Genomic DNA, 56,696 nt, shown 5'->3' with positions numbered 1-56,696 from the left:
TGGCCGGCCCGATAGCCGTCGCGTGGTTGGCGGGGCCGGCTCAGGGGTCTCGCCCGCCGTGAGCGGGGTGATGGCGTTGACGTGCACGCGGAGGCCGCGCTGTGGGCCGATCCGCAGCGGTCGGGGCACGAGGACGTGCACATCGTCGGTGAAGCTCGCGGCGTGTTGGACGCCATGCAGGTAGGCGGCCGACGGGCCGCCGACCACCACTCCGGGCGGCAGCCGGAGGAGGGCGGCGCGACACGCGAGGGCGTGATCACGGTCCAGCCGCGAGTCGGCGTAGATGTCGTGGCGCAACCGCACCCAGGCGGAGTTGCGCAGCTGATGTTCGGTGAGCAGGCCGTCCCGGACAGCGTCGGAGCCGCGGAAGACCTGCCAGGCCAGGGCATCGGGGCGATGCGGACGTAGGGGCATGCCGAGCAGCCTGCCGACCACCGACTGGCCACCGAAACCCCTGTGGACAACCCGGCCCGCGCATGCCGCCGGGCCTGTGGACAACCACGAATCCGACTGCCGATCGTGCTATGGCAACAGCCCAGAACGGCCGACCAACCAGGCATCGGAGCCGTCAACGGGCGGTGATCCACTCGCGTTTCTGAAAGTCGGGCGGTCACCGGCCCTGGGACACCGCGACTTCCGTGAGCCCGAGTCGATCAAGCCACGGGGGCAGGGCTAGCGGTGGTTAGGTGGCGCGCGGCGGTCGGGGTCAGCTGAGGGCGGTGGTGATGGCGCGGGCGGCGGCCAGCACCTCGGGGCCGATCGTGTCGACGTCCAGCGGGGCGAGCGCGACCACGCCGACGCTGGCCTCCAGGCCGGGTACGCCGAGCACCGGTGCGGCAACGCCGTACGCCCCGGCCTGCAATTCTCCGCTGCTACTCACCGGCTCGGCCACCCCGGCGCGACCGGCCAGGATCGCCCGGCCGGCCGCTCCCCGGTCCAGTGGGTGCCGTGCCCCGGTCCGGTACGCGACGTGGAACGACGTCCAGCTCGGCTCTACCACGGCCAAAGCGACGCCCTCGCCACCTTCGACGACGGTCAGGTGCGCGGTCGCGCCTGCCTGCTCGGCGAGGCGGCGTAGCGCGGGCAGCGCACCCTCGGCGAGCAGCGGCTGGGCTCGTCGGGCCAGGTGCAGCAACCCGGCACCGAGGCGCAGGCGACCGTCTCCGTCGCGGCGCAGCATGCCGTGCCCGGTCAGCGCACTGACCAGTCGGTAGACGGCGGCCCGGCCGATGCCGAGCTGATTCGCGGCCTCGGTGACGGTCAGGCCGCCGGAGGCGTCGGCGACCAGGTGCAGCAGCCGCAAGCCCCGGTCCAGCGTCTGCGACGTCTCCCCGCCCCGCCCCGCAACCGCGTCGGCCCGCCCCACGCCAGCGTCCGACGAGTCGGAGGCCGGGTCGGCGGGGGCGGTGGGGTTGGCTGGCGGGTCACCGGAGCCACCGGAGCGTGCGGTCGCATCCACGCCTGGCAGCGTACGACCCGGCACCGGCGGACCCGGACAGGCACGGACAGCTACCCTTGTACGGTGACGCTACGCCTGTATGACACCGCCACCCGATCGGTGCGGGACTTCGTCCCGCGGGAAGCCGGCAAGGTGGGGGTCTACCTGTGTGGTCTCACCCTTCAGGCCCCGCCGCACATCGGTCACCTTCGCTCCGGCGTCAACTATGACATCCTGCGTCGTTGGCTGGTGGCCGCCGGCTACGAGGTCACCTTCATTCGCAATCTGACGGACATCGACGACAAGATCCTGGTCAAGGCGGGCGAGCAGGGTCGTCCGTTCTGGTCGATCGCTTACGCCAACGAGTTGCTGCTCGCCGAGTCGTACCGGTCGTTGAACGTGCTGGCGCCCACCTACGAGCCGCGCGCCACCGGGCACATCCCCGAGATGCATGAGCTGATCACGAAGTTGATCGCCGACGGGCACGCGTACCCGGCGAGTGACGGCTCCGGCGACGTCTACTTCGACGTGGCGTCCTGGCCGGCGTACGGGTCGCTGTCGGGTCAGTCTCCGGACGCCATGCAGTCCGCCGGGGACGCCCCGGATCGGGGCAAGCGGGATCCGCGCGACTTCGCGCTGTGGAAGGGTGCCAAACCGGACGAGCCGGCGGACGCCTACTGGCCCTCGCCGTGGGGGCTGGGCCGTCCGGGCTGGCACATCGAGTGCTCGGCGATGTGCTGGCGCTATCTCGGCCCGGAGTTCGACATCCACGGCGGTGGCCTGGATCTGACGTTCCCGCACCACGAGAACGAGATCGCCCAGTCCCAGGCGGCCGGGTTGCCGTTCGCCCGCTACTGGGTGCACCACGGTCTGTTGAGCATCGGCGGGGCCAAGATGGGCAAGTCCGCCGGCAACGCGCTGGGCCTGGCGTACGTGGACTCGCTCGGGGTGCGGCCGGTGGAGCTGCGCTACTACTACGCCGCCGCGCACTACCGCTCGGTGATCGACTACTCGGAGGATTCGCTGCGCGAAGCGGCCACCGCGTACCGGCGGATCGAGGGTTTCGTGCAGCGGGCCGCCGAGCGGGTCGGTGCCGGGCAGTTCGGTGAGCTGCCCGCCGGGTTCGTCGCGGCGATGGACGACGACCTCAACACGTCCGCCGCGCTGGCCGTGCTGCAACAGCACATTCGGGACGGCAACACCGCGCTGAGCGTCGGTGACGATGTGACCGTCCGCACCACGCTGGCCGTGGTGCGGGCAATGCTGGATATTCTCGGGATCGACCCCCTCGACCCGGCCTGGACCGGTGGCGTCCGATCGGACGACCTTCGTGCCGTGGTGGACTCCCTGATCGCGCTGGCCCTGGAGCAGCGTGCGCAGGCGCGGGGCCGCAAGGACTGGACCGCCGCGGACGCCGTGCGTGACCAGCTCAAGCTGGCCGGCGTGGTGGTCGAGGACACCCCCCAGGGCCCCCGTTGGACTATTGGAGAGCAGGACTGATGGCCGGCAACTCGCAGCGCCGTGGCCGGCGACTGACGTCGAAGGCAGGCGCCCCCAAGGGCACCGGCGGCAAGAACAAGGACTCGTTGGCCGGGCGGGGTCGCACCCTGCCCGCTGACGAGCGGCCGTGGCACAAGGGCTACTCGGGCACCGAGAAGCTGCCCCAGCGCACCGCCTGGAAGCAGGACAAGGAGCGCCGCGCGGCGGCCGAGGAGGGGCGCGCCCCCAAGATCGGCCAGCCGGGCAGCAAGGACACCACCTGGGGTCGGGGTGGCGGTCGGGGCGTACCGGGCGGCCGGGGTGCCGCCACCGGCGGGCGGGGCGGCAAGCCCACCGGCCGGTCCGGCCCTCGGGTCACGCCGGGGCGCAAGTCCAACCCGTCCAAGGACACCCCGGAGCTGCTGGTCGGGCGTAACCCGGTGCTGGAGGCGCTGCGCGCCAACGTGCCGGCGACGGCGCTCTACACGGCCCAGGGCATCGACATGGACGACCGGATCAACGAGATCATCCGGACCGCCGCCGACCGTGGCATCGCCAACCTGGAGATCAGCCGCGCCGAGTTGGACCGGATGACCGGCGGGGTGCTGCACCAGGGCGTCGGCTTGCAGGTGCCGCCGTTCGCGTACCAGCCGTTCGAGGACATGGTCGCCGCTGCCCTGGAGCAGCAGGCTCCGCTGCTGGTCGCGCTGGACGGTGTCACCGACCCGCGCAACCTGGGCGCCGTGATCCGGTCGGCTGCCGCGTTCGGCGCGCAGGGTGTCTTCGTACCCGAGCGTCGTGCCGCCGGGATCACCGCTACCGCCTGGCGGACCAGTGCCGGCGCGGCCGCGCGGGTGCCGGTTGCGCAGGTGACCAACCTGACCCGGTCGCTGAAGGCGTGCCGGGACGCCGGCTTCATGGTCGTCGGTCTGGACGCCGACGGCGACACCGACCTCTACAACCTGGAGGCCGCTGTCGGTCCGCTGGTGGTGGTGGTCGGCTCCGAGGGGCGCGGTCTCTCCCGCCTGGTCGGGGAGACCTGCGACTTGACCGTCAGCATCCCGATGATCTCCGAGGTCGAGTCGCTCAACGCCAGTGTGGCCGCGGCGGTCGCCCTGGCCGAGGTCGCCCGCCGGCGCTCCGTCGAGCTGTAGCGCACGTCGAACGAAGGCCCCCTCCCGCCGAGCGCGGGTGGGGGCCTTCGTCGTCCGGTGCCCAGGCAGGGTGAAGAGCCAATTTTGGTACGACGAAAGGGGCGGCCCGCCGAAGCGGACCGCCCCCTGTCGGTACGGCGTTACGTCAGATCCGGCCACCGGTGGAGGCGTGGAAGACGTGGCTGCGACCGGCAACCGGCCTGACGAACACGGTGTCACCCATGTTCGGCATGTTGCGCCGGTCGGTGCGGACGACGAAGCGCTCCGAGTTGCCACCCAGCGCGGCGTGGCCGTAGACGTTGGCGTCCGAGCCGAGGTCCTCGACCAGCTCGACAACGACCGGCATGCCGCCCTCGGTCGGGCTGACCAGCTCGCAGTCCTCCGGGCGGAAGCCCACTGTGACCTTGCCGTCGCCACCCTCTGCGCGGGCCGCCTCGACCTGCTCGCGGGTCAGCGGGATCTGCAGCTCGGCGAACTCGGCGCCCCGCTCGTTCAGCGGAACGGTCTTGATGTTCATGGCGGGCGAGCCCATGAAGCCGGCGACGAACACGTTGGCCGGGGTGTCGTAGAGCGCACGCGGGGTGTCCACCTGCTGAAGGACGCCGTCGAGCAGCACCGCGACCCGGTGACCCATGGTCATGGCCTCGACCTGGTCGTGCGTGACGTAGACCGTGGTGACGCCCAGCTTGGCCTGCAGGGACGCGATCTGGGTACGGGTCTGCACGCGGAGCTTGGCGTCGAGGTTCGACAGCGGCTCGTCCATGAGGAAGACCTGCGGCTCGCGGACGATCGCCCGGCCCATCGCGACACGCTGACGCTGACCACCGGAGAGCGCCTTCGGCTTACGGCTGAGGTATTCCTCCAGCTGGAGCAGCCCCGCCGCCTCCTTGACCCGCCGGTCGATCTCCGACTTGGAGGTCTTGCGCAGCTTGAGGGCGAACGCCATGTTCTCGTACACCGTCATGTGCGGGTAGAGGGCGTAGTTCTGGAAGACCATCGCGATGTCGCGGGCCTTCGGGGGAAGGTGAGTGACGTCACGCTGGTCGATGTAGATCGAACCGGCGTCCACGTCCTCCAGGCCGGCGAGCATCCGCAGGCTGGTGGACTTACCGCAACCGGAGGGGCCGACCAGGACGAGGAACTCCCCGTCGCCGATCTCGAGGTCCAGCTCGTTGACGGCGGGACGCTCTTGGCCCGGGTAGACCCGGGACGCCTTGGAATAGGTGACCGTAGCCATGGTGAAGCGCTTCCTTTCACCGGCAGGAACGTGCCGGACGATCCGAGTGAAGGAGCAACCGGCACGTGTCCGTGCCGGTTCGGCGGACGGCGGCGCGGTCGCGGGGGCGCCCGGTCGTCGTCCGTGTCAGTGAACCGTAAACGCGTTTACCCGTGCTGCCAAGGCAGGGGGCCGCCCAGCCCACCAGGCGGGCTGCACATTCCGGTCACTCGGGCACGGTCAGACATCAATCGACGCCGTGCGAAACGAGTCTGCGTCGGGTTGTTGACGATTCCCGTTCTCGGGAGGCCACGCGATCGGGATATCCGGACGTCAGTCGCTATGCTGACCTCGACGCACGCGCCCCTGTAGCTCAGCTGGCCAGAGCACTCGCCTTGTAAGCGAGATGTCGCCGGTTCGATCCCGGCCGGGGGCTCCAATTACATCAGACGTTTCCGAGCGGCGCTGCCGTGCTTCTGCCGGTCCGCCCCGAGGGGCAGCCGGGGGTCGACCAAGTTCGCTATCGTGCCCCGTCCCGCCATCAGGCGGCGGTCCACGGGGGAATCACAATGAAACAGAGCACCACTCTGCTCGTGCTGGGTCTGACCAGCGGTCTGTTCTTTGCTGCCGGCTGCACTCCGACGACTGAGCCCACGCGCACCGACGAACCGGTTGTCGCCACCGCCACTGCCGTGCCGTCCCCGACGCCCGACGTCCGCGGTGAGCTGGTCGCGGCATTACAGCGGTCGCAGGGGGCTGCCCACCGGTACGCAGTTCGCGGCAACCTGCCCGAGGGGCAGAACGTCAACGGCACGGGTGCCTTCGATCCGAAGAAGCGTCGTTTCCAGACCACGATCTCGGTCACCGGCGGCAAGTACCCGTCGGCGGGAAGCCGGATCGTGATCGGCAACGACAGTTACGTGCGGCCCTCCGACGAGAAGGACTGGGTGCACGTCGATCTGAAGCGCGTGAAGCGCGACGACCCATTCCTCCGCTTCGACTGGGTCGACCCGACCGGCCTGAAGGCGTTCACCTCGTCGATCGCCTCGGTGGATCGCGTAAACCCACACACCTACACCGGCCGCTTCGACCCCACCGGCAAGGACGCCACGTCGTTCCTCCCCGTGGGCGCACCGAGCATCGTCTCGATCGGCCTACGCCCGTCGCCGTTCACGATCACCACCGACGACAAGGGTTGGGTCACCTCGATCAAGGTGGAGCTGAGCCCCAGCGATGGTCCGAAGCTGACGCTGACCACCACCATGAAAGACCACGGAAAGCCCTTGAAGATCAACGCGCCGGCACGCGCTGGTGAGGCCGCCGACTTCTACTACCGCAAGTAACTGCTCAGCCGCACCGGGCCGGTGTCACTCCCGGCGCACGGTACCCAGTATTCGTCGAGCAGATCGAGGAGGCCGAGCCCCGTGCGTAGCCGCTGCACTGAGGCTAGCCGGTCATCTCCCAGAGCGGCGGCCGACCACTCGTGGGCGAGGTCGTTGTCGGATCGTTCGATGTCACTCGACGAGGTGGATTCCAACCAGCGTCCCTCACCGAGCGGCGTCACGCCCTGTTCGGCCAGCCAGCGCAGCGCGTCGTTCGCCTCAGGTGTGGGCACCCGGGAATTGTCGGGGTCGGAGACAATTGCCGCCAGTGCTGCGGACCCTGATCGTCCACGTGGGGCCCGCTGAGGGCGCTGCCACGAGTCGAGCTTGGTGGAGGGGGCAATGAGATACGTCAGCCTTGAACGAACCAGAGACGGCATCCTCCATGATCCCTCGGCCTACCTCGAGCAGTTGCCGTCGCTTGCCGACTCGTTGCCTGATGGAGCTCGCAGGTTCGCCACGGAACCCGGCCACTACGACTTCTTTGGCCAGCGCTGTGTCAAGAGCCTGAAGCCCACCCGGCTGACGTCCGGTGAGACGGGCGGCAGCCGATGGCTTGAGCTGTACCTCCAGCACAACTGTTGGAAGCACGAGGAAGACCTCACCATTCGCTACCGTGGCGTGCGAAGTCTGACGTTCGAGCCGGCCGACCGAGAGTTGGACGTGGCCCAACTCCTGGACGTGATGCTCGACGAGGTGTTGCCGCACGAGCAGGGGTGCCGGCACGAGATCGCCTGTCTCGCCGGCAGGATGATCGTGACGAGTGAGGACCTCACCGCAACCTGGGAGTACGCCGACTGTCCGGAGCGCGAGGCCAACCGGTAGGCAGACGCCGCCGGCGGTCCGGCAAGGAACACACGGAGACGCCACCCGAGCGGACGGCAGAGCGCCCGGCGGTAGCCTGGGGCCGGAGCAGCGCGGAGCGGGGCGGGGGCCGATGAGTCGGGCGGTGGAGGAGTCGAACCGGGCGATGCTGCGCGCCCGGGACGCGATGGACCGGGCGTACGCCGAGCCTCTGGACATCCCCGCGCTGGCCCGGATCGCGCACGTCTCGCAGGCGCACTTCATCCGCACCTTCCGGGCCACCTTCGGTGAGACCCCGCACCGCTACCTGCAACGCCGCCGGGTGGAGCGGGCGATGTCGTTGCTGGTGGAGACCGACCGGGACGTGACGGACATCTGCTACGCCGTCGGCTTCGGCAGCCTGGGCACGTTCAGTCGGACGTTCCGGCAGATCGTCGGCGAGTCGCCCTCGGATTTCCGGCGTCAGCGCGTCGCGCCGGCCAACGTGCCGTCGTGCTTCACCAAAGCCTGGACCCGACCCAGCAGTTTTGGATAAGCCGCAGGTCAGGGTCTACCTCTAGCGTCATGGGCATGACGATGAACGCGATCAGCCGCTCCCAGATCTACGTCCTGGACCAGGACGCCGCGCTTGACTTCTACGTCAACAAGCTCGGCATGGAGGTCAACACCGACCAGGACCTCGGCTTCATGCGGTGGCTCACTGTCAACCTGCCCGGCGACCCGGAGCGCGAGATCCTGTTGGAAAAGCCCGGCCCGCCCGCGCTGGACCCGGCCACCGCCGAGCAGGTCCGGGAGCTGCTCACCAAGGGTGCCCTCGGCGGGTACCTCTTCATGACCACTGACGACGCCCGCAAGACGCACGAGGATCTTGTGGCGAAGGGCGTCGAGATCACCGACGAGCCGACCGAGCGCCCGTACGGGATCGACTTCGGCATCCGGGACCCGTTCGGCAATCGGATCCGCATTGGCCAGATGTTCCCCCGGGCGTAGGGGCGGGCGATGAGCCAGGCTGCGGCGTTTCCCGTGGTACGACCGACCGCCGTCGGTCGGGACCGCCTGCTGTTGATCGGCGGGGTGCTCGCCGGCCCGATCTTCGTCGGCTCGGCGATCGTGCAGGCGGCGACCCGGGACGGCTTCGACTTTCGTCGCCACCCGGTCAGCGTGCTGAGCACCGGCGAGCTGGGCTGGATCCAGATCGTCACGTTCCTGGCCACCGGGGTGCTCTGCGCGCTGGCCGCCCAAACGCTGCGCCGCCGTACCAGCGAAGGCGGCGGATCGGTCTGGCTGCCCCGGCTGCTCGCGCTGTACGGCCTGGGCCTGGTCGGGGCGGCGATCTTCAGCGCCGACCCGGCCGATGGGTTCCCGGCCGGTACGCCCCGGGGCGCCGGTGAGATCAGTTGGCAGGGTGGTCTGCACTTCCTGGTGGCGGCGGTCGCCTTCGTGTCGCTGATCGTGGCGACGGTGGTGGCAGCCCGTCGGGCCGCACGGCAGGGGGCGCGCGGTCGAGCCGCGTACAGCCTGGTGACCGGGATGTTCTTCGCGGCGGCCTGGGTGACGCTGATGGTCCGGCCGGCACCGGCCGTGATGGTGGCGTTCGGCCTGGCGGTGACGGCCGGCTGGCTGTGGGTGTCGGTCGCGTTCGCGAGGGCGGCGTCCGGGCGGGCCGACTGAGCCGACGGCCGCAGGACCGGGAGGTGCGGGTCGAACTCGTACCTCCCGGTGTGTTGAGGTGAGCGTCATGGGGACCCGGTTGCTGTACCTGACCCGACACGCCGAGCAGGATCTCTCCGAGTCGAGTGGGCCGGATGCCGGCGAACCGGATACCGGCCTGTCGGAGCGCGGCCGGCGGCAGGCAACCCTGCTGGGTGAACGCCTACGGGCCCGGCGGTTCGCCGCCGTCCACCACGGGCCGCTGCGCCGGGCCGCGCAGACCGCCGAGCTGGTCGCCAAGTCGCTGCCCGACGTTCCGGTGTACGAGACGGAGCTGGCCGGCGACCACCTCCCACACGACACGGATCCGGCTGGCCTGCCGCCGGCGTACGCCGAATTCCTGACGCAGTTCTCGACGGCCGAGCGGGTCGACGGGCCGCGAGTGACGGCGGACGCGGTACGACGGTTCGCCGGCCCGGTCGCCGAGGGGCCCGCCGACGGTGAACCGGTCCGCGAGCTGGTCGTGACGCACAGCTTCCTCATCGCCTGGCTGGTGCGGCACGCCCTCGACGCGCCGGAGCGGCGGTGGCTGGGCGTGAACACGCACAACGCGGGGCTGACAGTCATCCGGTACAGCGCGGCTGGCCCGCCGAATCTGGTCGCCGTCAACGACGTGGCCCACCTGCCGCCGGAGCTGCGGGGCACCGGCCTACCCCCGGACTATCTGGTGTGAGTGCCGGTGGCCCGTAGCAGCAGCTTGACCACGTCCTGCGTGGCCGGCGGCGGGGGCCCCTCGGCCGGGCAGTCGGCGTACCCGGTCTCGATAGCGCCGACGGTGACCCGGTAGGTGAACACGTCCGCACAGTTGGTCGGGCTTGTCGTCCGGCGCGCCTCGGCGGCCAGTCGGGGGTCGGCGGCCAGAGCTGTCAGGCGGCCGAGGTCGGCGGGGCTGAGCCGACCAAACCGCCGGCTGCCGGCCCGGTCCACGGCGGTCCACTGACCGTCCGGCTCGACGGTCACCACGTCACCGCGCCCGGCGAAGCCGCCGGAGCTTCGCAGCATCACCCGGGTGGCCGCGCCGCTGGCCTGGGGGACGGTGCTGGGGGCGGTGGTCGGAAGCAGGGTGCCGGTCGGGCCGGGAGCGGTGGTGACCGGGGGCTGGCTCGGGGTGGTGGTGGGGGCGCGTTCGGCGCTGGTGCAGCCGGTCAGGAGGACGACCAGTAGCGCGATGGCGACGCCGGTTGTCGAGGTGGGTCTCATGGTCGTCGGACGCATCGACGGCGGCGTCGGTTCCCTTGTCAAGAGCCTCACCCGAACGGCCATTGTCGATGTCTGGAAGCGGTCCGAGGCGCCCTTCCTCCCTCCTGGTAGCTGAATGTACATGCGTGACTACCCCCGTCACACTCTTCTCCTTCCAGGAGGGCACGTGAAACGAGCTCCTGCCGCCGTCAGCGCACTGCTGCTCACCAGCGGCCTGCTGGCCTGCGTCGTCACCCCGGCGCACGCGGCTCCCCCCACCGCTCCCTCGCCGGACGCCTCCGCCGTGGCCCGAGCGGCAACCGTCCTACGGACGAACCCCGGCGCGGTCCAGGGTTCGAGCGCCGAGTCCTACCGGGTGCACAGCACCAAGCTGGATGCCAGCGGTGCCGCCCACACCCGCTACACCCGCACCTACCGGGGCCTGCGGGTGTACGGCGGTGACTTCGTCATCCACACCGCGCCGAACGGCACGTACGCCGGCAGTTCGGTCGGACTGGCCGCGCCGCTGACCCTCGCGACCTCGGCCAGGACCAGCGCGGCGGCCGCGAAGAAGGGCGCCAGCGCCCGGTTCGCCGGTACGGCCGAGGCGGTGGGCACGCCGGAGCTGTTCGTCGACGCCAGTTCCGGGCAGGGTCGGCTGGCGTGGGAAACGGTGGTCAGCGGGTGGCAGCCCGACGGGCAGACCCCGTCCCGGCTGCATGTCATAACCGATGCCACCACCGGTGCGGCGGTCGGCGCCTACGACGAGATCGAGTCGGTGACCGGCACTGGCAACAGCCTCTACTCGGCCACGGTCAGCATCGACACGACGCTCTCCGGCAGCACCTACCAGATGGTCGACCCCTCCCACGGCAACGGGTCGACGTGCGACATGAACAACGGCACGTCGAGCTGCACCACGTTCACCGACGCCGACAACACCTGGGGCACCGGGGCCACCTCGAACCGGCAGTCCGCCGGCGTGGACGCCCACTTCGGCGCCGCCAAGACGTTCGACTACTTCAAGAACACCCACGCCCGTAACGGCATCTTCGGCAATGGCACCGGCGTGCCGAGCCGGGTGCACTACGGCAACAACTACGTCAACGCCTTCTGGGACGGTTCGCGGATGACGTACGGCGACGGCTCGGGCAACGCCCGCCCGCTGGTCGCGCTCGACGTGGCAGCCCACGAGATGAGCCACGGCGTGACCGAGAACGTGGTCCCCGGCGGTCTTACCTACTCCGGTGAGGCCGGCGGCCTGAACGAGGCGACCAGCGACATCTTCGGCAACATGGTCGAGTTCTACGCCAACACCTCGGCCGACCCGGGCGACTACCAGGTCGGCGAGAAGATCAACATCAATGGCAACGGTACGCCCCTGCGCTACATGTACAACCCGTCGCTGGACGGCGGGTCCGACAGTTGCTGGTCGAGCAGCACGAAGAACAAGGACGTGCACTACTCGTCCGGCGTGGCCAACCACTTCTACTTCAACCTCGCCGAGGGCACCGGCGCCACCGCGTACGGCACCTCACCGGTCTGCGGTTCCGCCCCCGCCGTCACTGGCATCGGCCGGGCCAAGGCCGAGAAGATCTGGTTCCGGGCGTTGGACGTCTACTTCACCTCCAACACGTCGTACGTCAACACCGGCAACCCGGCGAACACCGCCCGTGCCTACAGCCTGCGGGCGGCCACCGACCTGCACGGCAGCTGCTCCACCGAGTACAGGGCAGTGCAGGCCGCCTGGACCGCGGTGAACGTCGCCGGCAACGACGCGCCCTGCTCGACCGGCAACGACTTCTCCGTGGCGCTGTCGCCGACCGCCGGCTCGGTGAACCCGGGCAGCTCGGTCTCCACCACCGTGTCGACCGCCACCACCAGCGGCTCGGCGCAGACGGTGACCTTCTCCGCGTCCGGCCTGCCCAGCGGGGCGAGCGCCGCGTTCAGCCCCGCTTCGGTGAGCTCGGGCGGCTCGTCCACAGTCACCATCAGCACCTCGGCGAGCACACCGCCGGGCACCTACTCGGTCACTGTCAACGGCGCGGGATCGGTCACCCGCAGCGCCACCTACCGGCTCACCGTGAACGGCACCGGCGGCGGCTGCACCGCGCCGGGGCAGAAGCTTGCCAACCCGGGCTTCGAGTCCGGTACGACCGGCTGGTCCGCCAGCTCCGGCGTGATCACCAGCGCCAGCAGCCAGCCGGCCCGTACCGGGACGTACAAGGCATGGCTGAGTGGCTACGGCAGCAGCCACACCGACACGCTCGCCCAGTCGGTGAGCCTGCCGAGCGGCTGCTCGTCGTACACGGTCAGCTTCTGGTTGCACATCGACTCGGCCGAGACCACCACCAGCGTCGCGTACGACACGCTGCGCGTGCAGGTGCTGAACTCGGGCGGAACGGTGCTGGCCACCCTGGCGACCTACTCGAACCTGAACAAGGCCACCGGTTACAGCCAGAAGTCGTTCTCGCTGGCGGCCTACGCCGGCCAGACCGTCAACCTGAAGTTCACCGGCACCGAGGACTCCTCACTGCAGACGTCCTTCGTGGTCGACGACACCGCGGTCACCGTCTCCTGACCTGACCTCACCTGACGGCCCGGCGGCCACCCCTCACTGTGGTCGCCGGTCCGGTTTCCTGGCAATCTTGGACAGTTTCCGTTAGCGCATGACGGAAACTGTCCAAGATTGCTTGGCAGTCCGCGTGACCTGACCCCTCGCCGCGCCGTTATGGTCGCCGCACGCGTGCATGGCGTCGGCTCGCCAGATCGGCGCCGTCGGGCGGTGGCGCGGGAAAGGGCGGACGTGTCGGACGCGGAGTTGACAGTCGAGGTGACCGGGCCGGTCGCGACTGTGGTGATCCACAACCCGGCTCGGCGCAACGCGATGACCGCCGCCATGTGGCGTCAGCTTCCCGAACTGCTCGACCGGCTGGAGCCCGACCCCGACGTACGGGCGTTGGTGCTCACCGGCGCCGGCGACGCCTTCTGCGCGGGCGCCGACCTCGGTGACCTGGCGGAGTTGCTGGACGCCGGTGACGCCAGCATCGCGGTGGCCGCGGAGGACCGGCTGGCCCGGTTCGCCAAGCCGACGATCGCGGCCATCCGGGGTGCCTGCGTCGGCGGTGGGGCCCAACTCGCTGTCGCCTGCGATCTGCGGATCGCCGCCGACGACACCCGTTTCGGCGTACCGCCGGCCCGGCTCGGGCTGGTCTATCCGGCGCCGACGACGCGCCGGCTGGCCCGGCTGGTCGGCCCGTCCGCCGCCAAGCTCCTGCTGTTCACCGCCGAGCTGATCGACGCCGAGCGCGCCCTGCGGATCGGCCTGGTCGACGAGGTGCTGCCGGCCGACCGGCTCGCCGAACGGGTGGAGGAACTGACCGCGACGATCGCCCAGCGGTCTCCGCTGAGCATCGCCGCCGCGAAGGAGATCATCGACGAGCGGGCCGAGGCCGCGCGGATCGCCTGGTGGCACCGAAAGGTGACGAGCACCGGCGAGGCCCGGGAGGGGGTCGCGGCGATCGCCGAACGCCGGCAGCCCCGCTTCGCCTGGCGGCCACCGACCGACCACTGACCGCGTTTCAGTCCGACGCGTCGATGGGTAATGCCGGTCCACCACTGGTGATCGGGGGCCATGATGCACACGGGGACCACCAGCCCGACAGGCATCGAGCAGGGGCGACGCCGGCATCGGTGGCTGCTTCCCGTTGCCCTGTCATCCGTCATGGCCGGCGCGCTCGCGGTCGGTGTCGTGATCGGTGGTCAGGACACCGGCATCTTCGACGGTGAAGCGCCGCGCTGGGCCAGCGACCTCGGACGTGTTCTGGTGTTTCTCGGAGTCATCGTCGAGGTGGCCGCTCTCGTCTGGGTCGTACGCACCGGGCGCTACCGAGCGGCACGGCAGTCTCCGTTGCTGACCTTGAGTTGGTCGCACCGTCGGCGGCTGACGAGGCAGGTCCGACGCGGCACACCCGAGACCGACGAAGACCCGGCCCTCCTCGTGGCGACCGCCCGACAGTTCGCCGGCCAGCGCTGGTTTGTGGTGCTGGCCGCCGGGTTGGCGATGACGAGCGTTGGTCAGGCATTCGTGGGGTTCGCGCCGTTCTTCGCGGTGATCGGCGGGTTGCTGCTGGTGATCTGGGCGGTGCTGATCGTGTCGGTCTTCCGGAACGCCCACCGGGGTGAGGCCTTTCTGCGGGACCACCCGGATCTGAGCGGACGCTAGCTGCAAGCCGGTCCCACTCATCGTGAGAGTTCGATCCCGGGTGCCCGGATCTCAGGCCGGTACGGCAGGCTGTCCGTCGTGCAGCGTGATCAGTTGCTCGCGGGCCGCTACCGGCTCCTGGAGCGCCTCGGCAGTGGCGGCATGTCGGTGGTGCATCGGGCGTACGACGAGGTGCTCGAACGGGACGTGGCGGTGAAGGTGCTCGTCGCCTCGGACACCAACGCCCGACAGCGGATCCGAGGCGAGGCCAAGGCCGCGGCCCGGCTCTCGCATCCTCACGTCACGAGCGTCTACGACTACGGCGAGTCGGCGCTGGACGGAGTCCAGGTTCCGTTCGTGGTGATGGAGTTGCTCGGCGGTCACACCCTCGAACACCGGTTGGTGGTCGGGCCGTTGCCGCCGCGCGCCGGTCTGCGGGTGTGCGCCGAGGTGGCCTCGGCCCTCACCGCCGCGCACGAGCAGGGGTTGGTGCACCGCGACATCAAGCCGGGCAACGTGATGCTCACGCCGACCGGCGCGAAGGTGCTCGACTTCGGCATCGCGGCAGCCGCCGGCGCGTCGGAGATCGACTTCGAGGGCCGGCTGCTGGGCACACCGGCGTACCTGGCGCCGGAGCGGTTGCAGGCCGGCGAGGTGCTGCCGGCCAGCGACGTGTACGCCCTCGGCCTGCTGCTGTACCGGGTGCTCACCGGCCGGTTGCCGTGGCCCGCCGAGGCGCAGACCGGGATGCTCCGCGCGCACACGCACGTCGAGCCGGACCCGCTGCCCCCGATCGACCGTGTGCCGCCGGAGGTGCACCGGCTCTACCGCTGGTGCCTGGCCGGCGACCCGGCCGACCGGCCGTCGGCCGCCGATGCGGCCCGCATATTGCTCGCCGCCGCCAGCGGGACGGCCCCCGAGGCGGCTGCCGTTGTCGCTGCCTCGGCGGCAGATGTCGCCGAGCCGACCGGCCCCGAGTCGACCGGTGCCACCACCAGGGCCACGCCAGCCGGCACCGCATCGACCGGCACCGCATCGACCGGCACCGGGTCAACCGGCACCGGGTCAACCGGCACCGGGTCAACCGGGGCCGGGAAGACCGGCACCGCGCAGAGCGGCGATTCGGCGGCGCGGACGAGGCGCCGGCCGTGGCGTCGGGGGCGAGCCATTCTGACTGTCGGCGGAGCCGTGATCGCCGCGGTGGCGCTCGCCGGGTCGCTCGGTGACGTCAGCAATCGTCGACAGGGACAGGGCGCCGCGCCAACCGGCAGCGGCCCGGGCACCACCACTGTGGGGATGCCCAGCACCGAGGAGCCGACCGGCGCGGCCGATGCCAGACCGTCCGCCGTACCGCCGACCAGGAACACCGCGCCCGCCACCCGGATCAGCCCCCCGTCCGGTCCGGGCGGGCCAGTGGTCCCGGGCCCGACGTCCGCCACTTCTGGCCCGACCTCGACCTCGACCCCGACCACTGCCGCGCCGACGCCCACCGCTGCCGTCGGTGTACCCGTCGACGCCCGTGGCGGGACGGTCACCGCTCGCTGCGTGGGGAAGTCGGTCGAGGTGCTCACTGTGGTGCTCGCGCCCGATTTCCGGGTCGAGGGGTACGACAGGGGGCCGGCCAAGCAGATCGTTGTCGAGCTGACCTCTGCGGAGCACCGCAGCGAGATCCGGGTGCACTGCCCCAGTGGTCAGCTGAAGTCGAGGGTCAAGGAACGCGCCGCCTGATCGGGGGCCGGCGGGTGCCGCGCCCGGGACGTACCCGGGACGCGGCCCCCCGTTCCCGCCGGCCGGTCCGTCACCGCCCGGCCAGCGCCGCCCAGCCCGGGTTACCCGGCTCCCGGCGCAGCGGCATGCCCGCCTCCGCCGGCGTCCGATCCCCCTTGCGCTGGTTGCAGGCGTAGCAGGCGGCGGTGGTGTTCCGCCAGGTGTTCCGGCCACCGCGCGAGCGGGGCAGGATGTGGTCGATGGTGGAGGCCGGGCCGCCGCAGTACGCGCAGCACCTGTCGTCGCGGCGCAGCACACCGGCGCGCGACCAGGCCGGCCCGGAGTTGAACCTCCACCGGGTGACCACGAAGCGGACCAGCCGCACCACCCGGGGCATCGGGAAGACCCCGATCACCCGGTCCGGCTCGGCCTCGTGGATCTCGGCCACCCGACGACAGAGCATGCGGACGGCGTGTTGGACGGTGACCCGGTGCAGCGGGCCGAGGTCGGCGTTGATGACGAGGACGGCGTCCACCGGGACTCCTTTCCAGAGGTGACGGACAGCAAGAAGCCGCCCGGTCCGGCTGTCGGACGGGGCGGCTCAGCGCGTACGGGTACGCGTCAGTCGGGCCGGCCCGCCCGGGGACCTTCCGCTCGGTAACCGTCGCCGGGCAGCGTCGACGGCACTGTGGTGACGTGCGACATCGTCATGAGCTGCTCCCGCGGTGGTGGTTGACCTTGCGCGCTCACGGTAGGTCGACGGGGGACACAGGAGCAACGTATTTCGATCGGCCGGGCTCGTCGGGACGCCGCTGGCGGCGGGTGCGGGGAGCCGCCTTGGCCGAGACCTGGGCTGTGGTCAGCGGTCGATTCAGCCGCAGCGCCATCCGAGCGGTGAGTTCGCTGTCCAGCAGCGGCCGGTTCACCTCACCGGCGACTGCTAGCGCGGGCCCGGATACCGACCGCCAGATCGCCGCCAGCCCGGCGCCGAGGCCTACCAGGGCCACTGTTGCCCTGGTGGTCGGTGAGCCGGCGGCCGCGGCGGCACTCACTCCGACGACCGCGAAGAGCACCAACAGCAGGGGTACGAGCACCGGCCAGAAGATGCCGCGCGCCGCCTGGGCCACCAGTCGGCGGTCCCGGATGATCAAGTTTCTGGCGACCACCGCGTAGTCCTCCTCGTCGAGCAGGTCGCGCGGGTGCAGGCCGCCGGTGAGCACGTCGCGCCAGAGGTCGCCCTGGCCGCGTAGCGCCCGGCTCAGGGTGGCGGGCGTCGGCTCGGTCGGGTCCCCGTGGCCGGCACGGTCGACAGCGCTCGCCCAGGCGGCCAGCGAGCGGCGCACCACCGCTGCCGAGTACGGCGGCAGCACGCTGGCCAACTCGTCCAGCCACCTGCTGATCTGGACCTGCCGGCCGCCGAACTGCCGCAGCAACTGCGTGACGTCGCCGGCTCGGACGGTGTCGGCCACCGAACGGCCCAGTCGGTAGGCCAGCCCGACCCGGTGGTTGGCGGCCATCGCCCAGCGCAGCACCTCCACGTTGAGGTCGTCGAGGGCGAGCAGCAGCGGCACCGGGTCGGCGGAGTCGGGCTGGCCCAGGTCGGGGAGCAGGGCTCTGGCGGCCGACGTGTCGGGTACCGGCCCGGTGTGCCGGGTGAGGTCGGCGATCTGAGCGAGGGCGACGTCCACCCCGTCGAGGTACATCCGCATCCGACGGTGGACGGACATCTCGGTGAGGTTGGAGAGTTTGGCCGGCGGTACGGCAGGGCGAGCCTCGACGAAGGCGCGGGGCTCCGCGTGCTGCCCGTGGTGGTAGGCGTCCGCCATCCACCATCCCAGCCGGAGCGCGGTGACGATGCACGCGCGCTCGTCGCGGATCAGCGGGTACGCGTCGTCGTGGCCGATCTCGTCGATCGGCGACTCGTTCTCCGCGCCGGCGCGGTGCAGTGGTGACATCTCCCGCTGCCCTCCCGCCCGGCCGATCGACGGTTGATCATTCGAGCGTACGGCAGCGTACGGTGGCTTATGTTGTGTTTTGTCGATTTGGCCTGCCGGCCAGCAGCCCACGCGGCCGGATCGAGCGCACCGGCTCGGCCGCGCCACCCTCGGCGCGCAGGATGTGGTTCGCGGCGATGATCCCGGTCGCGGCCGAGCGTTCCATCAACGCGCTCGGGAAGTCCGTGGCGATGCCGTCGCCGGCCAGGTAGAGGCCGTTCGCGTCGGTGCGTACCCCCGGACGCCACGCGTGGCTGCCCGGCGTGAACGCCGGCGCCTGCGCCTCCACCCGGGCCCGCAGCTCGCGGACCCGCAGGTCGCCCGCCTCCGGCCAGAGCGCGACCAGTTCGCGGCGCATCCGCTCGGCCAACTCCTCGGCCGGCACGCCGGGCTCGCAGGCGTACGCGTGCAGCTCGACGACCGACCCACCGGTCTGCTGCGCCCAGCGCCGCGGCTCGTTCTCCAGCCGGTGGTAGAGCGTCACCGAGTCCAGAGTGGGCTGGCGGGACACGCCGCTGAACACCGCCCGCTCGGCGGCCACGTCCCCGTCACACCAGTAGCGCGCCACCGCGTACGGCGGGCCGGGGACACCGAAGGCCGGCATCCGTGCCGCCAGCTCGGGTGCCTGCTCGGCCACGTCCGGGGAGGCCGCCACCAGCGCGGCGAGCGCCGGCGGGTCGACGGCGAGCACGACATGACAGGCCGGATGGCTGCCGCCGTCGGTGGTCGTCACCCGCCAGCCCTCGGCGTCGCGGTGCACCCCGGTGGCGGCGCAGTTGGTGAGGACCCGGCCGCCGTGCTTCTCCACGTGCCGGGTCAGCGGCTCCCAGATCGCCGTGGCGTAGTCCTCGTCGGGGCAGTCGAAGGCCAGACCCTCCGGGTTGCCGAGCAGATAGAAGTGGAACTGGGCGACCATCTCGGCGGCCGACATCTCCGCCTCGTGGTTGAAGAACGAGTGCGAGAAGACCTCGAACAGCATCGCCCGCGCCCGGTCCGGCAGTCGCAGCGACGCCAGCAGCTCGTCGGCGGTGCTGTCGTCCAGGTCGGCGTAGGTGCGCACCGGGTCGTAGCTGAGCAGCGGCAGCGCCGCGTCCCGGTCCATCAGCCGCAGGTCGGCCAGGCGCAGGCTGGGGCTGCGCAGCAGCAGCGCCAGCAGGTTCGCCGGCGGCGCGGGCGGCAACTTGCCGAACTCCTCGGTCGGCCACTGCTCGCTGAGAATCGGGTAGCCCGGAATCGGCTTGAGAAAGCCGAGGTCAGGATCGATCCGGCGGAGGATGGACCGCCAGTTGTAGTACTGCCGGAAGAACGCGTGGAAGCCGTGCTCGTTCTGCTGGTGGCCGTCGGCGAGCGCCTCCGGCCAGGCGCCCAGTCGACCGCCGAGGGTCGGTGCCGCCTCCAGCACCGTGACCGCCACACCCCGCTCGGCCAACACCACAGCCGCCGACATCCCGGCGATGCCGCCACCCACCACCAGCGCCGTCGTCGGTCGCGGCACCCGGTCGGCGCCACCGCCGCCCGGGTCCACCTGGTGCTGCCGTACGCCGATCAGCCGACCTACCACTTGCGACAGCGCCATGGGCCCAGTCTGCCCCACCTTGGATCAGTCGGCTGGCAAGCAACGGCGGGGACGGTCGGAGGCTGGCCAGACGTACTCCAGATCCTCCGGCACGTCGTCGCCGAACAGCGGGCGGTAGTGCGTCGGGTCCTTGCGCAGCAGCGACGAGCGGTGACTCAGGTGCAGGTCGTCGCGGCCCAGCCACGGTGGCAGCTCACCGGCTCGGGCCAGCTCGTCCTGGGTCCGTACGACGCCGGCACCGCAGGCTGCGGCGAGGTCGACGGTCATCGTGGTGGCGCAGGTGTCGGCCCGCCCCGGTTCGGTCCAGACCGCGCACATGTCCAGCCCGTAGCGGACGAGCGCCTCCTCGTACCCGGCCCACATCTTCACCGCCGGGTGGTTGCGCCAGCCGTACCCGGGTCGGGTGAGTCCACGCAGCACCTGAATGGCTTCCACCCGCTGCTTGCCGAGCCGCTTCTGGTCCAGCGTGCGGGCGCTGGCCAGAAAGCCCGGGTACGGGAGGAACGTCTGCATGTCGCTGCTCTACCCGTCGCCGGGGCGGACATACCTGGTCGCGGGATGATCCGGACGGGGTCGCCCACCGTGGCCGTGCTGATTACGATCCGGGCATGGCGGAGCCGTGGCGGGACCGGGCGCGACGGGCGGTCGAGTGGAACTGGCGGCTGCGGTCCGTCGGTGATCCGCGCCCGCACTACGTGATCTGTGGCAAGGACGCGCTCGCCTACTACGTGGCCCGGGCGATGCTCGAATCCGAGCTGCCGACGGGTGGGGCCCGGGTGACAGTCGTGGTGCCGGAGCGTTACCGCAGCAACGGGCCGGACGTGGCCGGGCTGCGCGGCGTCCGAGTGGTCCGCTCGGACCGGCTGGACGTGACCACCTTCGAGGCCGCCGGTCTGGCCGGCGCGACCGGGCTGGCCCTGTTGCACCAGGACGACGTGGGCAACCTGCACGCCGCGCTCTGCGCCCAGGCTGTCGACCAGCGGGTCCGCCAGGTGCTGAGGATGTTCAACGGCACCCTCGCCGACGGCGTGCGCAAGCTGCTCAAGGCCCCGGTCGAGGTGCTCTCCGACGCTGAGATGGCCGCGCCGGCGTTCGTGGCCGCCGCGCTGAACGAGGTCGACCCGAGTTCCTTCCAACACCGGGACAAGACGCTGCGGGTGGCGCGTCGGGCCGACGTCCGACCGCAGGACGTGGTCTGCGCGTTGGCGCACCTCAGCGAGGCGCAGGGGGTGGAGCTGCTGCCGGCCGAGCAGGCTGGCGCCGACCTGGTGCTCGCCGAGGCGACCGGTCAACCACCGGGCACCGAGGTCGCCGCCCGCCGGTTGGTCCGGGCACGTCGGCGCCGTCGTCCGGTCGCTGTGGTGATGGGGGCGGTACGTGGCTTCGCCACCCGCAAGATCGGCATTGCGGTGATGGCGGTGCTCGCGCTGATCGCGGTGCTGGGGGCGCTGATCTCCCGGGCCGAGGACGTCTCTCCGCTGGAGGCGCTGTACCTGACGCTGGTCACCACGCTCAGCGGCGCCGACCCGGACACCACGAAGGCAGCGGACGCCCAGATCATGCAGGTGGTGCTCAACCTGGCCGGGTTGGCGCTCATCCCACTGATCACCGCCGTCGTGGTGGACGGCATCGTCAACGCCCGGCTGGCCCTGCACACCGGCCGCCTGCAACCCCCGCGAGTCGGGCACGTGGTGGTGATCGGCCTGGGCAACGTCGGCACCCGGGTGATGGCGCAGCTACGCGAGTACGACGTCGAGGTGGTGGCGATCGACAAGGATCCGGAGCCGCGCGGCGCCGCCCTGGCCCGCCAACTGGAGGTGCCGCTGATCGTCGGCGACGCCGCGTTGCCGGAGACACTCGTCGCCGCTTCGGTTGCCGACTGCCAGGCGCTGGTGGTGGCGTCCACCGACGACGTGGCCAACCTGGAGGCGGCGCTCGCTGCCCGCGACCTCCGCGCCGACCTGCGCGTGGTGCTTCGGCTCTTCGACGGTGACTTCGCCGAACGGGTGGAGGAGACCTTCGCGCTCGGCGTGTCCCGCTCGGTCTCCTACCTGGCCGCCCCGGCCTTCATCGGGGCGCTCACCGAACGCGCCGTGATCACCACCATCCCCGTCGACCGGCACGCGTTGCCGGTCGCCGAGGTTCCGGTCGCCGCCGGCTCCGAGCTGGACGGCCGACCCCTCGACGTGGTCAACAGGGACGGGCAGGTCCGGCTGATCGCCCGCACCCCGGCGGGCGGCGCCAAGACCATTTGGTGGAAGGACCTCGACCCCCGGCAGGTGATCTTCGCCGGCGACCGGCTGACAGTCGTCGCCCGGCGGCGCGGGTTGGACTGGCTGACGCGGCAGTGCGCACCGCCGGCCCATCCGGGTCCGGTCCCCCGGCCGGCCGGGGCGGTGCACGGCGGGGTTCGCACCCCAGCGGCGGCGTCTCCCACGGTGCCGGGCCAGACGGACTCGGGGGGCGGCGCGGCACACCCCGTTGCCCCCGCCGGGGGCGCTTCCCCGACAATCGCAGGCGGCCCACCGAACGACTCCGAGCTGACCCGCCGACGTGACGAGACGGGTGAGGTGAGCTGACACCACCCGGCGCAGCCGCTGCGCCATCCACCGGGTGAGGGAAGAAGGGCAGCGTCCTCTTGGTCGAAGCGCTAGTGGGTGGCCGCAGTGACAGGTGACCCTGCACGCGTCCCAAACCTCTCGCACCACCACCAGGATCCGGTCGAGGTGGCGGACTCGTTCCTCAAATCTGCTGCCGCAGGCGATGGTTCGGCTATCGCCGAGCTGCTTGGCCTATGCCCTGTGCTCAAGGCGCAGGCTGACGTTGGAAACACTCGTGCACGTACGATGTTGGGCGTCATTTTCATGTTGTATGTCGACGCTCCGGAGGAGACTGTCGACTTCCTCGGTCAGTCCGCCGCCGAGGGCGACGTGGTTGCTCAGCGGACTCTGGCGTACCTGCTGGAGCGAGGGCAGGGAGTCGCCGTTGACAAGAAAAGGGCGATGCGGCTCTATCGTGCGGCAGCCGAGGGTGGAGACGCGATAGCTGCCTTCAACCTTGGCCTGCACTACGCCAGCGGCGAAGTCCTCGCGGCCGACATCCCTAACGCCGTGCGGTGGTTGAGGGTCGCAGCGAAGGCGGAAGTCAGTGAGTCGTACCCGTTGCTGGGAAACCATCTGGCTGCTCTTGACCTTGATGAAGAAGCGCTTGAGTGGTACCTGGTTGGCGCCGACGCGGGTCAATCCAACTGCATGTTCGTCGTGGGTAGTTGGTACCGGGACGGCATTGGGACGAGCGTAGATCTGGTACAGAGTCTGCGTTGGTTCATTGCGATGCTCAACGAGGGCAGCGGCGACGGAGTGCACGAGGCGCATCAGTTCGTCTCACGGATGACCCCCGGAGAGGTTCGAGAGGCTGCTCGCCTGGCAGGCCGACCATTCGACGCGGAGGTGTTCCTTGGGCAAGGAAACTGAGCCCACCTGCCGTCCTGTAGCTGAAGCAGCGTCTAGCGAGAACTTCGACGGTCAGCGGCTACGCACGGTTCTTGCCACGCTCGAACCGTGGCAGCGTGTTGCGTTCGCGGTCAGTTGCGTCGAGGTTCTGGTGCCCTCATATGTCAGGTTCAGCGAGCCGGACCAGGTCGGTGACGCACACCTCGTGCGGGCCAGCGTCGATGCCGTCTGGTCGGCCTTGGCAGGTCACCAGCCGGCCGTTCACTATCCCGAGTTGCCCTCGCCGGACGCGGTGAAGGAGCTGCTGCCCGCGGAGGATGACTGGAATGACTGGGCACCTCAGGCGGAGGATGCCGTCGCGTCGCTCGTCTACCTGCTCGAGCTGGTAGACAGCGATGACGTCACCGACGCCGTCTACACAGCCGAGCGGGCATACGCGGCGGTCGACGAGTTCTCGGCTCGGGAGCAGGACCTTGAGGTGCTCGACGCCGATGACCGTGAGGCTCTGCTTGGGTCGCCGTCAGTCCAGGATGAGCTGCGGCGGCAGGCGGAGGCTCTCACAATTCTCGGAGACTCGGCCGCCGACCGGTCGGCCGTCGCTGAGCTTCGCGCCGCTGCTCGACGAAATCCGGTCGGTGGTGTGCTGTAGACATCCCTGCCGCTCATCAAACCCTGATGGCCGCGTGCGGAGGGCCGGGAATGATTGGCCGTGGAACAGGTGGAGCGGCGTTGGCGACGCCTGGTGCACGAGCGTGGGTTGACGAGCGACGATGGCACCCTGCTAATCAGTCTCACAGGGCAAAGGGATGACAGGGGTTGGGTGGCGGTGCGGATGCCAGACGAGCCGTTGGCGCTCGACGCGCTCGGTCCGAATCCTGGCGAGCCGGAGTTTGTGGCGATGTCGCTGGCCGGCGATGTCGTATGCGGGGTAACGGCAGAGGAGTACGAGTTGTGGGTGGTATGCGCACGCCTTGATTGAGCGGGGGCCGTTCAGGTAACAGTGCGACGCGGACGGGAGTAGGAATGCCAGCGCTGAGCGAACACGTGAATGTCTACACGACGGCAATCGCAGTCCTCGAACAAAAGGGGTTCTCGGTTTGGTACGACAGAGAGACCGATTCCGTTTGTGCTCAGCGGGATGGCTGGGACTTCTGGGCAGACAATCCGGTCTCCCTGCTCGGCCTGGCGGCGATATTCGAATACAAGAATCCAAGCGAGTACACAAGCCGTTGGTGGGAGACTGAGGGCAGCATTCGCTACCCGAACGTTCCCGAGACTGCACCCGAGTACACCCCGGCCTACGGTGGACTGCGACACGAAAGCGAGCGCCAATAGAGCCTGCGCGGGGCACCGAAAGTGCGATACCGCCCATGATTCCGTGAGTTCGCCGACGCGGGGTGCAGGACTTCGGTCGGGATTTGGACGATCGGCTCGCGGACCGCCGCGTGCGGCGGTGACCCCTCCGACCGCAAGCTCGGAGGATCGGTCAGCCGGAACCGGCCGGAGCTGAGCGACAATCGACGGCATGCGTTTCCGCATCCTGGGGCCGACCCAGGTGGTACTGGCCGACGGGCGAGAGGTCCCCGTGGGCGGTCCGCGGCTGCGCGCCCTGCTGGCGCTCCTCCTGCTCGACGCGGGCCGGGTGGTCTCCGCGGAGCGCCTGATCGACGGCCTGTACGGGGAGCATCCGCCCCGAGGTGCGGCCAACGCGCTCCAGTCCCAGGTGTCGCGGCTGCGCCAGGCCCTGCCCGCCGGGCACGACCCGGTCGAGTTTCACCCGGCCGGGTATCGCCTGGTTGTGGACCCTGACGACGTCGACGCGTACCGGTTTGAACGGCTCGCCGGGGCGGGGCGCCGCGCGCTCGTCGACGGCGACTGGCCCCGGGCGGCGACGGTGTTGCGCGAGGCGCTGGAGTTGTGGCGTGGTCCCGCCCTGGCCGATGCCATCGGCGCAGCCGGCGCGCCCGCGCAGGCGGCCCGGCTGGACGAACTGCGGTTGGCCGCCATCGAGGATCGGGTCGAGGCGGACCTGGCGTTGGGCGCACAGAGCGCGCTGATCGCGGAGTTGCGGGAGTTGGTCGTCGCGCATCCCCTGCGGGAGCGCTCGCGGGGCCAGCTCATGCGTGCCCTGGCGGCACTGGGTCGGCCGGCGGAGGCGCTGGCCGAGTTCGAGGAGGCCCGGCACACGCTGGCCGAGCAACTCGGCGTCGACCCGTCGGCGGAGTTGGCCGCGGTCCACCTGGCGGTGCTGCGCGGTGAGGAACGCCTGTCGGCCGAACCGGTGCTGCCGAGTCAACTCACCACCTTCGTCGGACGCGAGGAGGAACTCAAACGCGTCGGCGACCTGCTCGTCGAGCGCCGGCTCGTCACCCTCACCGGCCCCGGGGGCGCGGGCAAGACACGCCTGGCGATCGAGGCCGCGGGCCGGGTCGACGGGGAGGTCCGTTTCGTCGAGCTGGCCGGCCTGGCCGACGGTTCGGACGTTCCGCAGGCGGTGCTGAGCGCGCTCGGCCTGCGCGACGCGGGCCTGCGTGCCCCGGCCGAGCCGGGCTGGCAGACCACCGACCGGTTGGTCGAGGCGCTCGCCGAGCGGCGACTGCTGCTGGTGCTCGACAACTGCGAGCACGTCCTCGTCGAGGCGGCCCGGCTGGCGGCCCGGCTGCTGAGCGCGTGCCCGGCGTTGCGCGTCCTGGCCACCAGTCGGGAGCCGCTCGGGCTGGCCGGTGAGGCGCTGTGCCCGCTGTCCGGGCTCACAGTGCCACCGCTCGGAGCGTCCGCGCTGGACGCCGACGACTACGCGGCGGTCGGCCTCTTCGCCCAACGGGCCGCCGACGTCGCGCCCGACTTCACCGTCACGCCGGCCAACGTCGAGATGGTGCTACGGATCTGCCGCAGCCTGGACGGCCTCCCGCTGGCGATCGAGTTGGCCGCCGCGCGGCTGCGGGCGTTGTCCGTCGCCGAGGTGGCAGCCCGTCTCGACGACCGGTTCCGGCTGTTGTCGACGGGCAACCGGGCCGTGTCGCCGCGACACCGCACCCTCCGGGCGGTGGTCGAGTGGAGTTGGGATCTGCTCGACGACGCCGAACGGGAAGTGGCCCGACGGCTGACCGTCTTCGCCGGTGGGGCCACGCTGGAGGCGGCCGAGCGGGTCTGCGGCCTGCCCACCGCCGAGTTCGTCGACGCGCTCACCGGTCTGGTCGACAAGTCCTTCGTGGAGATGGCCGGCGGCAGGTACCGGATGCTCGAAACGGTGCGGGCCTTCTGCGCCGAGCGTCTCGCCGAGGCCGGCGAAGCGGACCACCTGCGTCGCGCGCACACCGCGTACTTCCTGGAATTCGCCTGGACCGCCAGCGACCACCTCCGCTGCGCGGAGCAGCTGCACTGGCTGCGACGGCTCGACGCGGAGCGGGACAACCTCCATGCGGCGTTACGGCGGGCCACCGCCGCCGGTGACACATCCGACGCGGCCGGGCTGGTCGCGGCCCTGTCGTTCTACTGGTGGCTGCGCGGCATGCGCGGAGAAGGGGCGCGGCTCGCCACCGACGTCCTCGATTTGCTCGGCGCCGAAGCGCCACCGGGGCTGAGCGAGGAGTTCGCCCTCTGCGTCTACAACGCCTCGCTCGCCGGCTCCGGCCCTTTGCCGTCCCTCGGGACGCAGCGGGCCGTGATCCGCAGCCTCGGCCGGGCGCCCCGACAACCGTTCCTGCTGTACCTGTCAGGGATCTCGACCGGGCCGCCGTCCGGCGGCGCCGAGGATGTCGACGAGCTGATGGGGGAGCTGCGACGGCTGGTCGGCCCGGACCCGTGGATCAACGCGCTCGGCGCGATGGGCAGCGGCTCGGCGCTGATGTGGAGCGACCAATGGGACCGGGCCGAGGCCGCGCTGGCCACCGCGCTCGACGGCTTCCGCGGCACCGGGGACCGGTGGGGCACCATGATCACCCTCGGAGCCCTGGGTGAACTGGCCGCCTGGCAGGGCGATCCGGAGACGGCGGGCGCGCACATGGACGAGGCCATGGGACTGGTCGAGGCGCTCGGGTCGGCCGTCGACCAGGCCGACATGCTGCGTACCCGGGGAGAGATAAGGCTGCGCGCCGGTGACCTCGCGGCGGCGCACGACGACTTCGCCGCTGCGCTGCTGCTCGCGCAGCGCAGCGGCGCGCCCGAGTTCGTGGCCAGCGCCCGGCTCGGTCTCGCCCAGGTGGCCCGGGTGCGGGGGGACCTGGCCGCCGCGAGGCTGTTCTGCGAGGAGGCGTTGGCCGGCGGGCTCACCGGCTGGTACGTCGGCGAGGCCGCCCGTGCGGAGATCATTCTCGTCCTGAAGGAGATCACCGAGGCGGAGAAGGCCGGTGCGCCGCCGTCAGCGGGCGGTGCGTGACCGGTCAGCGCCCGGCCGCACCGTGGGGGCATGACGACATTCGAGGTGGTCGCCGAGGGTCTGGGCAAGCGGTACGGCCCGACCCGCGCGCTCGACACGTTCGACCTGACCGTGCCGCCCGGCACGGTCCACGGACTGCTGGGACCGAACGGCGCGGGCAAGACGACGGCCGTCCGGATCCTCACCACGCTGCTGCGCTTCGACACGGGAAGGGCCACAGTGGCCGGCTACGACGTGCGTCGGCGGCCGGACGAGGTGCGCGCCCGGATCGGGCTGACCGGGCAGTACGCCGCGGTCGACGAGATCCTCAGCGGCCGGCAGAACCTGGAGCTGTTCGGCCGGTTGTTCCGGCTCGGCCGACGGGAGGCCCGCCGGCGCGCCGATGAGCTGCTGGAACGGTTCGGGCTCGACGAGGCGGCGAGTCGGTCCGCCGGTGAGTACTCGGGTGGGATGCGTCGCCGGTTGGACCTCGCCGCCAGCCTGATCCGTACGCCGCGGGTGCTGTTCCTGGACGAGCCGACGACCGGCCTGGACCCGCGCAGCCGCAACCAGGTGTGGGACCTGGTCCGCGGTCTCGTGGCGGACGGGACGACTGTGCTGCTCACCACGCAGTACCTGGAGGAGGCCGATCAGCTCGCCGACCGGATCTCGGTGATCGACGCCGGCCGGGTGGTGGCGGAGGGCTCACCGGACGAGCTGAAGGCGATGACCGGCGGAGACCGGATCGAGGTGGTGGTCCGCGACGCGGCCGAGCTGAGCCAGGCGGCCCGCCTCGTCGCGCCGATCTGCGGTGCGGAGCCCGAACTCGACAGGGAGGTCCGACGGCTCAGCGTGCCGGTGCTCGATCGCGTCGCCGGCCTGGTCGACGTGGTTCGCGCGCTGGACGACGCCGGGATCGCTGTCGAGGACATCGGTCTGCGACGCGCGACGTTGGACGAGGCGTTTCTGCACCTGACCGGGCACCGGCCGGACGACACCCGCGAGCCCGTCGGGGCCGGACGAACTGGGGAGATGGCATGACCACTGCGATCGCCGACGGCTGGACGATGACCAGGCGGAACATGACCCACGTGGTCCGCGCGCCGGAGGAGTTGATCCTCTACTTCTCGCTGCCGATCATGTTCGTGCTGGTCTTCGGGTACGTGTTCGGCAGCGGCATGCAGGTGGCGGGTGGCGGTGACTACCGCGAGTTCCTGCTACCCGGGGTCTTCGTGATGACGATGCTCTACGGGCTGGGGGCCACCGCGACCGGCGTGGCGCTGGACCTCAGCCGGGGTGTGGTCGACAGGTTCCGGTCGATGCCGATGGCACGGTCCGCCCTGATGACCGGTCGCAGCGCCGCCGACCTGCTGCGCGCCCTGCTGGAGATGTCCACCCTCCTGGTGTGCGGCCTGCTCGTCGGGTGGCAGTGGCGACAGGGTGTCGGCAAGGCGATGCTCGCCGTCGGTCTCCTCCTGCTGCTGCGAATCGCGATCACCTGGGTCGGGATCTACCTGGCGTTGCTGGTCCGCAACCCGGACACGGTCGGCGTGATCGTCTTTCCGGCGGCGTTCCCGTTGAGCGCGATCTCCAACGTCTTCGTGTCGCCCGAGCTGATGCCTCCGGTCATCGGAACGATCTCGGAGTGGAACCCGCTGTCGGCCACCGTCGCGGCGATCCGCGAACTGTTCGGCAACCCGGGCCTGGGTGGTGACTCCTGGCCGGCGGAGCACGCGATGCTGTTGGCGGTGCTGTGGCCGGTGCTGCTGATCGCGACGTTCGCTCCACTGGCCGTACGTCGCTACCGGCGGCTGAGCCGTTGACATCCTGCGGGCTGATGCTGAATACGTGAGCAGTGTGTATATTCCGTGCTGTGGTCAGGGGTGCGATGAGCGAAGGTGAAGTTCTCCGGCGTCTGCGCGAATTGGAGATTGCAGACGTGGGAGAGGCTCTGGACGATTCTGACCGGACGGAGAGGCTCCTGGCGGGGCTGCCGAGCGTCTATGCAGCAGCTCTTCGCATCGCGAACGGATTCACAGTGCACAGCGGCATGAACCGCGTCTTCGGGGTTCGTGAGGACCGGCATATGGATCTCCGGGCCTGGAACCAGGTGGAGGGGTGGCGATTCGCCTGGGGTGAAAAGGCGGATCCCTCCTTCCTTATGTTTGGCGAGACGGCGTTCGGAGACCAGTACGCGCTGCGGTGGACCGGCAGCTCCTACGAGGATGTCGTCTACCTCCTCGACGTGAATCTTCTGAGCGTGCGTCCCATCTTCGATTCCTTCGCGCACTTCCTGGATCAGGAGATCGCGCAGAATGCGATAAGCCCTTCTCATTCGACGGCACTCGCTTGTGTCGAAAAATTCGGCCGCGTGCCCTTCAATGAGAACGTTGTCGTTACGCCTTCTCTTCTGTTGGGTGGGTACGAGGACGTTTCGAATATGGTGAAGATCGACAGCTATGCCGCGATGATTTATGGGGGCGACATCTACACAGCGGTGGTGTCGGCGCCCGACGAGGTGGCTGTTGTGGGAGTGGAGCCCTGGGTTGATGACATCGGTCGGCCAAGGCTGCGCGTCGTGTTCGCGGACTGAGGCCGCTTCCCCTGCGAGAAGGGGCAACTCAAGGTCGTGAGGTGCGGGCGGCGTGCCAGACAGCGCCGAGCGCCAGCACACCGAAGCCGGCGAGAACGCTGCCGAGTGGCAGGTTGACCGCCAGCAGCAGACAACCGAAGAGCCCCAAACAGGCGAGCGCCCGGACCGGCAAGCGTCGGTCCGGGTCGCGACCCAGTGTGAGTGCCGCCGCGTTGGTGATCGCGTAATAGACGAGCACCGTGCAGCTGGAGAAGCCGATCGCGTCGCGTACGTCGCCGAGCAGCACCACCACGATGACCACGGCGGCGACCGCCAGTTCGGCGCGGTGTGGCACCTGGTGCACGGGGTGCACGGTGGCCAGCGCACCGGGCAGGTCACGGCGGCGGGCCATCGCGAGGGTGGTCCGGCCGACCCCGGCTACCAGGGACAGCAGCACCCCGACGACGGCGACGGTGGCACCGGCGCGGACCACCCACGCCAGGCCGGGCAGCCCGGCGGCGGTCACCACGTCGACCAGGGGCGCTGCGGAATCGGCCAGCCGGTCGGCGCCGAGCACGCCGACTGTGACCACGGCCAGCACCAGGTAGATCACGAGCACCGCACCGAGCGCCAGCGGCACCGCGCGGGGGATGGGCGCCGACGGCGACCAGCCGGGCCTGCCCCGGCCACAGGTACGCCCCGACGGTCAACGCCATCGCCGCGCAGCTCGCCGTCTTGCCGACCACGAACCCCCAGCCGGCCAGGAACCCGGCGAACGGCCCGAGGCGCTCCCGGCCGTAGACGTAGGTGCCGCCGGACTCCGGGTAACGGGCCGCCAGCCGCGCCGAGCTGGTCGCGTCGCAGAAGGCGACGAAACCGGCCAGCGCCAGCGCGGGCAGCAGGCCGGCGCCGCCGGCCGCCGCAGCGGCCGGCCCGAAGACCACGAAAACGCCCGCACCCAGCATCGAGCCCAGCCCGATGACAACCGCATCGGGTACGCCCAGCCGCCGCGCCAGTTGATCCACGAACCAGAACCTAGGGGTACGAGGTGAACTGCCGATCCCACTCGCGTAACCGGCCGGGGAGCGGCACGCCGTCCCAGGGTGCCCGGTGCAGCAGCCGGTCCAGGAGCAGGCCCAGCAGAAGCCCGGCCACCGAGTCGGTCAGCCAGTGCCAGCCGAGGTAGGTGGTGGTGGTGAGGACGACCAGCGGCGGCACGACGCGGATCACTGTGACGAGCCGGGTCGGCAGGTGGCGGCCGAAGCTGCGGGCCAGCGGGACGAGCAGTAGCGCGATGACCCCGTACCAGACGATCGCGTTGGCGACGTGCCCCGACGGGTAGGACTGCGCGAACCGCACCGGCAGGTCGTCGTGGAACAGCGGCAGGGTCTGCTCGGGCGTCAGGAACGGCTCCTTGACGCTGGCGCTCGGTGCCGCCCGCGCGGTCCATATCTTGAGTGGGCCGATCGTCAGGTTGGTCAGCGCGAACGCGACCACCGGAGGCAGGATCGGCCGCACCGACCGCAGCCGGACGGCCAGCAGCACGCCCAGCCCGGCGGCGATCAACGTCAGCGGAGTGCCCTGCCCGAGGAAGTTCAGCACCCGGGCGACCCAGTACGCGGCGGCCGGCCGGTGTCCGTCCGCCCAGTCGGCGACCGCCCGGTCCAATCCGAAGAGCTGGTCGGCGGCGAGCGCCACCGTCAACCCGGCCAGACCGACAAGCAGGAGCGCGTCGAACCACCAGCCGGCCGGGCGGACGGGCCGTAGCCGCAGGTCACGTCGTACCGCTGTGGGTTTGAGCACGCGACCACGCTACCGGCCCGGCGCCAGGCCGGGGTGTGCGGCGCTGTGGGCCCAACCACGATCAGGGGCGGATGCGGGGGGCGACCAGTCATGCTTGTGCCCGTGCGGATCACGTCTGCCCTCGTGGACCCGGCGCTGCTCGACCTGCCCTGGTCGACACCGCTGGAGGAGTGGCCTGCCCAACACCTGGTGGCGCTGCCACAGGGCATCTCCCGGCACATCGTCCGGTTTGTCCGGTTGGGCGACTACGTGTACGCGTTCAAGGAGACCCGCGAGCGGATCGCCGAGCGGGAGTACGACCTGCTCCGGGCCCTGGAGCGGATCGATTTCCCCTCGGTCGAGGCGGTGGCCGTCGTCGCCGACCGGCAGACCGAGGACGGGGAGCCGCTCGAATCGGTGCTGATCACCCGGCATCTACAGTTCTCGCTGCCGTACCGGGCGCTCTTCTCGCACACCCTTCGACCGGAGACGATGAGCCGGCTGCTCGACGCGCTCGCCGCCCTGATCGTGCGGATGCACCTGACCGGCTTCTTCTGGGGCGACTGCTCCCTGTCGAACACGCTGTTCCGCCGGGACGCTGGCGCGTTCGCCGCCTACCTGGTGGACGCGGAGACGGGTGCCCTGCACAACGCGCTCTCCAACGGTCAGCGTGGCGAGGACCTGGAGATCGCCCGGGTGAACATCTTCGGTGAGGCGCTGGACCTACAGGCCGCGGGGCTCCTGCACGATTCCATCGACCCGGAGGTGGTCTGCGAGGAGGTCGTGCAGCGCTACGAGCGGCTCTGGCACGAGATCACCTACGAGCAGGCGATCGAGCGGGAGGCCCGGCACGACATCGAGGGCCGGATCCGCCGCCTCAACGAGCTGGGCTTCGACGTCGCCGAGGTGGCCATGTCGTCAAGCGACGACGGGCGGTTCCTGGTTCGGCCGAAGGTCGTCGACGCCGGCTACCACACCCGGCGGCTGCTGCGGCTGACCGGGCTGGACGCCGAGGAGAACCAGGCCCGCAAGCTGCTCAACGACCTGGACGCCTACCGGGCGGAGAGCGACCTGATGGACGAGCAGCAGGCCGCCCACCGCTGGCTCACCGAGGTCTTCGAGCCGGTGGTCCGGGCCGTCCCCGCGCACCTGCGCCGCAAGCTGGAGCCGCAGGAGCTGTTCGCCCAGATCATCGAGCACAAGTGGCTGCTCTCCGAGCAGGCCGGCCGGGACGTCGGCATGCGCCACGCGGTCCAGTCGTACCTGTCCGACGTGCTGGTGCACCGCCCCGACGAGCAGGCCATCCTCGGCGTCGAGGTCCCCGCCGTCGGTTGAGCTGGGCCCCCGCCTGCTCCGCGTGGCGTTGGGAGTATGTGCTGGGGGCCTTTGGAGCTGATGTCGCAAACGATTCAGCTCCAAAGGCTCTGCGGAGTACACATCGGACCCGGCCGAGACGACCCGGCAGGTGCGAGCGGTGACGGGGAAGCCGTCGTCACTCCACCCAGGAGCCCGCGCGCAGCACCCGCACCACGTTGAGGTCGTCGTCGAGCACCACCAGGTCGGCGCGGAGGCCCACCTGGAGGGACCCGACCCGGTCACCCAGGCCGATGGCCCGCGCTGGGGTGGTGGCCACCATCCGCGCGGCATCGGCGATCGGGATTCCGGCGTTCACGGCGTGCCGCAGTGCGGCGTCCATTGTCAGCGTGCTGCCGGCGATAGCGCCGTCGCGGGCGAGTCGGGCCACCCCGTCGGCGACTGTGACGGCCTGGCCGCCCAACTCGTACTCGCCGTCGGGCATGCCGGCGGCGGCCATCGCATCGGTGATCAGCGCGGCGCGGTCCGGGCCTGCGGTCGCGGTGGCGAAGGTCAGCATGCCGTCGTGCAGGTGAATCCCGTCGGCCACCAGCTCGCAGATCACTGTGGGCGCGTCGAGCAGGGCCACCACCGGCCCCGGCTCGCGGTGGTGCACCGGCCGCATGCCGTTGAACAGGTGGGTGCCGACACTGGCGCCGGCGGCGACCGCGGCGCGGGTCTGCTCGTACGTGGCGTCGGTGTGGCCCACCGCCGCCACCACCCGCTGCGCGGTGAGCAGCTTGATCGCCTCCAGCGCCCCGTCGCGCTCCGGAGCGAGGGTGACCATCCGGATCGCGCCCCGACCCAGCTCGATCAGCTCGGTCAGCTCGTCGGTCGACGGGTCACGCAGATACTCCGGGTTCTGCGCGCCGCAGCGGGCGGCCGAGAGGTACGGCCCTTCGAAGTGGACTCCCGCCAACACGCCCTCCTCGACCAACGGGGCGAACGCCTCGGTGGCCGTACGCATCAGCGGAAAGGGCGCACTGACCAGGCTGGCCAGCAGCGTGGTGGTGCCGTGGGCGAGGTGGAAGTCGGCAGCCTTGCGGGCCTCGTCGGCGTCGCCTGTGGTGAAGGTGTGCCCGCCACCGCCGTGCGTGTGCATGTCGACGAAGCCGGGCACGATCCAGTGCCCGTCGCGCACCGACGGATACTCGGCCACCGCTGTGATCCGGTCACCGTCCCACTCGACGCAGCCCTGTCGGACGACTCCGGTCGGGGTCACCACTCGGCCGTTCACCCGTACGGTCATCGCTTCTCCTGATGGTCACGGACACCCACGGCGTCCAGGGCGAGCAGGGCGGCACCGAGGCAACCGGCCTCGTCGCCGAGGGCTGCCGCGACGAGCTGCGGCTCCCGGTGGAAGGTCATCCGTTCGTGCAGCGCCGCCCGCAGCGGGGTCAGCAGCCGGTCCCCGGCCTGGGCCAGGCCGCCGCCGAGCACTATCGTCGCGACGTCGAACAGCGCCTGCCCGCTGGCGAGGCCGTCGGCGAGCGCCTCGACCGCTTCCTGCCAGACCTGGCCGGCGAGCTGTTCGCCGGCCGCGGCCCGCTCGGCCACCTCGGCAGCCGTCACCGGGGCGTCCGCCGTGTAGCCGGCGAGTTCGGCGTAGCGGCGGCCGATCGCGGCGGCCGACGCGACCGCCTCCAGGCAGCCGGGGCGGCCGCAGCCGCAGCGCGGACCGTCGGGCCGGACCAGGATGTGGCCGATCTCCCCGGCGGCGCCGTGGGCCCCCACGGCGGCCGTGCCGTCCACGACGTGCGCAGCGGCGATGCCGGTGCCGATCGCCACGAACAGCACGTGCCCGGTGCCGCGTCCGGCGCCGAGCCGGGCCTCGGCGAGACCACCGACACGCACGTCGTGGCCGAGCGCCGCCGGCAGGCCGAGCCGCCGCACCGTCAGGTCCCGCAGGGGTACGTCCCGGAAGCCCACGTTCGCCGACCACACCGCGACGCCGCGCGCCTCGTCCACCACCCCGGGCACGGCGATGCCGACAGCGATCGGGGTGAGCCCGTCGGCGCGGGCCTTGTCGGCCAGCCCGCCGGCCACCTCCAGGATGGTGCCGACCACGGCAGCCGGGCCGCGCGCGGCGTCGGTGGGGTGCCGTTCGGTGCGCACCACGACCCCGTCCGGTTGGACCAGGGCGCACTTCATGCCGGTGCCGCCGACGTCCAGCGCGACGACCACGCGGTCGCTCACGGCGCCAGCTCGGTTCGCGACTGCGGGGCTCGCAACCCCGGCTCACTCCTCGCGCTCACGCCAACACCACGGACCGGGTGAGGTGGCGGGGCGCGTCCGGGTCGAGACCCCGGCTGGTTGCCAGCGCGACAGCGAAGCGTTGCGCCAGGATCAGGTCGGCCATCGGATCGACCGGGGTACGGCCGGCGGACCAGCTGCCCAGCACCGTGCGCCAACCGTGCGTGCGGCTGTGCACGAAGGCCGCACCGGTGGCCGCCACATCCTCGGGCAGCCCGTCGGGCAGCTCACCGAACGCCCAGACCAGCCGGCCCGGCGCGGCAACCGAGATGGGCCCGTGCCGGTAGTCCATCGCCGGGTACGCCTCGGCCCAGAAGGTAGCCGTCTCGCGGCACTTCAGCGCCGCCTCCTGGGCCAGCCCGATCGTCCACCCCCGACCGAGGAAGGTGACCTGCTCGATGGTGGCCGGGTCGATCGGCAGCGGGGATCGCACCGCCACCTCGGCGTCGGCGGCGAGCGCTGTCACCGGGTCGCCGAGCTGGGCCCGGAGCAGGGCCAGCGCGGTGGTCGCGAAGCGGGTCTGCACCACCGACCGCTCGTCGGCGAAGGGCAGGGCCACCGTGGCGGTGGCCAGCTCGACCGCCGGAGACGTGGGGTCACCGACGATGACCGTGGTGGGTGTCCGCCCGCGCAGCGCGGCGAGCAGCTCCAGCACCTCGGTGGTCGTGCCGGAACGGGTGATCGCGATCAGCCGGTCGTAGCGGCGGCCGGCGGGGAACTCCGACGCCTGGAACGCGTCGGTCTCACCTTGGCCGGCCTGCTCGCGGCGTGCCGCGTACGCCATCGCCATGAACCACGACGTGCCGCAACCGACGACGGCGACCCGCTCCCCGGGGCGCGGCAGGTCACCGCGTACGACCTCGGCCAGCCCGGCCGCCTCCCGCCAGCAGTCGGGTTGGCTCGCGATCTCCGCGTCCACGTACGCCATGGGAAACTCCTCGCAGGGCCGACCGGTGCGCAATACGGCTCGTTAGACCCGCATTTCGCGCGTTATTCTGCGCGAACGCGGGTGACCATGGCAACCGGCCGCCCGATCGCGCAGGTCAGTCTTTTGCGCCAGCCTAGTTTCGCGCACTAGTGTGCACGCAATCAATCACCGTCCGTGCAGTTGCTGGGAGGGCCCCCGCAGTGGACCGGTACGCCAGATGGAACGCCCTGCTCGAAATGCTGACCGACAACGGCCGGGTCAGCGTCGAGGCGGCAGCCGAGCGGCTGGATGTCTCCCAGGCCACCATCCGGCGTGACTTCGACCAGCTCGCGCAGCAGCAAATGATCACGAGGACCCGAGGTGGCGCGGTCGCCAACGGCGTGTCGTACGACCTGCCTCTGCGCTACAAGACGGCCAAGCACTCGGCCGAGAAGCAGCGGATCGGGGCGGCCGCCGCCGCGCTCGTCACGCCGGGCACAGTGGTCGGCCTGAACGGCGGCACCACCAGCACCGAGGTGGCGAGGGCGCTCGCCGTGCGACCGGATCTGAACACCAGCGCCGAGGGCGCCCAGCTCACAGTGGTGACAAACGCGCTGAACATCGCCAACGAGCTGCTGGTCCGATCCCGGATGAAGGTAGTGGTGGCCGGCGGCGTGGTGCGCCCGAAGTCGTTCGAGCTGGTCGGCCCGCTGGGCGGGGCGCTGCTGCGCGAGGTCACCCTGGACGTCGCGCTGCTCGGCGTGGACGCGATCGACCCGCAGCTCGGTGCCGCCGCCCACCACGAGGGGGAGGCGGCGATGAACAACCTGATGGTTGCCCGCGCCAAGCGCGTGGTGATCATCGCGGACTCGTCCAAGCTCGGCGGCCACGCCTTCGCCCGGATCTGCCCGGTCGAGCGGGTGGAGACGCTGGTGACCGACTCCGGTGCCGCGGCGGAGGTGGTGGACGCGTTCCGCGCTGCCGGAGTACAGGTCATCTGCGCCTGAGAGGTCACGCTCCGTCGATGAACTAGCCCGATCGGCGCGTCGATGCATACCGCGTATTGCGCGCTTCTGCATACCGCGTATGGTGTCGGCTGTCACGCCCACCCATCGGGGGAGGTGCAGCTTGCCAGCTGTCCTGGAGATCGAAGGTCTACGTAAGACGTACAAGAGTCGTCGACGCGGCACCCGCAACGCGCTCGACGGCTTCGACATGCGGGTCGACGCGGGGCAGGTGCACGGCTTCCTGGGTCCCAACGGGTCCGGCAAGACCACCACGCTGCGTACGCTGCTCGGCCTGATCCGGCCCGACGGTGGCCGGATGGCGCTGCTCGGGCACGAGGTCCCCGACGCGCTGCCCACTGTCGCCGGCCAGGTCGGCGCGATCGTGGAGAGCCCGCAGTTCTTCCCGCACTTCACGGCCCGGGACACGCTGTCCCTGCTCGCGGGGGCGGGCGAGGTGCCGGCCGTCCGGGTCGACGAGGTGCTGGAACTCGTCGGGCTACGCGACCGGTCCGGCGAGCGGGTCAAGACGTACTCGTTGGGCATGAAGCAGCGGCTCGCCGTGGCCTCGGCCCTGCTGAAGAACCCGAAGCTGCTCATCCTCGACGAGCCGGCCAACGGCCTCGACCCGGGCGGCATCCGGGAGATGCGCACGCTGATGCGGACCCTCGCCGAGTCCGGAATGACAGTGGTGCTGTCCAGCCACATCCTCGGTGAGATCCAGCTGATCTGCGACTCGGTCACCATCATCTCGCTGGGCCGGCGGGTCGCGTTCGGCCCGGTCGACGAGGTACTCGCGCAGCACTCGTCCGGTGCGGTCCGGATCCGGCTGGAGGCGGTCAGCGACCTGCCGCTGGCCACCGAGGCGCTCACCCAGGCCGGGATCCGGGTCACCGGTCACCCGGACCACCTGATGCTGGCCGGCGTCGACAAGCCGGCGTCGGTGACCCGGCTGCTCGCCGAGAAGAACCTCTACGTCAGTGAGTTGGCGCCGATCGCCGTCGACCTGGAGAGCGTCTTCCTCGAACTGACCGCCACCGCGCCGGTACCCGGTCAGCACCGGCAGGTCGACGAGTCCATGAAGGTCGGCGGGACGGGTCAGCCCGGTCCCGCCGGGGGAGGGTGGGGCGCGTGAGCCTCTTTCGTACCGAGCTGCGCCGGCTCAGCAAGCGGCGTTTCACCCGCTACATGACACTGCTCGGCCTGCTGGTGCTGGCCGCTGTGGTGGTCGGGGTGTTCTTCACCAACCAGAAGATCGACGCCGGCCAGCTCGCCCAGGCCGAGCGTCAGGCCGACCAGCAGTACCAGGAGCAGGTGCGCTGGAGCGAGCAGGAGCGCGCCGCGTGTGCGCAGGCCAAGACGTCCGGCACGGCGACCGACGGCCGCTACCCGGACGACTGCTCGGTGATCACTCCGCCGCCTCGGGAGGAGATCAAGGCTGAGTGGTTCCTGCCCTCGACGTTCGACTTCAAGGAGACGTTCGACGAGACCCTGATCCCGTTCGCGGCGATCCTCGCCCTGGTCGGGTTCGTCATCGGCGCGTCCTTCGTCGGTGCCGAGTGGAGCACCGGCGGCATGATGAACCTGCTGCTCTGGCGGCCGAAGCGGCTCACCGTACTGCTCACCAAGCTGGCCGCGCTGATCACCGGCATCTTGGCGGTGACGCTTCCTGCCGCCGTGCTGTGGTTTGCCGGGTTCTGGGCGGTCGCCAACTTCCGGGGCAGCACCGAGAAGATGACCTCGGGGGTCTGGCAGTCGTTCATGCTGACCGGCGTACGCGGTGTCGTGCTGGTGTTGGTGCTCACCACCATCGGCTTCGCCCTAGCCTCGCTCGGTCGGCACACCGCGATGGCCCTCGGTGGCGTGGTGGCGGTGATGGTGGTCGGCCAGTTCGGCCTCGGCATCCTGCTGTCCATGGCGAGCGTGCGGTTCGCCGAGGCATGGCTGCTGCCCACGTACGCGCTGGCCTGGATGACGAAGACGGTCACCTTGCAGGACTGGAACTCCTGCAACGCGACCTACTACGGGGAGTGCAAGCCGGCCACGATGGACATCACCTGGCAGCAGTCCTCCATCCTGCTCTCGGTCGGGGTAGTGGTGATCCTCGGAGCAGCGCTCTGGGCGATGCGTCGCCGCGACATCTCCTGACCTGACCGCAGTGACGCGGCGCGGTCGGCCCGGCCGTCGGGGTTCCCGGCGGTACGGACCGGCCGCGCCGCTTGCTGCGTCCCTGGTCGCCGCTGACTAGGCTGAACGACATGTCCGCCGACACCACCCCGGCCGCCCCCGAGCCGTCCATCGACGCTCGTCCGGGTGAGGCAGTGGGTGCCGCCGGGCCGACCGTCCCGAATCCCCGACCGGCGCCGCTCATCGAGACCGCCGACGAGTTGGCACCACCCGCCGACGAGTCGGAGCAGCACACGGATCCGGCTGATCCGGCTGATCCGGCGGCGGGGCTGACCGAGCGGGAGCGGGCCATCCTCGCCTTCGAGCAGCAGTGGTGGCGGCACGCCGGCGCCAAGGAGCAGGCCGTCCGGGACACCTTCGGGATCTCGTCGACCCGGTACTACCAACTGCTCAACGGCCTGCTGGACAATCCGGCAGCCCTCGCCGCCGACCCCGTGCTGATCAGCCGACTCCGCCGGTTGCGCTCGTCGCGCGCCCGTAACCGCCGTCGCTGACCTCTTCCGGCCGGTGCAGGAATGTCGCCAGGCCCAAGGGGTACGCGGGGAGCGCTCCGGGGCGCCGGCAGGTGGCCGGAGGCGACGGAGGGAGCGACAAATGACCGCCACCAACCGCAGGTGGGAGCACCGGTGATGCGGGTACGATCCGCGTCCGCCCCGGCCCCGGGTCGGCCGGTCAACGAGGACCTGGTCTTCCGGTTCGGCCCGCTGGTCGGAGTCCTCGACGGCGCGACGGTGCCGGACGGCTTCGACACCGGCTGCGTGCACGGGCCCGACTGGTACGTCCGGCACCTGGCGGCCCGGATCGGCGTCGCCGAGGCGGTACGCCCGGCCGCCCGGCTGACCAGCAACCTGGCCGCGGCCATCCTCGCGGTACGCGCCGACCACGGCGGGCAGTGCGACCTCGACCATCCGGGCACCCCGTCCAGCACTGTCTGCCTCCTGCGGGACTGCGGCGACCAGGTGGACTACCTGGTGCTCTGCGACAGCCCGCTCGTCCTCGATGCCGGTGGCCAGGTCAGCGTGGTCACCGACAACCGGCTGGACGCGGCGATGGCGGAGCTGCGGGAGACAGTGGCCGTCGTGCCGGGCGGCGCAGCGGACCCGGTCACCCGGTTCCGGCACGCCGTGAGCGTCCAGCGGGAGCGGATGAACCGCACCCACGGCTACTGGGTGGCGGCCTCCGACCCGGACGCGGCCTTCCACGCGGTCACCGGGACCGCGCCCCGGCGCGGTCCGGGGGCGCTACGTAGGGCGGCACTTCTCAGTGACGGCGCGTCCAGTGCGGTGGAGCAGTTCGCGCTGACCGACTGGGCCGGTCTGCTCGACCTGCTGAGCGCCGACGGTCCGGGCGCGTTGATCGACCGGGTGCGGGACGCCGAGCGCGACCACCCCGACCGACTGCGCCGACACAAGCCCACCGACGACGCCTCGGTGGTGTTCTGCGAGTTCGGGTAGGCGTTTTTGATCCCCTGACACCCGGTCGGGTGACAACAGAGCGTGATGTGGAACACCCTAGCCGCCCGACCGGCCGGTACCGCTGTCCGGACCGCCAGTGGATGGCCAATGGGGTGGACTTCGGCCGATGAGGGCGGCAGACTGCGGCACGTGGCGGGTGCGGTCCGGCTGGAGCCGGTGGACGAACGGAACCTGGAGCCGTTGCTCTCCGTAGCGGCTGCGGAGGCGGAGCCGGGCGATGTGATGCCCCCGGTCGAGGCGCCCGCCGGCTGGTCGCTCGCCCGTCGCGAGGCGTTCCGCGAATTCCATCGGGCAAGCTTCGGCGGGCTGGACGGCCCGACCGGTTCGCAGATGTACGCCATCCTCGTCGGCGGCGAGGTGATGGGCATGGTCCGGATGACGCGCTGTGACGAGCCGCGCACTGTGGAGACCGGGATGTGGCTCGGTCGGTCGGCGCGCGGGCAGGGAATCGGCGCGGCCGCCCTACGGGAGCTGCTGAACGCCGCCGCTCGGGCGGGCATGCGGGCCGTGGTGGCCGAGACGACCCCGGACAACATCGGCGCGGTCGCCGTCTTGCAGAAGTGCGGCGCGAAACTGCGCGAGGACGACGGCAAGGTACGCGCCGAGATCTGCCTCGATTCGACGCCGCCCGCCTTCTGAGCTGCCCGTCGGGGCCGGCGGCGACCACAGGGGTCGCCGCCGACCGCCCGGGTCAGGCCGGCAGCCGAACGATGTCGTAGTCGGTGCTCGGCGTGGGCTCCACGTCGAACCGGCCGTTCACCACGTACAACGCCGAGCCGAGCAGGTCGCCGGTGGCCGGCGAGCGCAGCTGTGGGCCGGTGATCTCCCGCTGCACCACTCCGGCGGTGTAGCCGGCGTTCATCCGAACCACAGCGACGACGTTGGTCAGGTTCCGGATCACGTAGAGGGTGCGTCCGCGCAGCACCAGCCCGTCGGCCCGGTCCACCGAGTAGCCGCCCAGGTCGAACAGGCGACTGCCGCCGGTACGCGGGTCGACACGCACGAGCTGACCGGTCAGCATCTGCGCGACCAGCAGATCACCGTCCGGCAGCGCCACGATCCCGTTGTTGAACGCGTCCGGCGTCGCGCCCAGGCCGGTGAGTGGCAGCACCCGGAACGCGTCGGGCGCGGGCAGTCGACCACCCGGGCCCAGCGGCACCACGTACAGCTCCGGCCGGGTGGAGTCGGTGAAGTAGATCGCCCGCTTGGTGATCACCAGGTCGTTGACCAGGCTGTTCGGGTCGGTGGTGAACCGGTAGTGGGCCAGCCGGGCGCCAGTGCCCGGGTCGTACACGCTGGCCCCGCCGCCGGTGAAGTCGGCGGTCCAGAGCCGGCCCTGCCTGTCGAGTTTGATGCCCGCCTTGGCGGTTCCCGGTGTGCCGGGGATCAGCACCGAGCCGCGTCCGGTGCGTAAGTCACCCCGCCACACGGCACCGTCCAGGACGGAGCCCACGTACACGGTGGTGCCCCGACCGATCGTCAGTCCTTCCGGGGTGAACCCGTTCGGCAGCGCGATCCGGGCCGGGAACGGCTTCGCCGGATGGGCCGCCGCCGGTGCGCCGACCGAGACCAGGGTCGCCGCCGCCACGAGGGGAACGAGGAGGAGAGAGAGCCGCTTGCGCAAGGAACACCACCTGACGTCGCAGTGGATTACTCCACTGAGGAATGTGACGTACTAGGAACGTCCCGGGTACGACGAAAGGTTGTGCTGGTCTGATCACTCCCGGTTGGCGGCGTACGCGGCCAGGCCGGCGACCTGCGCCGGGTCCAGCGACGGTCGTACCCGGGCCCGCGCTGTCGACACGTGCTCGGCGGTGACGGTGGCGGCGGCGAGCGACTCCCGCATCGCGGCGAGCGCCGCCTCGCGGATCAGCGCCGCGCAGTCCGCGGCGGAGAAGCCGGTCAGCTCGTCGCCGAGGGCCGGCAGGTCGACGTCCGGTGCCAGCGGCACCTGCCGGGACGCGGCCCGCAGGATCTCCGCGCGGGCGGGCCCGTCCGGCGGCGGCACGTACACCAGCCGCTCCAACCGGCCCGGCCGCAGCAACGCCGGGTCGACCAGGTCCGGCCGGTTCGTCGCACCGACCACCACCACGTTGCGCAGCGTCTCCACCCCGTCCAACTCGGTGAGCAGGGCGGCGACCACCCGGTCCGTGGTGCCCCCGTCGGTGGCCTGGCCGCGTACCGGCGCCAGCGCGTCCACCTCGTCCAGGAAGATCAGCGTGGGGGCCGCCTCCCGGGCCCGACGGAACAGCTCGCGAACCGCGCGTTCGCTCTCACCGACCCACTTGGAGAGCAGTTCCGCCCCCTTCACCGACAGCACGTTGGCCCGCCCCGACCCGGCCAGCGCGGTGACCAGGTAGGTCTTGCCGCAGCCCGGCGGCCCATAGAGCAGCACGCCGCGCGGCGGCTGCACGCCGAGCCGGGCAAAGGTGTCCGGGTAGGTCAGCGGCCACAGCACCGACTCGGTCAGCGTCTGTTTGACCTCGTCCAGGCCACCCACGTCGTCGAGGGTCACCGAGGCCAGATCCAGCGTGGACGCCGCCATCGTGGTGGGCCGGACCACCTCCCGGGCGGCGGTGAAGTCGGCCATCGACACCGTCGGCGTCTCGGCGGACTTCTGCCGCAGCGCCGCGCGTACCCCGGCCTCCCGGACCAGTGCGGCCAGATCCGCGGCGACGAACCCGGGGGTACGCCCGGCCACCTCGTCGAGCCGGACGTCGTCGGCCAGCGGCACCTGCCGGGTCAGCACTGTGAGCTGGTCGCGGCGCAGCGCCTGATCCGGGAGCGGGACGCTGATCCGCAGTGACAGCAGGTCGGGCGCGCGAAGCGCGGAGTCGACCGCCTCCGGTCGGCCGGTCGTGCAGACCACTGCGACGCCGGCCCGAATGCTCTCCGCGAGCACCTGACGGAACACGGTCGCCACCGGCCCGGGGTCGTCAGCGGGTGCGAGCGCCTCGACGTCGGTGACCAGCAGTACCGCCGGGCCTTCGGCCCGTGCCGCCGATGCCGCGACGCGCAACCGCTCGGCGGCGGCCTGACTGGTCAACGCGGCCACCTCCGGCGCCCAGAGCGGGTGAACGCGCGCACCGACCCGGGCGGCCACGGCCCGGACCAGCGCCGACTTCCCGGAGCCCGCCGGGCCGACGAGCAACACCCCCAACGAGATGGTGGTGCCGAGTCGACCCAGCACCTCCCGGTGGTGGAAGCCGAGGTCCAGCAGCTCGGTCAGCTCCTCAGCCTGGGCCCGCAGCCCGGGTAGCTCGTCCACGTCTGGCGCGTCCTCCGCCGCAACGGCGTCGGTGCTCGCACCCGGCCGGGTCGACACGGCGCCGACCGGGGCGGGCCCGCCGTGGGTCGCCGCACCGTGCTCCCAGGCGACCGATGTGTCCATGGTGACCAGCGCGCCGGTCGCCGGCTCGACAGTGACAACCTTGAGCAGCGTGCTGGTCCAGGCGAAACCGACGGTGTTGGCGAGGCTGCGTCGGGCCGCCTCGACCAGGCTGCGGACCGAGGCGTCGGGCAGCACGTCCTGCGGCAGCAGCGACACGTCGTCCCCGGCGGTGAGCACCTTGCCCAGCAGGGCCAGCCGGAGCATCTCCGGGCTGACCGCCGCGACGACCCCCACCGGCCCGCTCAGGACGACCCGGCTCGCCGAGACCAACGGCACCGGGCTCACCCGCACCTGACCGCCGTCGCGCAGACCCAGGTTGCCCAATGTCAGGTCGTCGGCGTACAGCAGGGCGCTGCTCGCGCCCGGGCCGGCCGCCGCCGCGATCCCAGCCGTCTCCCGGCGGCCGACAAGGCGGACCGGGTCGCCGGGGCGTAGCCCCAGCGCTGTCAGCGCCTCCGGGTGCAGGCGCACGATGCCCCGTCGGGCGTCCAGCGCCGCCGGCCGCAGGCTCGCCGTCAAGGTCAGGTCGGGTTGCGCCACTGCCCGACCGTAGCCGCCGGCAGCCAGCCCCGCCGGTCAGCGCCGCGGATCCAGCTCGTCCAACAGCGTCGGGTCGCTCCGGATCAGCTCGGCCAACCGGGCCGCCGGGTCCGGCGTCAACCCGTCCGGGCCGGGGGCCCAGGCGGGCACCGTCCGGCCGGAGAGCGGCCAGGCCGGCGGGGGTTCCACAGGCGTCGGCGGGGGAACCGGTCCGACGGTGACGGCAGGCCCGTCCCAGGAGACCCGCATCGGGTACGTCCGCCCGGCGTGCTCCACCTGCACCGTCACCGCCAGCCCGGGGTAGGCCCCGACGACCTGGCGGACCGCCTCGGCCACCTCCTCGACCGGGCCCCATCCGGCCACCTCGTTCGGCGTCTCCACCCCCGCGTGCCGGCCCGGCCGGGCGTTGCGGGTGTCGCCGCCGAGGCCGGGCGGGCTCGACGGTGCTGTGGTGTCGTCACGGTCGGCGGCCCGACGGCGCGACGCCTCCACACGTCGGGCCAGCCGGGCCAGCGTCTCGTCCAGGTCGCCCCTCACCAGATCACCTCTTCCCGCCACGGCCGGAGCTGGTCGGCTCAGGCCCTCCTGTCCCGGGTAGCGCGGTCCAGCGCGCGGTCCAGGACGACCAGTAGTGCGTCCCGCACCGAAAGCCGGTCGCGGGCATCGAACTGCACAAGGGGTACATGATCACCGATGGCCAGCGCCCACCGGATCTCGCCGAGTTCCAGGGCCAGCCGCCCGTCGAAGGCGTTGACCCCGACGACGAACGGCAGCCCGGCCCGCTCGAAGAAGTCGATGGCCGGGAAACAGTCGTCCAGCCGGGCGCTGTCCACCACCACCAGCGCGCCGAGCGCTCCCCGGGCCAGGTCGTCCCACATGAAGCCGAACCGGGTCTGCCCCGGCGTGCCGAACAGGTAGAGCTTCAGGCTGCGGTCGATGGTCACGCAGCCGAAATCCATTGCCACAGTGGTGGTGGTCTTGGTGGACCGGGCACCCGGGTCGTCCACGCCGATCCCGGCGGTGGTCATCTCGGCCTCGGTGGTCAGGGGCGCGATCTCGGAGATCGCACCCACCGTGGTGGTCTTGCCGACCCCGAACCCACCGGCCACCAGGATCTTGACCGGGATCGGCGGTGCGGCCGGCTTACCGGCCGGAGGCGGTGCCGACCCCGCGCCGGCCGGGGGCCGGTACGGAGGCGGTGCGGTCGGCGGTGGGCCGGCCCGCCCGACTATCGGCCCCGTGCCCGGGGACATGCCGTAACGGGCGGCGGCGCTGTTCGCGGCGACCCCGCCGAGCGGGGCGACCGGCCATTCAGGAGATCGCACGGAGTCCATCAATCACTCGCAGGATGAGATCGGGGTCGACAGCGTCGTCGGTGTCAGTCACGTGCACGTCCAGGTGCCCGGCGGCGCGTAGGTCGCCGACCAGGACCCGCGTCACGCCGAAGTGCAGTCGGGCGCGGGCCGAGATCTCGGCCACCGAGATCGGCTCGGCGCAGAGCGCGATGATCGTCTGAAGTTCCGGTGCCAGCAGCGCGCCGGGTGGGCCGGCCCACCAGCCGCTGTCCATGCGGGCGGTCACCTGGGTCTCCAGCCCGATCGCCGGGTCGGCACCCGCGACCCGCCCGGAGGTGAGCACGAACGGACGGGGACCAGGCGGTTGGTCCCCGTCCGGCTCCGGCTCGGGCAGCGCCGGTGTCGCCGCCGGGCCCACCCCTGTCGGGGGTGACGTGCGCAGGTACGGCCGGATCCGAACCCTCGGGTCCGGGTCCGGATCCTCGCCGGCGACGTCGGGGGTCACTGCTGAACGGCGTTCTTCAACTCGACGATCAGTCGCGGGGTCAGGGCGCCACCGGCCCGCCCGGCGAAGAGCGTCATCTCGTACGCGACGGTGCCCAGGTTCGCCGAACGGTCGGCAACCACCCCGAGCACGGAACCGCTGCTGATCGCGCTGATCAGCAGGTAGCCGTCGGCCATGTCGACGATCACCCGGTTCAGTCCGCCGAGGGCGTACCAACTGGCGGCCCCACCGGCGAGGCTGGTCATTCCGGACACGACGGCGGCCAACCGCTCCGCGTTGGACCGATCCTTGATCGCCGACATGGCCATCAGCAGACCGTCCGAGGAGACCGCGATCGCCTCCAGTACCCCGGCGGTGCTGGAGGTGAAGGAGTCCAGCAGCCAGTTGAACGTACGGGCCTCCGGGCTGAGGTCCCCATTGGCGCTGGGCTGACTCTGGTCGACATTGTCGTGCAGGAAGGGGCTGGTCACCGTGATGATCCTTCTTCGTTCCGGTGGTCGGGGCTGACTTCGCGGAGAGCGCGGGCGACGCCCGCCTCGAACTCGCTGATGAGGTCGCGGACCTCGTTCGGGTCACCGAGGTTGGTGCTGGGCGGTTGGCAGACCGGGATGGCGGTGAGGTTCGCTCCCGGCACCCGTCGACTCAACCGGGGCCGCTCCGGTGCGGCATCTGTCGAGCCACCACCACGCGGCACCGTGGGGCCGGCGCCTCCCGGGGTGGTGGGCAGGTCGACGGTCGTGCCCAAGTCCACCACGGCCGCTCCGGCGCCGGCCGACGGGTCGCTGGCCGTCCGCGCCGACGCGCCGTCGAGGCCCGGCGCCACGTGCAGCTCGGCGCGGCGTACACCGGCTTGGAAGGCCTCGACCAGCGCGCGGGCGGCGGCGGGGTCCGCGCCGGTGGCGTCCACCGGCCGGGTCGTCGGGGCGGTGGCGTGCAGCGTCGCCCCGGGCACCCGCTGCCGCACCCGTGGCCCGCCCGGCTTGCCCACCGGTTCCGGGTTCTGGGGTTCGGGAACGGCCTGCTCCGGCTGGCCCCGACCGAACGCGTTCCAGGACGGGCCGGCGTCCAGGCTGAGCGTGGCCCGGCTCAGCAGGTCCGAGTCGAAGCGGGCCGGCGCGGCGACGGCCACCGCGCTGGGCCGCGCTTCGTGCTCGGGGTTGGGCGTCGCCGCCGTACGCCGGTCCCGATCCGGCACCGCCGCGCGGGCCACTGTTGCCCCGGCGCGATCGGCGCGGCGCAGCACCAGCGACGTCGACGGGATCTCCAGCTGTGCGGTCACCCCTCCGCCACCGGTGGCCGCCAGAGCGATCTGCCAGCCGTGGCGACGTGCCAACCGGCCCACAACGAAGAGACCGAGCACCTCGGTCGGGGCCAGGTCGAGCCGTTCCCGGCGGGTCAGCCGGGCGTTCTCCTCAGCCAGCCGTTGCTCGCTCATGCCGATGCCGTGGTCCACCACTGTGAGCCGTGCGCCGAGGCCGGACATCTCGGCGGCCACCAGCACCCGGGTGTGCGGCGGAGAGAAGACCGTGGCGTTCTCCATCAGCTCGGCCAGCGCCAGGACGAGGTCGCCGACCACCGCCGGCGCGGCCGAGACGCCCGCCGGCACCTGCACCTCCACCCGGGTGTAGTCCTCGATCTCACCGAGCGCCAACCGGACCACGTCGGCCAGCGGCACCGGCGCGGTGTGCGCGTCGGCCCCGGCCGAGCCGGAGAGCACCACGAGGCTGCCGGCGTTGCGCCGCAACCGGCTGGAGATGTGGTCGAGTCGGTACAGGTGCTCCAGGCGGCCCGGATCGGCCTCCTGCTGCTCCAGCCGGTCGATCAGCGCGATCTGCCGACCCACCAGGTTCTGGGTACGCCGTCCGACGTGGCCGAACATCTGCGCCACGTTGCGTCGGCCGGCGACCTGCCGTTCGACCAGTTGCGCCGCGGTGTTCTGCACCCTGTCGAAGGCCCGCGCCAGGTCGCCGATCTCGTCGTTGGCGCGGATGTCCACCGGCTCCAGCCGGACCGCTTGGTGTCTCTCCGCCTCGTCGTCGGTGACCCGGACCAGCTCCGCCTCGGCGACCCGGGCGACCCGGTCGGCCGAGCGGGTGAGTCGGGTCAGCGGTCGGGCCACCGTCCGCGCCACCGCCACGCTGAGCAGCACCACAAGCGTCAGGATCAACGCCGCCGCGGCACCGACCAGGTACGCGGCGGTCAGCGCGCGCCGCTGCTCGGCAGTCACCTCGGCGAGCACGTCGGCGATCAGCTTCTTCTCGACGAACTGGCCGAGGCGGATCATCGTGCGGACAGCCGGGAAGAGCGCCTCGATCGGCACGTCCTCGACCGCGGCGGCCGGATCCCGGGCGCTCCTGACCAGGAAGTCGGGTTGGGTACGCGCGGCCACCGCGGCGTCGTTGAGCTGGGCCACCTTGAGCTGCTCGGGCGTGATCAGGCTGCGGAAGCGCGAGTTGTCGACCATGAGCGCGGCGATGCACGCCACGTACCCGGCGGTGGTGTCCGGGGTGCCGATCGCCTTGACCAACAGGCTCAGGGTGGCGCAGGTGCCCAGGCCCTCGTCGGCGCGGAGCAGCCCGTCGAGGGCGAGCACCTGACGGCCCGGCAACGTGTCGGTGTCCACCCCGACCACCAGCCGCAGCGACTCGATGATCCCCTTGTTGACCGGGCCGAACGCGTCCATCACCTGACCCGGTTTGGCGGCCCCGGCCAGGACTGCCGTGCGCAGCTCGACGAGGCTGGACACGCCGTCGAGGGCGCTGTCGACCTCGTCGGTCAGCGCGTCGCTTCGCGCCGCCCGCAGGTCGGCCACCCGATCGTCCACGTCGGCGGACTTACGGACCAGCTCACCGCGTTCGACCCGGCCGAGCAGGAAGCCGACGGAGAGGATGCGTTCCTGCTGGAGGTCCTGGACCAGGCTGCCGACCCGGCTGGCGAGCCGGACCCGTTCGGCGGTGTCGCCGGCCCGCTGTGCCGCGGTGATCCGGTCGAGCATCACCGGCACGGCCAGGCCGACCATGCTGAGCAGCGGGATCACCACGAGCAGCGCGAGCTTGCCGCGGATCCGGAGCCTACCGAGCAGCATCGAACGCCCCCCACTGTGCGGTCTCCGGGTCACGGGCCACGCCGACCGGTTGCAGCGCACGAGACTCGTCGGTCGGCGGTTGCCACGGGTCGCGCTGCGGCGGGGTGTCGGGACTCTCCGCGTGGGTCGCGGCCAGGGCGGCCCGCCGTTGTGCCCGGCGACCGGCGGCGACCAGCAACGCGGCGAGCCAGGCCAGCAGCAGGACGGCGACGACACCCGCCCCGGCGGTCAGCCAGCGGTCCCGGTCGAGCCGGTCGATGCGCTCGGCCAGCAGGGAGTCCAGTTCGGTGAGGATGACCGGCTGAAGTTGGCGGGCGGAGCGGTGCGAGCTGACCGCTGCGGCACTCAACTGGCCCGGGTCGACCACGCCGGTCTCCTTGGCCGGCAGGGAGTACCCGGCGAGCGCCTCCACCGAACGCTGGTAGGTGTCCAGCGGGGTCAGCACGTTGGCACCGAGGTCGGTGCTCTCCGAACCGTCCACGGCCGAGCGCAGGTTGTCGACGAGGTCCGCGGCGGGGGTCAGGGCGGACACCCGCAGGCCGGTCAGCTCCAGCAGGCCGCGCGGTCGCTCGGCGGCCGGCCGGCGGGAGACGAGCGTGGCCAGGTCGGCCAGCCGACCGGCGCCGACCACCGCCTCGGGCAACTCCTGGCCGGCGCTGTCCTGGAGGAAGAACGAGTCGGCCTCGGGGTCACGGACCAGCCCGGAGCTCTCCCGGACCTTCCGGTGCAGGGCCAGCAGCAGGTCGGAGACCTCGCCGTACGCGGTGTAGGCGGCCTCGGGGTCGGTGGCGTTGCGGCCGCGCAGCGCCTCCAGCTTGGCCCGCACGCCGGCCCAGCGTTCCTGGCTGAGGAGTTCCCCGCCGATGCGGGCGTCCACAGCGGCGGCCTTCTCGACCGCCCCGTTCAATGCCTCCCGGGCGACGGGCCGGCCGTTTACCGCGTTGGACTGGGCCTCCACGAGGGCGTCGGTGACCGCCGCCAGCGCGGTGAGGTACTGCACGCCGAGCCGTTCCCGGGCGGCGAGGTCCCGGTCGTCGGTGACCTGCCGCCAGTTCGACGTGACGAGTAGGCCCAACGGCGCCAACAGTGCTCCGATGAGCAGCAGGGGCAGCAGCCGGCCCAGCGTGGACGGCCGTCGACGGGCCCGCGGCGCGGGGACTGTCATGTGTGTCTCCTCCGGCGTGGGGCGCTGATCGGCGCGGCGTCGGGCTGGCCGACAAGTCCCGTGCACCGGACCGGAAAACTAATCGAACCCCCGCCTGGTCAGACCTCACTCGTCGAGTCAGGTTCGCGTCACTTCGAGCCATGTCACCATTTGTCCGCGTTACCGCCACGCTCTGTGTCCGCTGTGGGTGTGACATGGAGGGATCGAGGTGGATATCCGCGGAAGATCGGAATTCACGGGATCCGAACTCAACTCACTGTGCCGCGTCGGACGTTGCGCGCTCGCACCCCATCGCGCACCGATCGGGGCAACCGGACGGACGTACGGCGGATCTCAGCCAACGCTCAGGCTGTGGGCCGTACCGTGTGCCGCATGACATCGCCGTCGCCGGCCGCGTGGTTCCGGCGTGCCCTGCCCACCCGCCGCCGGGCGATCGCCGCCACGGTGGTCGTCGTGCTGCTGGCCGCCGCCGTGACCTGGGCGGTGTGGCCACAGGGACCGGGCGTACGCACCGAGAGCGCGATGCTCACCGTCCGCTCCGGACCGACCGGTGACCAACCGGTGAACCTGGACACCACCCTCTACCTGCCGGATGACGCCTCGTCCGGTCGGAAGGTGCCGGCGGTGCTGCTGGCGCACGGGTTCGGCGGCACGAAGGAGTCGGTGCGCTCCGACGCGGAGGAGTTCGCTGGGCGCGGCTACGCGGTGCTGACCTGGACCGCGCGGGGTTTCGGCCGCAGCGGCGGTGAGATCCACCTGGACAACCCGGACTACGAGGTGCGCGACGCCGAGCGGCTGCTGGACTGGCTGGCCGCGCGGCCGGAGGTGCGCACCGACGCCGCCGGCGACCCGAAGGTCGGTGTTGTCGGCGGCTCGTACGGCGGTGGGTTGGCGTTGCTGTTGGCCGCCCAGGACCGTCGGGTCGACGCGATCGTGCCCATGATCACTTGGAACGACCTGTCCCGCGCGTTCCTGCCGGAGAGCACCGGCGCAGCGCCGACCGAGGGTGTGTTCAAGAAGGGCTGGGCCGGCCTCTTCTTCGGCGGGGGCGGCAACGTGGGCTCCGGCCCGGCCGGGCTCTCCGGCGCTACCGCCGCCCAGCCGCAGGGCGCTCCGGCGTCGGCCGGCCCGCCCAGCCCCGGGCCGGGCGCCGGCCCCGGCACCGGTCCCGGTGGCGCCCCGGCCGGTGCCGCCGACCCGTCCTGCGGTCGGTTCGCCGCCGACGTCTGCGCCGCGTACCTCCGGATCGCCACCACCGGCCGCGCCGACCAGGCCGCCGTGGACCTGCTGCGCCGCTCCAGCCCGGCCGGTGTGCTGGACCGGATCAAGGCCCCCACCCTGCTGGTGCAGGGCGAGGCGGACACCCTCTTCCCGCTCGGTGAGGCGGACGCCAACGCGCGCGGCATCGCCGCCACCGGCACCCCGGTACGGGTCGCCTGGTTCACCGGCGGGCACGACGGTGGCAGCGGACCCCGCTCGGACGAGGACCGGGTGAAGTTCCTGACCGTCCAGTGGCTCGACCACTACGTCAAGGGCGAGGGCGACGCGCCCGGCGACGACTTCACCTGGTCGCGGATCGCCGGGTTCGACGCGCTCGACAGGGGTCTCGTCGCCACCGGTTTCCGCCGCGCCGACTACCCGGGCCTCACCGGCAACGCCCGCCGGGAGGTGACTGTCACCGGCCCGGCGCAGCCGATCGCGAACCCGCCGAACGGCAACCCGGCGGCCATCTCCTCGATCCCGTTCGCCGGCGGGCTCGCCTCGCTGCTGGACGGCGTGGCCGGCGACGTGCCCGGCCAGCACGCCCAGTTCGAGTCCACCCCGCTGACCGAGGCGGTGGACGTGGCCGGTGCGCCCACCGTCACAGTGCGGGCCGCGTCGCCGACCGGCGAGGCGGTGCTCTTCGTCAAGCTCTACGACGTCGACCCGGACGGCGCGGCCACCCTGCCGAACGGCCTGGTCGCCCCGATCCGACTCACCGGCCTTCCGCAGCAGGTGCAGGACGCCCGCCCGGTCACCGTGACGCTGCCCGGGATCGTCCGCCGGGTGGAGGCCGGGCACCGGCTGCGGCTGGTGGTGGCCAGCTCCGACCAGGCGTACACCACGCCCGCCGCGCCGACGGTCTACACGGTGGCCGCTGACGGCGCGGTCAGCCTGCCCACTGTCAGCGGTGAGCCGATCCCCACCGCCGCGACGATCTGGCGCTGGGTGCTCGCCGGCCTGCTCGCCGCCATCGTGGTCGGGCTCGTCGTGGTCGTCGCCCTGGTCCGCCGCCGGCACCGCCGCCAGGACCGGTCGGTGCACCCGGAGTACGCGGACACCCCGCTGGCAGTGCGCGCGCTACGCAAGGAGTACGCGGACGGCTTCGTCGCCGTGTCGAACGTGGACTTCGAGGTGCACCCCGGTCAGGTGGTGGGTCTGCTCGGGCCGAACGGCGCCGGCAAGACCACCACCCTGCGGGTGCTGATGGGGCTGACCCAGCCGACCGCCGGGGAGATCTACGTCTTCGGTCGTCGACTGGTGCCCGGCTCGCCGGTGCTGTCCCGGATCGGGGCGCTGGTGGAGGGGCCGGGCTTCCTGCCGCACCTGTCTGGTCTGGACAATCTGAAGGCGTACTGGCGGGCCACCGGGCGGCCGTGGGAGGACGCACAGTTCGACGCGGCGCTGGAGATCGCCGGGCTGGGTGACTCGGTGCACCGGAGGATCAAGAACTACAGCCACGGGATGCGCCAGCGGCTCGCCATCGCGCAGGCCATGCTCGGTCTCCCCGAACTGCTGGTGTTGGACGAGCCGACCGACGGGCTGGACCCGCCACAGATCGCCGAGATGCGTCGGGTGCTCCAGCGGTACGCCACTGACGGCCGGGCGGTGCTGGTCTCCAGTCACCTGCTGGCCGAGGTGGAGCAGACGTGCACGCACGCGGTGGTGGTGAACAAGGGCCGGATCGTGGCGTCCGGGCCGGTGGAGGAGATCGTGGGCGAGTCGCCGAGCGTGCTCTTCGACGTCACCGACCCGGTGGCGGCGCGAGCGGTGCTGGACCGGCTGCACGGGGTCCGCGTGTTGCCGGAGAGCGACGGCCAACTGGTGGTCGACACCAACGGCACGGCCCGCAGCGAGGTGGTGGCGGAGCTGGTGCGCGCCGGCATCGGGGTGGACCGGGTGGTGCCTCGGCGACGCCTGGAGGACGCGTTCCTCGCCCTGGTGGGCGAGAACTCTCGGGGAAGCGGTGACCGGTGATGGCTGCTGTTACTGACGCGGGTGAGGCCCGCGGTTATCGGCCGTCGGCCACCATGCCGTTCGCGGCGGAGTTCCGTCGGCAGGCGTCCCGGCGGCGGACCCAGTTGGCGCTCGGGTTCATGGTGTTGCTGCCGCTGATCATCCTGATCGCGTTCCAGTTCGACTCGGGCGGCGACGACGACAACGGTCGCAACGAGTTCGCCAGCCTGGTCGAGCTGGCCACGTCGGGCGGGCTCAACTTCACCCTGTTCTCGATCTTCGTGTCGGCGTCGTTCCTGCTGGTGGTGGTCGTAGCGCTGTTTTGCGGCGACACGGTGGCCAGCGAGGCGAGCTGGGGCAGCCTGCGGTATCTGCTGGCGATCCCGGTGCCCCGGGCGCGGTTGTTGACTGTGAAGCTGGTGGTCGCGCTCGCGTACTCGGGATTGGCCCTGCTTCTGTTGGCCGGCACCGCGCTGCTGGCCGGCACCCTGCGCTACGGCTGGTCGCCGCTGCGCAGCACCGTCGCCGCCGAGCTGGAACCCACCGAGGGGCTGCTCCGGTTGCTGGCCGTGCTGGGCTACCTGGCTGTCGTACTGCTGGTGGTGGCCGGCCTGGCATTCCTGCTGTCGGTGATCACGGACGCCGCGCTGGGCGCGGTGGGTGGTGCGGTTCTGCTCTGGATCCTGTCCAGCATCCTGGACCAGATCACCGCCCTGGGCGCGCTGCGCGACTTCCTGCCCACCCACTTCAGCACCGCCTGGCTGGGTCTGCTGTCGACTCCGGTGCAGACCGACGATGTGGTGCGCGGCTGCATCTCGGCGATCAGTTACGCGACGCTGTTCTGGGGGTTGGCGTTCTGGCGCTTCACCCGCAAGGACATCACGTCGTAGGTGGGCTGCTCGGGTCGGCCTTCTTCCAGGCGCTGACGCCGATCCGGCCGGTGTTGCCGAGGTCGATCGGACCGTCCGCGTCGACCTCTTCGGCCGGCTGCCCGGCGGCGGGCGCCACAGTCAGGAACTCGCCGTTGGTGGCCACCACAGTCGAGTCGGTGACCAGGTTGCGCCAGAGCACCACGGCGGTGGCTCGCTCCCCGGCGGCGAGGGTGACCTGCCGGGGTGGCTGGTCGAAGCCCGAGGTGATCTCCTTGGCGCCGTTGACCACCCGCAGCATGACCGGCTCGCGCGCTTCGTCGAACACGTGCAGCACCGGGTACCCGTCGAGCTGGTAGGGGCGCTCGCCGCAGTTGACCAGCTCCAGGCCGAGGGCGCGCAGGCCCATCGCGGCGTCCCCGCCGGTCGACCGGATCCGAACACCGGTGGCCGGGCACTCGGCCGGCGGCTCGGTGCTGGCGGTCGGGCCCGCTTCCGCCCTCGGCGTGGGGGGCGGCCCGCTCGGGTCCCCACCCTGGCCCCGATGGTCGCCGGGAGTGCAGCCGCCGAGCGCGAGAGCTATCGCGACCGTCGCGCCTATGCGCCGCCGTGCTGCGGTGTCGCGGGAGATCATCTGTTGATCCTCGCCCACCTGCGCAGCACACCGCTGCCCGGCCCCGGCCTCGCCGGCTCTCCCTGCGCCGCCACGTGAACCGGTGGGGAACCCCTCCTGGTGCGCCTTTCGAGCTGAATCGCTTGTGACATCACCGGGGGAGGGTGCGGACGTCCTCGTTCACACCGTTTTCACGAGGGATTATCCCACCAGCAAGGAAATTATGACTTTCGATGTTCTGATGCCTCAGGATCGACGAGACCCATCCACTATCTTCGATGGAGGTGCCATGAACGTCTCTCGGCTCGGCGGGCCGACCCTGTCCCTGTTCCGCATCGTGATCGGCCTGCTGTTCACGTTGCACGGCCTGTCCTCGGTATTCGGGTTGTTCGGCGGCAACCCGATGACTGGCAAGGCGGTACCGCTCGGCGCCTGGCCGGGCTGGTGGGCTGCCGTGATCCAGCTGGTCTGCGGCGTACTGGTGCTGGTCGGGCTCTTCGCCCGACCCGCCGCGCTGCTCGCCTCCGGCTCGATGGCGTACGCCTACTTCGTTGTGCACCAGCCGGATGCCCTACTGCCGCTGCACAACGGAGGCGAGCGGGCAGCGCTCTTCTGCTGGGCGTTCCTGCTGGTCGCGGCTCTCGGCCCGGGTGCCTGGGCGCTCGACACGCTGCTCGCTCGGCGTCGCACTGACACCCCCACGGCATCGGCTTCGGCGGCCGAACCCGACGCGGTGTCCGTCTGACCGCATCCGAACCACGCGTCGCCGAAGCCTCGACGAGGCGGCTTCGGCGGCGCGCCCGGGGGGGGGGGCGGTTCGGTGGAGCACACG

The 56,696-nt window shown here is 71.4% G+C and carries 53 protein-coding genes, 1 tRNA gene and 1 pseudogene; 33 read left to right on the top strand and 22 right to left on the bottom strand.

Translation table 11 applies throughout. The annotated features are described in order from the left end of the window. The first annotated feature begins 81 nt into the window (after window positions 1-81). Entirely contained in the window at window positions 82-408 is a 327-nt protein-coding gene (locus tag AB0C20_RS08860; protein WP_357567665.1) for a hypothetical protein, read from the top strand. Between the two features lie 298 nt (window positions 409-706). Here the strand turns inward: AB0C20_RS08860 and AB0C20_RS08855 are convergent, their stop codons facing one another. Continuing rightward, window positions 707-1,366, bottom strand: a complete 660-nt coding sequence (locus tag AB0C20_RS08855) for a helix-turn-helix domain-containing protein (protein ID WP_357183916.1) — start codon at window positions 1,364-1,366, stop codon at window positions 707-709. A gap of 156 nt (window positions 1,367-1,522) precedes the next feature. Between AB0C20_RS08855 and cysS the strand changes: the two genes are divergently transcribed. Both cysS and rlmB read left to right on the top strand, forming a co-directional pair. Further along, window positions 1,523-2,938, top strand: coding sequence for a cysteine--tRNA ligase (gene cysS, locus AB0C20_RS08850; protein WP_357183570.1), 1,416 nt, complete (start codon window positions 1,523-1,525; stop codon window positions 2,936-2,938). Continuing rightward, on the top strand, window positions 2,938-4,071 hold the full coding sequence (gene rlmB / locus AB0C20_RS08845; protein WP_238659111.1) for a 23S rRNA (guanosine(2251)-2'-O)-methyltransferase RlmB: 1,134 nt from the start codon (window positions 2,938-2,940) through the stop codon (window positions 4,069-4,071). The genes cysS and rlmB overlap by 1 nt, the downstream gene beginning before the upstream one ends. Before the next feature lie 145 nt (window positions 4,072-4,216). Here rlmB and ugpC read toward each other — a convergent pair whose 3' ends face one another. Next, window positions 4,217-5,308, bottom strand: a complete 1,092-nt coding sequence (gene ugpC, locus AB0C20_RS08840) for a sn-glycerol-3-phosphate ABC transporter ATP-binding protein UgpC (protein ID WP_210780867.1) — start codon at window positions 5,306-5,308, stop codon at window positions 4,217-4,219. Between the two features lie 341 nt (window positions 5,309-5,649). Here ugpC and AB0C20_RS08835 point away from each other — a divergent pair. After that, window positions 5,650-5,726: transfer RNA gene (locus tag AB0C20_RS08835), tRNA-Thr, on the top strand. Window positions 5,727-5,856: 130 nt separating this feature from the next. Next, window positions 5,857-6,630 carry a hypothetical protein gene (locus AB0C20_RS08830; RefSeq protein ID WP_357183920.1) on the top strand — a complete coding sequence of 258 codons (774 nt, stop codon included), beginning with the start codon at window positions 5,857-5,859 and terminating at the stop codon, window positions 6,628-6,630. Here the strand turns inward: AB0C20_RS08830 and AB0C20_RS08825 are convergent. Beyond that, complete coding sequence (locus AB0C20_RS08825; protein ID WP_357183576.1) at window positions 6,618-6,902, bottom strand: hypothetical protein; 285 nt, start codon at window positions 6,900-6,902, stop codon at window positions 6,618-6,620. The two genes, AB0C20_RS08830 and AB0C20_RS08825, sit on opposite strands and share 13 nt — an antisense overlap. Window positions 6,903-7,290: 388 nt before the next feature. Between AB0C20_RS08825 and AB0C20_RS08820 the strand changes: the two genes are divergently transcribed. The 5 genes from AB0C20_RS08820 to AB0C20_RS08800 all read left to right on the top strand — a co-directional run bounded on the left by AB0C20_RS08820 (window position 7,291) and on the right by AB0C20_RS08800 (window position 9,856). Next, window positions 7,291-7,494, top strand: a complete 204-nt coding sequence (locus tag AB0C20_RS08820) for a hypothetical protein (RefSeq protein ID WP_357567664.1) — start codon at window positions 7,291-7,293, stop codon at window positions 7,492-7,494. 112 nt (window positions 7,495-7,606) lie between these two features. Then, a complete protein-coding gene (locus tag AB0C20_RS08815) occupies window positions 7,607-8,008 on the top strand; it encodes an AraC family transcriptional regulator (protein WP_112582884.1) in 402 nt (133 codons plus the stop codon). Between the two features lie 35 nt (window positions 8,009-8,043). Beyond that, entirely contained in the window at window positions 8,044-8,463 is a 420-nt protein-coding gene (locus AB0C20_RS08810) for a VOC family protein (RefSeq protein ID WP_088952055.1), read from the top strand. A 9-nt stretch (window positions 8,464-8,472) separates the two neighbouring features. Further along, window positions 8,473-9,144, top strand: a complete 672-nt coding sequence (locus AB0C20_RS08805; RefSeq protein ID WP_357183583.1) for a DUF998 domain-containing protein — start codon at window positions 8,473-8,475, stop codon at window positions 9,142-9,144. A gap of 67 nt (window positions 9,145-9,211) precedes the next feature. After that, window positions 9,212-9,856 carry a histidine phosphatase family protein gene (locus tag AB0C20_RS08800; RefSeq protein ID WP_357567663.1) on the top strand — a complete coding sequence of 215 codons (645 nt, stop codon included), beginning with the start codon at window positions 9,212-9,214 and terminating at the stop codon, window positions 9,854-9,856. On the opposite strand, the gene AB0C20_RS08795 is transcribed toward AB0C20_RS08800, so the two are convergent. After that, entirely contained in the window at window positions 9,844-10,398 is a 555-nt protein-coding gene (locus tag AB0C20_RS08795) for a hypothetical protein (RefSeq protein WP_357183588.1), read from the bottom strand. The two genes, AB0C20_RS08800 and AB0C20_RS08795, sit on opposite strands and share 13 nt — an antisense overlap. 151 nt (window positions 10,399-10,549) lie before the next feature. On the opposite strand from AB0C20_RS08795, the gene AB0C20_RS08790 reads away from it, so the two are divergent. The 4 genes from AB0C20_RS08790 to AB0C20_RS08775 all read left to right on the top strand — a co-directional run bounded on the left by AB0C20_RS08790 (window position 10,550) and on the right by AB0C20_RS08775 (window position 16,294). Continuing rightward, window positions 10,550-12,943, top strand: a complete 2,394-nt coding sequence (locus AB0C20_RS08790) for a M4 family metallopeptidase (RefSeq protein ID WP_357183591.1) — start codon at window positions 10,550-10,552, stop codon at window positions 12,941-12,943. Between the two features lie 225 nt (window positions 12,944-13,168). Continuing rightward, window positions 13,169-13,936 carry an enoyl-CoA hydratase/isomerase family protein gene (locus tag AB0C20_RS08785; RefSeq protein ID WP_357567667.1) on the top strand — a complete coding sequence of 256 codons (768 nt, stop codon included), beginning with the start codon at window positions 13,169-13,171 and terminating at the stop codon, window positions 13,934-13,936. A 60-nt stretch (window positions 13,937-13,996) separates the two neighbouring features. Next, window positions 13,997-14,587 carry a hypothetical protein gene (locus tag AB0C20_RS08780; protein ID WP_357183595.1) on the top strand — a complete coding sequence of 197 codons (591 nt, stop codon included), beginning with the start codon at window positions 13,997-13,999 and terminating at the stop codon, window positions 14,585-14,587. 78 nt (window positions 14,588-14,665) lie between these two features. Then, window positions 14,666-16,294 carry a serine/threonine-protein kinase gene (locus tag AB0C20_RS08775; RefSeq protein ID WP_357567662.1) on the top strand — a complete coding sequence of 543 codons (1,629 nt, stop codon included), beginning with the start codon at window positions 14,666-14,668 and terminating at the stop codon, window positions 16,292-16,294. 70 nt (window positions 16,295-16,364) lie between these two features. On the opposite strand, the gene AB0C20_RS08770 is transcribed toward AB0C20_RS08775, so the two are convergent. The 4 genes from AB0C20_RS08770 to AB0C20_RS08755 form a co-directional block, all read right to left on the bottom strand. Then, window positions 16,365-16,808, bottom strand: a complete 444-nt coding sequence (locus AB0C20_RS08770) for an HNH endonuclease (protein ID WP_238683052.1) — start codon at window positions 16,806-16,808, stop codon at window positions 16,365-16,367. Window positions 16,809-17,019: 211 nt separating this feature from the next. Next, window positions 17,020-18,228 carry a hypothetical protein gene (locus AB0C20_RS08765; RefSeq protein WP_266304295.1) on the bottom strand — a complete coding sequence of 403 codons (1,209 nt, stop codon included), beginning with the start codon at window positions 18,226-18,228 and terminating at the stop codon, window positions 17,020-17,022. A gap of 67 nt (window positions 18,229-18,295) precedes the next feature. Further along, the gene (locus AB0C20_RS08760; protein WP_357567661.1) at window positions 18,296-19,843 is read right to left on the bottom strand and encodes an FAD-dependent oxidoreductase; all 1,548 of its coding nucleotides are present in this window, start codon (window positions 19,841-19,843) and stop codon (window positions 18,296-18,298) included. Window positions 19,844-19,867: 24 nt separating this feature from the next. Continuing rightward, on the bottom strand, window positions 19,868-20,356 hold the full coding sequence (locus AB0C20_RS08755; protein WP_357183605.1) for an MSMEG_6728 family protein: 489 nt from the start codon (window positions 20,354-20,356) through the stop codon (window positions 19,868-19,870). A 95-nt stretch (window positions 20,357-20,451) separates the two neighbouring features. Between AB0C20_RS08755 and AB0C20_RS08750 the strand changes: the two genes are divergently transcribed. The 9 genes from AB0C20_RS08750 (at window position 20,452) to AB0C20_RS08710 (ending at window position 30,245) form a co-directional block, all read left to right on the top strand. Then, on the top strand, window positions 20,452-22,422 hold the full coding sequence (locus AB0C20_RS08750) for an NAD-binding protein (protein WP_357567660.1): 1,971 nt from the start codon (window positions 20,452-20,454) through the stop codon (window positions 22,420-22,422). Between the two features lie 147 nt (window positions 22,423-22,569). Further along, complete coding sequence (locus AB0C20_RS08745; RefSeq protein WP_357183611.1) at window positions 22,570-23,316, top strand: tetratricopeptide repeat protein; 747 nt, start codon at window positions 22,570-22,572, stop codon at window positions 23,314-23,316. Beyond that, window positions 23,300-23,944 (top strand): DUF416 family protein, encoded by a 645-nt coding sequence (locus AB0C20_RS08740; protein ID WP_357567659.1) that lies wholly within the window; start codon window positions 23,300-23,302, stop codon window positions 23,942-23,944. The genes AB0C20_RS08745 and AB0C20_RS08740 overlap by 17 nt, the downstream gene beginning before the upstream one ends. Window positions 23,945-24,004: 60 nt before the next feature. After that, window positions 24,005-24,274 carry a hypothetical protein gene (locus AB0C20_RS08735; RefSeq protein ID WP_357183616.1) on the top strand — a complete coding sequence of 90 codons (270 nt, stop codon included), beginning with the start codon at window positions 24,005-24,007 and terminating at the stop codon, window positions 24,272-24,274. 44 nt (window positions 24,275-24,318) lie between these two features. After that, window positions 24,319-24,630, top strand: a complete 312-nt coding sequence (locus AB0C20_RS08730) for a hypothetical protein (RefSeq protein WP_357183619.1) — start codon at window positions 24,319-24,321, stop codon at window positions 24,628-24,630. A gap of 190 nt (window positions 24,631-24,820) precedes the next feature. Beyond that, window positions 24,821-27,673 carry a BTAD domain-containing putative transcriptional regulator gene (locus AB0C20_RS08725; protein ID WP_357183622.1) on the top strand — a complete coding sequence of 951 codons (2,853 nt, stop codon included), beginning with the start codon at window positions 24,821-24,823 and terminating at the stop codon, window positions 27,671-27,673. Window positions 27,674-27,703: 30 nt separating this feature from the next. Continuing rightward, window positions 27,704-28,693 (top strand): ATP-binding cassette domain-containing protein, encoded by a 990-nt coding sequence (locus AB0C20_RS08720; RefSeq protein WP_357183626.1) that lies wholly within the window; start codon window positions 27,704-27,706, stop codon window positions 28,691-28,693. Further along, window positions 28,690-29,475, top strand: a complete 786-nt coding sequence (locus AB0C20_RS08715) for an ABC transporter permease (RefSeq protein ID WP_357183629.1) — start codon at window positions 28,690-28,692, stop codon at window positions 29,473-29,475. Before AB0C20_RS08720 ends, AB0C20_RS08715 begins: the two co-directional genes overlap by 4 nt. A 65-nt stretch (window positions 29,476-29,540) precedes the next feature. Then, a complete protein-coding gene (locus tag AB0C20_RS08710) occupies window positions 29,541-30,245 on the top strand; it encodes an SMI1/KNR4 family protein (RefSeq protein WP_357567658.1) in 705 nt (234 codons plus the stop codon). Window positions 30,246-30,273: 28 nt separating this feature from the next. Here the strand turns inward: AB0C20_RS08710 and AB0C20_RS08705 are convergent. Beyond that, window positions 30,274-31,249: pseudogene (locus AB0C20_RS08705) on the bottom strand (APC family permease). A gap of 10 nt (window positions 31,250-31,259) precedes the next feature. Then, on the bottom strand, window positions 31,260-31,997 hold the full coding sequence (locus tag AB0C20_RS08700) for a phosphatase PAP2 family protein (RefSeq protein ID WP_357183923.1): 738 nt from the start codon (window positions 31,995-31,997) through the stop codon (window positions 31,260-31,262). A 120-nt stretch (window positions 31,998-32,117) separates the two neighbouring features. Between AB0C20_RS08700 and AB0C20_RS08695 the strand changes: the two genes are divergently transcribed. Next, window positions 32,118-33,341, top strand: coding sequence for a DUF4032 domain-containing protein (locus tag AB0C20_RS08695; protein ID WP_357183635.1), 1,224 nt, complete (start codon window positions 32,118-32,120; stop codon window positions 33,339-33,341). A 157-nt stretch (window positions 33,342-33,498) separates the two neighbouring features. Here the strand turns inward: AB0C20_RS08695 and nagA are convergent, their stop codons facing one another. From nagA to AB0C20_RS08680, 3 genes are read right to left on the bottom strand one after another with little or no spacing between them, the layout of a single operon-like run. Further along, complete coding sequence (gene nagA / locus AB0C20_RS08690) at window positions 33,499-34,608, bottom strand: N-acetylglucosamine-6-phosphate deacetylase (protein ID WP_357567657.1); 1,110 nt, start codon at window positions 34,606-34,608, stop codon at window positions 33,499-33,501. Further along, window positions 34,605-35,555, bottom strand: a complete 951-nt coding sequence (locus AB0C20_RS08685; RefSeq protein WP_357183641.1) for an ROK family protein — start codon at window positions 35,553-35,555, stop codon at window positions 34,605-34,607. The genes nagA and AB0C20_RS08685 overlap by 4 nt, the downstream gene beginning before the upstream one ends. A 55-nt stretch (window positions 35,556-35,610) precedes the next feature. Further along, window positions 35,611-36,540: an SIS domain-containing protein gene (locus tag AB0C20_RS08680; RefSeq protein ID WP_357567656.1), complete on the bottom strand. Its 930-nt coding sequence runs from the start codon at window positions 36,538-36,540 to the stop codon at window positions 35,611-35,613. Window positions 36,541-36,740: 200 nt separating this feature from the next. On the opposite strand from AB0C20_RS08680, the gene AB0C20_RS08675 reads away from it, so the two are divergent. From AB0C20_RS08675 to AB0C20_RS08650, 6 genes are all read left to right on the top strand, one after another. Further along, window positions 36,741-37,526, top strand: a complete 786-nt coding sequence (locus AB0C20_RS08675; RefSeq protein WP_357183648.1) for a DeoR/GlpR family DNA-binding transcription regulator — start codon at window positions 36,741-36,743, stop codon at window positions 37,524-37,526. 121 nt (window positions 37,527-37,647) lie between these two features. Further along, window positions 37,648-38,658, top strand: a complete 1,011-nt coding sequence (locus AB0C20_RS08670; RefSeq protein WP_357183651.1) for an ATP-binding cassette domain-containing protein — start codon at window positions 37,648-37,650, stop codon at window positions 38,656-38,658. Then, a complete protein-coding gene (locus AB0C20_RS08665; RefSeq protein ID WP_357183654.1) occupies window positions 38,655-39,671 on the top strand; it encodes an ABC transporter permease subunit in 1,017 nt (338 codons plus the stop codon). The genes AB0C20_RS08670 and AB0C20_RS08665 overlap by 4 nt, the downstream gene beginning before the upstream one ends. 110 nt (window positions 39,672-39,781) lie before the next feature. Then, window positions 39,782-40,204, top strand: coding sequence for a DUF3263 domain-containing protein (locus AB0C20_RS08660; RefSeq protein WP_357183657.1), 423 nt, complete (start codon window positions 39,782-39,784; stop codon window positions 40,202-40,204). Window positions 40,205-40,339: 135 nt separating this feature from the next. Continuing rightward, entirely contained in the window at window positions 40,340-41,164 is an 825-nt protein-coding gene (locus tag AB0C20_RS08655; protein WP_357183660.1) for a hypothetical protein, read from the top strand. A 150-nt stretch (window positions 41,165-41,314) separates the two neighbouring features. Further along, complete coding sequence (locus AB0C20_RS08650; protein WP_238667033.1) at window positions 41,315-41,824, top strand: GNAT family N-acetyltransferase; 510 nt, start codon at window positions 41,315-41,317, stop codon at window positions 41,822-41,824. 52 nt (window positions 41,825-41,876) lie between these two features. Here AB0C20_RS08650 and AB0C20_RS08645 read toward each other — a convergent pair whose 3' ends face one another. From AB0C20_RS08645 to AB0C20_RS08610, 8 genes are all read right to left on the bottom strand, one after another. Further along, window positions 41,877-42,809: a superoxide dismutase gene (locus AB0C20_RS08645; RefSeq protein WP_357567655.1), complete on the bottom strand. Its 933-nt coding sequence runs from the start codon at window positions 42,807-42,809 to the stop codon at window positions 41,877-41,879. A 93-nt stretch (window positions 42,810-42,902) separates the two neighbouring features. Continuing rightward, the gene (locus AB0C20_RS08640) at window positions 42,903-45,116 is read right to left on the bottom strand and encodes an AAA family ATPase (RefSeq protein WP_357567654.1); all 2,214 of its coding nucleotides are present in this window, start codon (window positions 45,114-45,116) and stop codon (window positions 42,903-42,905) included. Between the two features lie 36 nt (window positions 45,117-45,152). After that, a complete protein-coding gene (locus AB0C20_RS08635) occupies window positions 45,153-45,653 on the bottom strand; it encodes a hypothetical protein (protein ID WP_357183668.1) in 501 nt (166 codons plus the stop codon). A 38-nt stretch (window positions 45,654-45,691) separates the two neighbouring features. Then, window positions 45,692-46,450 (bottom strand): ATP/GTP-binding protein, encoded by a 759-nt coding sequence (locus tag AB0C20_RS08630; RefSeq protein ID WP_357183671.1) that lies wholly within the window; start codon window positions 46,448-46,450, stop codon window positions 45,692-45,694. Further along, entirely contained in the window at window positions 46,428-46,916 is a 489-nt protein-coding gene (locus tag AB0C20_RS08625; protein WP_357567653.1) for a DUF742 domain-containing protein, read from the bottom strand. Before AB0C20_RS08625 ends, AB0C20_RS08630 begins: the two co-directional genes overlap by 23 nt. Continuing rightward, on the bottom strand, window positions 46,913-47,386 hold the full coding sequence (locus tag AB0C20_RS08620) for a roadblock/LC7 domain-containing protein (RefSeq protein ID WP_091402960.1): 474 nt from the start codon (window positions 47,384-47,386) through the stop codon (window positions 46,913-46,915). The genes AB0C20_RS08625 and AB0C20_RS08620 overlap by 4 nt, the downstream gene beginning before the upstream one ends. Then, entirely contained in the window at window positions 47,383-50,001 is a 2,619-nt protein-coding gene (locus tag AB0C20_RS08615) for a nitrate- and nitrite sensing domain-containing protein (protein WP_357183677.1), read from the bottom strand. Before AB0C20_RS08615 ends, AB0C20_RS08620 begins: the two co-directional genes overlap by 4 nt. Next, window positions 49,988-51,166 (bottom strand): hypothetical protein, encoded by a 1,179-nt coding sequence (locus tag AB0C20_RS08610; protein ID WP_357183680.1) that lies wholly within the window; start codon window positions 51,164-51,166, stop codon window positions 49,988-49,990. Before AB0C20_RS08610 ends, AB0C20_RS08615 begins: the two co-directional genes overlap by 14 nt. A gap of 372 nt (window positions 51,167-51,538) precedes the next feature. Between AB0C20_RS08610 and AB0C20_RS08605 the strand changes: the two genes are divergently transcribed. Both AB0C20_RS08605 and AB0C20_RS08600 read left to right on the top strand, forming a co-directional pair. Then, the gene (locus AB0C20_RS08605; RefSeq protein WP_357183683.1) at window positions 51,539-54,403 is read left to right on the top strand and encodes an alpha/beta fold hydrolase; all 2,865 of its coding nucleotides are present in this window, start codon (window positions 51,539-51,541) and stop codon (window positions 54,401-54,403) included. Then, window positions 54,403-55,272, top strand: coding sequence for an ABC transporter permease subunit (locus AB0C20_RS08600; RefSeq protein WP_357567652.1), 870 nt, complete (start codon window positions 54,403-54,405; stop codon window positions 55,270-55,272). The genes AB0C20_RS08605 and AB0C20_RS08600 overlap by 1 nt, the downstream gene beginning before the upstream one ends. Here the strand turns inward: AB0C20_RS08600 and AB0C20_RS08595 are convergent. Next, entirely contained in the window at window positions 55,262-55,885 is a 624-nt protein-coding gene (locus AB0C20_RS08595; protein ID WP_357183689.1) for a DUF4232 domain-containing protein, read from the bottom strand. The two genes, AB0C20_RS08600 and AB0C20_RS08595, sit on opposite strands and share 11 nt — an antisense overlap. 268 nt (window positions 55,886-56,153) lie before the next feature. Here AB0C20_RS08595 and AB0C20_RS08590 point away from each other — a divergent pair, with 268 nt between their 5' ends. After that, entirely contained in the window at window positions 56,154-56,609 is a 456-nt protein-coding gene (locus AB0C20_RS08590) for a DoxX family protein (RefSeq protein WP_357183692.1), read from the top strand. The last annotated feature ends 87 nt before the right edge of the window (window positions 56,610-56,696 follow it).

It is taken from the genome of Micromonospora sp. NPDC048843, from assembly GCF_040649965.1.
In the GTDB taxonomy this organism is placed as follows: domain Bacteria; phylum Actinomycetota; class Actinomycetes; order Mycobacteriales; family Micromonosporaceae; genus Micromonospora; species Micromonospora hortensis.
This window is presented reverse-complemented; position numbering and strand designations above follow the sequence as displayed.

What these genes read in the sequence shown, in the direction of transcription:
- AB0C20_RS08725 (WP_357183622.1), top strand. Translation starts at nt 24,821, where the DNA reads ATGCGTTTCCGCATCCTGGGGCCGACCCAGGTGGTACTGGCCGACGGG.
- AB0C20_RS08765 (WP_266304295.1), bottom strand. Translation starts at nt 18,228, where the DNA reads ATGTCACCACTGCACCGCGCCGGCGCGGAGAACGAGTCGCCGATCGAC.
- ugpC (WP_210780867.1), bottom strand. Translation starts at nt 5,308, where the DNA reads ATGGCTACGGTCACCTATTCCAAGGCGTCCCGGGTCTACCCGGGCCAA.
- AB0C20_RS08610 (WP_357183680.1), bottom strand. Translation starts at nt 51,166, where the DNA reads ATGACAGTCCCCGCGCCGCGGGCCCGTCGACGGCCGTCCACGCTGGGC.
- AB0C20_RS08715 (WP_357183629.1), top strand. Translation starts at nt 28,690, where the DNA reads ATGACCACTGCGATCGCCGACGGCTGGACGATGACCAGGCGGAACATG.
- AB0C20_RS08655 (WP_357183660.1), top strand. Translation starts at nt 40,340, where the DNA reads ATGCGGGTACGATCCGCGTCCGCCCCGGCCCCGGGTCGGCCGGTCAAC.
- rlmB (WP_238659111.1), top strand. Translation starts at nt 2,938, where the DNA reads ATGGCCGGCAACTCGCAGCGCCGTGGCCGGCGACTGACGTCGAAGGCA.
- AB0C20_RS08760 (WP_357567661.1), bottom strand. Translation starts at nt 19,843, where the DNA reads ATGGCGCTGTCGCAAGTGGTAGGTCGGCTGATCGGCGTACGGCAGCAC.
- AB0C20_RS08780 (WP_357183595.1), top strand. Translation starts at nt 13,997, where the DNA reads ATGATGCACACGGGGACCACCAGCCCGACAGGCATCGAGCAGGGGCGA.
- AB0C20_RS08680 (WP_357567656.1), bottom strand. Translation starts at nt 36,540, where the DNA reads ATGGCGTACGTGGACGCGGAGATCGCGAGCCAACCCGACTGCTGGCGG.
- AB0C20_RS08795 (WP_357183588.1), bottom strand. Translation starts at nt 10,398, where the DNA reads ATGCGTCCGACGACCATGAGACCCACCTCGACAACCGGCGTCGCCATC.
- AB0C20_RS08800 (WP_357567663.1), top strand. Translation starts at nt 9,212, where the DNA reads ATGGGGACCCGGTTGCTGTACCTGACCCGACACGCCGAGCAGGATCTC.
- AB0C20_RS08730 (WP_357183619.1), top strand. Translation starts at nt 24,319, where the DNA reads ATGCCAGCGCTGAGCGAACACGTGAATGTCTACACGACGGCAATCGCA.
- AB0C20_RS08805 (WP_357183583.1), top strand. Translation starts at nt 8,473, where the DNA reads ATGAGCCAGGCTGCGGCGTTTCCCGTGGTACGACCGACCGCCGTCGGT.
- AB0C20_RS08605 (WP_357183683.1), top strand. Translation starts at nt 51,539, where the DNA reads ATGACATCGCCGTCGCCGGCCGCGTGGTTCCGGCGTGCCCTGCCCACC.
- AB0C20_RS08810 (WP_088952055.1), top strand. Translation starts at nt 8,044, where the DNA reads ATGACGATGAACGCGATCAGCCGCTCCCAGATCTACGTCCTGGACCAG.
- nagA (WP_357567657.1), bottom strand. Translation starts at nt 34,608, where the DNA reads ATGACCGTACGGGTGAACGGCCGAGTGGTGACCCCGACCGGAGTCGTC.
- AB0C20_RS08830 (WP_357183920.1), top strand. Translation starts at nt 5,857, where the DNA reads ATGAAACAGAGCACCACTCTGCTCGTGCTGGGTCTGACCAGCGGTCTG.
- AB0C20_RS08710 (WP_357567658.1), top strand. Translation starts at nt 29,541, where the DNA reads ATGAGCGAAGGTGAAGTTCTCCGGCGTCTGCGCGAATTGGAGATTGCA.
- AB0C20_RS08695 (WP_357183635.1), top strand. Translation starts at nt 32,118, where the DNA reads ATGCTTGTGCCCGTGCGGATCACGTCTGCCCTCGTGGACCCGGCGCTG.
- AB0C20_RS08750 (WP_357567660.1), top strand. Translation starts at nt 20,452, where the DNA reads ATGGCGGAGCCGTGGCGGGACCGGGCGCGACGGGCGGTCGAGTGGAAC.
- AB0C20_RS08720 (WP_357183626.1), top strand. Translation starts at nt 27,704, where the DNA reads ATGACGACATTCGAGGTGGTCGCCGAGGGTCTGGGCAAGCGGTACGGC.
- AB0C20_RS08595 (WP_357183689.1), bottom strand. Translation starts at nt 55,885, where the DNA reads ATGATCTCCCGCGACACCGCAGCACGGCGGCGCATAGGCGCGACGGTC.
- AB0C20_RS08600 (WP_357567652.1), top strand. Translation starts at nt 54,403, where the DNA reads ATGGCTGCTGTTACTGACGCGGGTGAGGCCCGCGGTTATCGGCCGTCG.
- AB0C20_RS08660 (WP_357183657.1), top strand. Translation starts at nt 39,782, where the DNA reads ATGTCCGCCGACACCACCCCGGCCGCCCCCGAGCCGTCCATCGACGCT.
- AB0C20_RS08630 (WP_357183671.1), bottom strand. Translation starts at nt 46,450, where the DNA reads ATGGACTCCGTGCGATCTCCTGAATGGCCGGTCGCCCCGCTCGGCGGG.
- AB0C20_RS08590 (WP_357183692.1), top strand. Translation starts at nt 56,154, where the DNA reads ATGAACGTCTCTCGGCTCGGCGGGCCGACCCTGTCCCTGTTCCGCATC.
- AB0C20_RS08615 (WP_357183677.1), bottom strand. Translation starts at nt 50,001, where the DNA reads ATGCTGCTCGGTAGGCTCCGGATCCGCGGCAAGCTCGCGCTGCTCGTG.
- AB0C20_RS08755 (WP_357183605.1), bottom strand. Translation starts at nt 20,356, where the DNA reads ATGCAGACGTTCCTCCCGTACCCGGGCTTTCTGGCCAGCGCCCGCACG.
- AB0C20_RS08815 (WP_112582884.1), top strand. Translation starts at nt 7,607, where the DNA reads ATGAGTCGGGCGGTGGAGGAGTCGAACCGGGCGATGCTGCGCGCCCGG.